This window comes from Nocardia iowensis (assembly GCF_019222765.1).
Classification (GTDB): Bacteria; Actinomycetota; Actinomycetes; order Mycobacteriales; family Mycobacteriaceae; genus Nocardia; species Nocardia iowensis.
This window is the reverse complement of the sequence record NZ_CP078145.1, coordinates 7,340,162-7,397,832: the sequence shown is the minus strand read 5'-3', so window position 1 is coordinate 7,397,832 and position 57,671 is coordinate 7,340,162. Positions and strand designations below refer to the sequence as shown.

Sequence of the window (57,671 nt, the reverse complement as noted above, 5' to 3'; positions counted from 1 at the left end):
CATCGCGCTCGCCGATGCCGCGGTCCGTGGGTTGTTGGAGCGGACCGGGCTGCCCGGTGCGCAGGTGCAAGCGATCGTGTGGGGTGGGGTCATCCTGCCCAGCGCGGCGCCCAATATCGCCCGGGAGATCGCCCTCGACCTGCGGCTCGACCCGGGCTGTGAAGGCTACACGGTGACCAGGGCGTGTGCCTCCGGCCTGCAGGCGGTGACCTCCGCCGCAGCCGCTATCGAGCGCGGCGAATACGACATCATGATCGCGGGCGGCAGCGACTCCACCTCCAACGCCGAGGTCAAGCTGCCGCAGAAGGTGGTGCACGCCGCGGCGCCGCTCGCGCTCGGCAAGCCGAAGCCGAAGGACTACCTGTCCGCGGTCGCCCAACTCGCGCCGTTCACCGACATCCTGCCGAGCAGGCCGAAGATCGCCGAGCGCACCACCGGCGAGGTGATGGGGGAGTCGGCCGAGAAAATGGCCCGCATCCACGGCGTGAGCCGCGCCGCTCAAGACGAGTTCGCCGCGCGCTCGCACCATCGCGCCGCCGCCGCCATCGAGTCCGGCCGGTTCGACGACGAAGTGCTGCGGGTGCGGACCCCCGAGGGCACCGATATCGAGCGCGACGGACTGGTCCGGGGCAACACCAGCATCGAAAAACTATCGAAACTCGCGCCCGTGTTCGCCGAAAACGGCACCGTCACGGCGGGCAACGCCAGCCCGCTCACCGACGGCGCGTCCGCGGTGCTGCTGATGAGCGAGGAGAAGGCGCTCGCCCTCGGCTACCGGCCGCTGGCCGCGTTTCGCTCCTGGAGTTATGTCAGCGTCGATCCCACCGACCAGGTGCTCATCGGCCCCGCCATCTCCATGCCGCGCGCGCTGGACAAGGCCGGAATGTCGCTGGCCGACATCGACTTCGTCGACATCCACGAGGCCTTCGCCGCGCAGACACTGTCCGTGCTCGCCGCCCTCGCCAGCGACGAATGGGCCAAGACCCGCCTGGACCGCGACACCGCCGTCGGCGAGATCGACATCGACACCCTCAACGTCCACGGCGGCTCGGTCTCCCTCGGCCACCCCTTCGGCGCCACCGGCGCACGGATGGTCACCACCATGGCGAACGAACTCGCCCGCACCGGCAAGAACACCGCCCTACTCGGCATCTGCGCCGCAGGCGGTATCGGCGCCTCAGCGGTGCTGGAACGAGTCTGAGCCCGAACCCGGCCGGGCGGTTCGGGCCTGGTGCCGGGTCCCGGTTGGTGCTGTGCCGGTCCGGCTCAGGTCGGGCGGGGCGGGTTTACCGGCTGTGTCTGGTTCGGTGTGGGGGGAGGACCGGCATCGTGCCGTCGGCGGCGGGTCTGATGCGGTGCGGGATCATCTCGCGTTGCGGGGTCTGCGGTTTGCGGACTTCGTCGGCGATGATCCGCAGGCAGGTGTCGTGCGGGGTCTCACCGGGGCGCCCTTCTCGGCGTAGGCGCAGCATCGCATGAGCGAGGTCGATGCCCAGCTCGTTCGACAGCCGGATGGCGTCGACGTTGGCCATGGCAAACCTCCTGAGCTGAAGAACATTGCGTCCGAGATGGATTCGTCTTTGACGTACCCAATCGGTCCGACGGTGAATCCTCGCGTTGGCGGTCGGTCCGGGCGGACGTGTGTCCGTTGCAGTCGGTGGCGACCGTGGTGATCAGCGCGAAAGTGTTCCCGGGAGACCGGTTTTACCGTCGAGGCGATCACTATACGTCCGGGCGGCGCCGAAATTTGCCAGCGACGATAACGATTCGGTCGTGATCAACCGCCGTAGGTCTCCCGGTGCACCGCCTCGGTCAGCGGGCGGCCGCTGCGCCAGCCGAAACGCTCCAGGTCAGGGATCTGCTGGAACTCGTGGACCGGGCCGACGCACAGCCAGGCGACCGGGTGGATGCCCTCGGGTAGCCCGACGAGCTCGGTGAGGAATTCGGGGTCGTAGAAGGACACCCAGCCGACACCGATGCCCTCGGCGGTGGCGGCCAGCCAGAGGTTCTGGATCGCGAGAACCGCGGAGTAGACGCCGGTTTCGGGGACGGTGGCGCGGCCGAGCACCTGTGGGCCGCCGCGACCGTGGTCATAGGTGACCACGATGCCGGTGCCGCTCTCGGTGATGCCCTCGATCTTGATCGGCTCGAAGGTGGCCGCGCGCTCCGGCGGCAGCGCATCCCGGAACTGGACGCGCTTGTCCGCCACATGCCCGGCGAACTTCCGTAGCGTGCTCGGATCGCGCACCACCACGAAGTCCCACGGCTGCGAGTTCCCGACGCTCGGCGCCCGATGCCCGGCTTCCAACAGCCGCCACAACGTCGCGTCGTCCACCACATCCCCCGTGAACTCCGCGCGCACATCCCGACGCAACCGAATCGCGTCGTACACACTCAAACCCTCAGCGCCCACGCACCCAGTCAACCAGCCCCACCCAATCCCCCGATCACGACCTTCCATACGCCTCACAGCCCTCAGACCCCTGTGAGCCGAATGAACCCTCTGTGCACAGGAGTTTCCAAACGTGCGCCCGGCGCTTCCCTCGGCCGTCGGCCGAAGGGGCGCGGCCTACCTCCGCCAGCCGTGTCCGTGAGCCCACAGACCTTCCGTCCGCCTCACAGGGTGCAAAACGCTTGTGAGCCGTACGAACCCTTTGTGCACAGGAGCTTCAAACGTGGACCGGACCTTCAGCCGTGTGCTGGTCCTTCGAACGTGCACCGGAGCTCGGCCGTCGGCCGAACGGGCGCGTAGCCCGCCGCCGCCCGGAGTGTCTGTGGGCCCACAGACCTTCCGCACGGTTCACAGGGTTTACACCCTCTGTACGGCGTGCGGAAGCTCTGTGGGGCCGGGTCAGCCGACGAATGCGGGTGTGCGCTCGGTGCGGCGGGTGAGGCGGCGGCGGCCTGAGGCGAGGGCGGTGCGCAGGCCGCGGCGCTTGCCGGTTACCGGGTCGATGACGGGACCGGGGCTGCCGGCGAACTTGCGTTCCGAGGCGGTTTCGGGGGCGTCGTCGGCGGTGTCGCGCAGGTACTTGTTCGGCAGCGACAGCTTGAGGATGGTCCGCCAGGCCTTGAAGTACTGCACCGGTAGCGAGCCGGTGGTGTAGGGCAGGTCGTACTTCTCGGCGAGTGCCCTGACCTTGACCGCGATCTCGGCGTACCGGTTGCTTGGCAGGTCGGGGAACAGGTGGTGTTCGATCTGGTGGCTGAGGTTGCCGGTCATGAAGTGGGTGAGCGGACCGCCGGAGATGTTGGCGCTGCCCAGCATCTGGCGCAGGTACCACTGGCCCTTGGTTTCGCCGTCGATGTCGGCCTTGGTGAACTTCTCCGCGCCGTCGGGGAAGTGGCCGCAGAAGATCACCGCGTTGGACCACACATTGCGGACCATGTTCGCGGCGAGATTGGCGGTGAGCGTGGAGAAGAAGGCGGGTCCGGTGAGCGCGGGGAAGATCACGTAGTCCTTGAGGACCTGCTTGCCCATCTTGGTCAACGCCTCGCTGCGCTTGCGCTCGAACTCGGCCCGCTCCGGCGTCCCCGGCTGGTACCGGCCCGCGGCCAGCTTGCCGAGCTCCAGATGCTGGATGGCGACGCCGTATTCGAAGAACAGCTGCAACACCAGGTTGTAGATCGGGTTGCCCAGGTTGAACGGCTTCCACCGCTGGTCGCGGGTTACCCGCAGCAGGCCGTAGCCGATGTCGTCGTCCATGCCGAGCACATTGGTGTACTTGTGGTGCAGGTAGTTGTGCGTGTGCTTCCAGTGCTTGGCCGCGCCCGCGTTGTCCCATTCCCAGGAGCTGGAGTGGATCTCCGGATCGTTCATCCAGTCCCACTGCCCGTGCATGGCGTTGTGCCCGATCTCCATGTTCTCGATGATCTTGGCGGTGCTGAGCAGGGCGACGCCAGCGAGCCAGGCCGGCGGCAGGAAGCTGGCGAACAGTACGCCGCGGCCGCTGATCTCCAGCGCGCGCTGTAACCGGATGACGTTGCGAATGTACTTGGCGTCGCGCTCACCGCGGGAGGCCTCGACTTCCCGCCGGATCGCGTCGAATTCCGCGCCGAGTGCTTCCACGTCGGCCTCGGTGAGATGTGCGTATTCCTTGACATCCGAGATCGCCATGGCGGTTACAGTACCGTAAGTTACGAGACCGTAGGTTACGAGAATCTGAACGCGGCTATGGCAAATCTCCCATTGCGAAAATGATCAGAAGGTGCTAGATCAACCGCGTCGGCGATACAGCGTAAAGCCTTCTCCCGCAGGATCTTCCGGTGCAACGAAGCCCCGGGTGCCGGGCTCGATACTGCACTGCCGCGTCGTCTCGCGCAACCCCCTTCCGGCGCGTTCTCGCGCACCGAGCGCACGGTCTCGAGCCAAGACCCGACTCGTACTGGAGATATGCGGTCAGCCAGCGTCTTTGTCGAATTTTTGCCAGCACGTCACGTGCCGTTCCGAGTATTCGCCTAACTTCCGGCGTCCCTGACGAATGGAGTTCGATCATGCAATTTGGCAAGGCGCTGCTTACGGCTGCTCTGCTGGCGAGCACCGCCATGGTGGGGGTCGCACCGGCGGCACACGCCACGGATCACGAACGAGTGCGCGTGCTGACCTGGAACATCCTGCACGGTGGACGTGAGCCCACGCCGGACAATCTGAACGACCTGATCGATCAGGTGATCGACATCAAGCCGGACGTCTTCTTCGCCGTGGAAACCTACGGCTCCGGCGACACCATCACCGACGCGCTCACCCGCCGAGCGCACAACGGCCGCTACACCGGCGTTCGGATCACTGACCGCCCGGCGGGGCAGGACAACCTGTGGATCTTCACCAAGTACGAGGTGGTCGCCACGTACCCGAAGCCGCAGGGCGGCCCGGTCAGCGACTTCAACCTCGGCGGGGTGCGGGTGCGCGTGCCACACGACGGTGAACTGAACCTGTTCGCCACCTGGCTGACCTACACCGACCCGTGGGACGGCTACTTGATCGACGAGAACGCGATCGACCGCCGCGACGGGCGCGAACCCCGGCACTCCGTCGAGGCTGTCGTGCAGGCCGAGCGGGCGCAGACGCAATACATCACCGACATCGTGCACAACCAGTTACCGAGGATGCTCGGCGGCAATACCGCACCGGTGCTGCTCGGCGGCGACTTCAACACGCTGCCCGGCGCGGACTGGACACCGAGCCAGGCGGACTGTCCGAACCACTTCGGGCTGAGCTATCCGCTGACCGCGACCAAGACCGTCACCGACGCGGGTTTCATCGACACGTTCCGGGCGGCCAACCCGGATGTCTGTGCCGCACCGGGCCGCACGTGGAGCCCGCTGCCCACCGAACAACTACTCACCCAGCAGCGGATCGATTTCACCTTCGCCAAGGGCGCGATCGAGGTGCGTGGGGCGCATGTGGTCGACACGCGCATGCGCGAGCACGGCCCCGGCGTCTTCTACTCCGATCACGCCGCCGTCGTCAGCGACCTGGAGGTGCACTGGTAACCCACGCCGAATTCGGGCCGGTACCAAGCGATACGCGGGTACCGGCTCCGAACGGAGCGGCGGTCCTAGTTCGAGCGATGCTGACGACCGCGCCACAAAGCCTGCCGCCGCGCGGCCTTCCGGCGCAGCGAAGCCTGCTCGTGGCGGGCCCGATCCTGCAGTGCGTGGGTGGCCTCGCGCAGCACATCCTTTTCGTGCTCGGCCTTCTCCCGCAGCGCGCGCTTGGCCTCGCGCAGCATTTCCTTCTCCTGCCGCGCCTTCTCCTTGAGCACCACCTTGGCCTCGCGCATGGCCGAGCGCAGCCCGCGCCGCTGACCGGTCTCCGGGTCGATGCCGAGCCAGTGCACGGTGTCCGAACTCGGCAGCGACGGCAGGGTGATGCCGGCGAACTTGCGTTCCGAGGAGGTCTCGGGGGCATTGTCGGCGGTGGCCTTCAGTAGCCGGTCCGGCAGCGCGAGCTTGTGGATGGTCCGGAACGCGAGCAGGTACTGCTTGCCGAGTGAGCCGGTGGTGTAGGGCAGGTCGTACTTGTCGCACAGCTCGCGCACCCGCACCGCGATCTCGGAGTACCGGTTGCTCGGCAGGTCAGGGAACAGGTGGTGCTCGATCTGGTAGCAGAGGTTGCCGCTCATGAACGCCATCGCGGGCCCGGCCTTGAAGTTGGCGCTGCCGAGCATCTGCCGCAGGTACCACTCGCCGCTGGTTTCGCCTTCCAGCTGTTCGACGGTGAATTTCTCGGCGCCGTCGGGGAAGTGGCCGCAGAAGATCACCGCGTAGGCCCACAGGTTGCGCACGAAGTTGGCGGTCAGATTCGCCTTCAGCGTCTGCTTGAACGCCGGACCGGTGAGGGCCGGATAGAACAGGAAATCCTTGGCCACCTGGCGGGCGATCTTGCGGCCGAACTCCCGGTTCGGCTCCGACATCAGCCCCGGCGGGGTGCCGAGCAGTTCCTTCTCGATGCTCCAGTCGTGCAGCGCGATGCCCCACTCGAAGGTCGCCGCGAGCACCACGTTCGCCAGTGGCTGCACCAGATGGACCGGCCGCCACGGCTCGTCGCGGGTCATCCGCAGGATGCCGAAGCCGAGGTCCTCGTCCTTGCCGAGCACGTTGGTGTAGGTGTGGTGCGAGTAGTTGTGCGCCCGCCGCCACTGCGACGAGGGACCCGTCATGTCCCACTCCCACGAGCTGGAGTGGATCTCCGGATCGTTCATCCAGTCCCACTGCCCGTGGCCGACATTGTGCCCGAGCTCCATGTTCTCGATGATCTTGGCGACGGACAGTAACGCGGTACCGGTCAGCCAGGCCCAGCGATTGCGGCTGCCGAACAGCACCGCGCGCCCGGCCACCTCGAGGCCGCGCTGAGCGGCGATGGTGCGCCGGATGTACTTCGCGTCTCGCTCGCCGCGGGACTGTTCCACCGAACGCCGGATCGAATCGAGCTCCTGCCCAAGGGTTTCGATGTCGGCCGCCGTCAGGTGGGAGAACGCCTGAATATCGGTGATTGCCACCGGGTGTCCTTTCGCTGCTCGATTTATGCTGAGGGTACCCAAAGCGCCGCGACTACACCGTGCTGACGCACGGGGGCCATGACGCTGCGGCAACTGCCGCGCGGACTCAGACGTCCAGTGTGCAATCGCCCGCCGCGGCGGAGATGCAGGTCTGCACCTTGTCGCCCTCGCGGTGCTCGTCACCGTTGCGCAGATCGCGCACATACCCGGAACTGAGTGTCACGACACAGGTTTGGCAGATGCCCATGCGGCAGCCGAACGGCATCTGCACGCCAGCGGACTCGCCCGCCTCCAGCAGGCTGGTCGCGCCGTCCGCCTCGGCGGTGCGGCCGGACTTGCCGAAGGTGACGGTGCCGCCCTCGCCGACCGCGGTGCGCGCGATCTCGAACCGCTCCACGTGCAGCCGGTCCGCGATACCCGCGTCGCGCCAGTGGTGTTCGATCTCGTCGAGCATCGCGGCGGGCCCGCAGGCCCAGGTGTGCCGTTCGCGCCAGTCGGGGAACTTCTCGTCCAGGTCGCTCAGCGCGAACTTGCCGTGCTCGCCGGTCAGGTGCAGGTGCGAGGTGAAGCTCGGATGCCGATCGTGCAGATCGCGCAGTTCGGCGCCGAACATGACGTCCTCGGCGGTGCGCGCCGAGTGCAGGTGTTGCACGTCGGTGACCATCTCGCGACGGTCCATCGCCCGCAGCATCGCCAGCACCGGGGTGATCCCGCTGCCCGCGGTCAGGAACAGCACCTTCTCCGGCGGCGGGTAGGGCAGCACGAAGCCGCCCTGCGGCGCGGCGAGCCGGACCACGGTGCCGACCGGGACACCGCTCACCAGGTGGCTGGACAGGAAGCCCTCCGGCATCGCCTTCACGGCGATCGAGATGACGCGCTTGCCGCCGGCCTCCGGGTCCGACCAGTTCGGCGGGCAGGTCAGCGAGTAGGACCGCCAATGCCAGCGCCCATCGATCAGCACGCCGATGCCGATGTACTGACCGGGCTGATATTTGAAGTCGAAGCCCCAGCCCGGCTTGATCACCAGGGTGGCCGAATCGGCGGTTTCCTTGCGGACGTCGACGATGCGCCCGCGCAGTTCGCGGGCCGACCACAGCGGATTGGCCAGATGCAGATAGTCATCCGGCAGCAACGGGGTGGTGACACGTGCCACGGCCCCGCGCAGTACGTTCAGCTTGCCGCCGCGCTCGGCGACGCTGGCGGCCGGCGCCTCCAGCCACTCCCGGACGCCCCGCACGGAAAATCCCCCTCTTTTCGAGCTCATCGCTGCCGTTCGTCTTCCTGTCGTCGGATGCGCTGCTACGCCGTAGCCAGGTTACGGCATCGTAGGTTAGCTGGCCGATCGTGGCCGGGCACAGCAGGTCAGAGCAGTTCGAGCAGGAACGGCAGCTCCTGCGCGGCGTACCAGGCGAGCTGATGATCCTCTGCGTCGCCAAGCACGAATTCGGCGTCGGTATCGCCGAGATCGGCGGCGTCGACCACGTCGACCGCCTTGGCCACCTCGGGCTCGGCCTCGGCCAGATCGACGTGCACGCAGCCGATCTGGTTGTAGGTCACCGGCCCGGCCAGTCGCACGACGGCGTCGTCGAGGTCGGGGCGTAGCTTCGCGCCGGTCACGTCGGCGGCGATCACCGCGCGCCGGTACACCGGCCCGCCGGTGGCCACCGGTTCCGCGTCGTCGGTTGGCTCGGCCGACTCGTCGCTTTCGTCGCGTTCGGCGGCGAGCAGGCGCAGCGAGGCGCGGGCGGCCTCGCCCATCGCCACCTCGGCCAGTTCCTCTTCGTCGCCAGAGGCGTAGGCCTCGCGCAGCGCCGGGGTCACCGCGAACGCGGTGCCGCCGACCGGGCGCAGTTCCCGGTTCGCGACGAGCTCGCGCAGCATCGGCACCGTCGCGGGGATGTAGACCCGCATTTTCTCCTGATCAGACGCAGGCACCGAGCATCTCCTCCATGGAATCGCGCACCGACGCGGCCAGCACGCCGATGTCGGCCATCGCGTCGCGGTCGGCGTTGAGTCCGTAGAAAACGCGTCCGTCATAGGACGTGATCCCGATGCTCGAGGCCTGATTGCGCAGCAGCGGCGACACCGGATACATCTCCAGCATCCGCGCGCCGCCGATGAACATCGGCGTCTGCGGACCCGGTGCGTTGGTGATCACCAGATTGAACGTGTGCTCTGCGAACGTACTCGCCGCGCGCACGCTCATCGCATGCAGGCTCGCCGGAGCGAACCCGGCCAGGTGCACCAGCGTGCGCGCGCGCACGCCGCGATGCTGTTTGCCATTGGCCTCGGTGGCGTGCGCGATGTGCGAAAGCCGCATCACCGGATTGGGTTCGCCGACCGGCAGATCGATCAGGAACGAGGAGACCTCGCTGGCCGGTTTCAGCTGATCGCCGCCTGCTCCTTCGACATACACCGACATCGGTACCACGGCGCGCAGCGTCGTCGACTCGGTAAGCGCCTCGCCGCGCGAGAGCAGCCAGTTGCGCAGCGCGCCGGTGACCACCGCGAGGATGACGTCGTTGATCGAGCAGTCGAAGCGCTTGCGGATCTTGCGGTAGTCCTCGAGGTCGGTGCGCACCACGTCCAGCCGACGGTTGCGCGAGGTGCGCGCGTTCAGGGGACTGTCCGGCGCGCCGGTTGTCGCGGCGCGCACCGCCGAGACCACCGAATCCATCGCGCGCCCCGCGGCACCGATCACCGCGAAGGCGTGCCCGCTCGCGTGCCGGGCCACCTCCAGCGCTTCGCGCGGTTGCGCGGCCAGATGGGTCAACGCGCCGACGAGCAGTTCCACATCGTTGGGTTCGCGCGGCGCGAGCCAGGCGTCGTCGGCCAACTCGCGCGGCGACGGCCCGGTATCGAGGATGACGTGGCCGATCTCCAGCGCGGTATCCCCGTCGACCAGCGCGGAATGCGACTTGGTGAAGATCGCGCAGCGGCCGTCGGACAGGCCCTCGATCAGATGCATCTCCCACAGCGGCCTGGTCTGATCCAGCGGCCGGGAGGCCAGCCGGGCGATCAGGTCGTGCAGTTGCGCGTCGGTGCCCGGCGTCGGCAGGGCCGAGCGGCGAATGTGATAGGTGATGTCGAACTGGCTATCTTCCACCCAGACCGGACGGCCGAGGGCGAAGGGGATCTCCCGCACTTTGCGGCGATACCGGGGCACCAGCGAGAGCCGGGCCTCGACCAGATCCACCAGCCGGTCATAGTCGAGCACCGGCTCACCATTGCCACCCTGCTCGGTATTTCGGACGATCGCGAGGGAGCCGATGTGGATCGGATTGCTGCTCGACTCGAGCCGATAGAACGACGCGTCCTGCGGCGTCAGTCTCGTGATCACGCTGCCCGGTGCTCCTTTTTCGATGCCGCCTCACGCCCATTGTGCTGGCGCCACAAGGTTTCAGCTCGTCCGCTGTGGCGTATCCGGTGAAATCGGCGTTCCCCTTTACCCGTCCCGGCTTCCGTGGCAAGCTGTCTGACTCGAGCACGGGGAACTCGATTCGATCACAGGGGGACACCGGATGCACAGTCGACGACCATCGCTTTCGCCCGCTCCGCATTTCGAGCCACCGCTGGACGGAGATCGGCCCGGCCACCCGCGCTCGGATGCGTTGTCGCCACGAGCCGCGCTGCCCTGTCGCCGCCGCATGCCGACACATAGCGGGTCGGCTACCCGGGCCGCGGATCGACGCGCCCGGCACGACGGTCGTCTTCCATCGTACGGCACCGACGGTGAAACAGGTTCGGCCGCAAGCCGATTCGCGGAAAGTTCGCTGCGGCTGGTGCTCGAGGTGCTGGACGGCCGGCGGCCGGCGGCTCAGCTGCGCAGGCTCGCGGCGCCCTCGGTGCTGGCCGCGATCGAAACGCTGGCGCGTTCCCCGCAGCCCGGCCGCGCGCTCGGTCCAGCCCGGCTGACCAAGCTCGGTGTCGAGCTGACCGAGCCGAACACCGCCGAGGTATACGGCAGGTACCAGCGCGGCCAGCGGGTCTTCGCGGTGGCCGGGTGCGTCGTTCTGCACCGGGCGGGCTGGCAGCTGACCGCGTTCCGCGTACTGTGAGTACCAGGGCGGACGACCCGGCCACGGGCTGTGCGGCCGAACGTCGCTGCTCGTCGGCACCTACGATCGGCACCGCATTACCATGAAGCGTGCAGCGGATTCCGCGTTCGCGCGCGAGCCCGCACGCCGGCCGTGAGTCCACCCCTCGGCCCGGCGCCGACGACACGAATGACACACCGACCAGAGGACTGACGAGACCCGTGCCTGCGCTGACACTGACGAGGTTGCTACGGATTGGTGAGGGTCGCATGGTCAAGCGGCTCGCCAATTTCGCCGATCAGGTTCTCGAACTCGAGTCGGAGTACGAGCAACTGACCGACGCCGAGCTGCGCGGCAAAACCGACGAGTTCCGGGAGCGCTACTCCGACATGGTCGAAGAGGGCGCCGCCGATCCGCTCGGCACCTTGATGGCCGAGGCGTTCGCGGTGGCCAGGGAGGCCTCCTGGCGGGTGCTGAACCAGAAGCACTACAAGGTGCAGATCATGGGCGGCGCCGCGCTGCACACCGGCAACATCGCCGAGATGAAGACCGGTGAGGGCAAGACGCTCACCTCGGTGCTGCCCGCCTACCTCAACGCGATCAGCGGCGACGGCGTGCACATCGTCACCACCAACGACTATCTGGCCAAGCGCGACTCCGAGTGGATGGGCCGCGTGCACCGCTTCCTCGGCCTCGAGGTCGGCGTGATCCTGTCCGGCATGACCCCGGCCCAGCGGCGGGTGTCCTACAACGCCGACATCACCTACGGCACCAACAACGAGTTCGGCTTCGACTACCTGCGCGACAACATGACGCACTCGCTGGACGATCTGGTGCAGCGCGGGCACAACTTCGCCGTGGTCGACGAGGTCGACTCCATCCTGATCGACGAGGCCCGCACCCCGCTGATCATCTCCGGCCCCGCCGATGCCTCCAGCAAGTGGTACGCCGAGTTCGCGCGGATCGCGCCGCTGCTGAAGAAGGACCTGCACTACGAGGTCGACATCAAGAAGCGCACCATCGGCGTGCACGAGGCGGGCGTCGAGTTCGTCGAGGACCAGCTCGGCATCGACAACCTGTACGAGGCCGCCAACTCGCCGCTGGTCAGCTACCTGAACAACGCGATCAAGGCCAAGGAGCTCTACGCCCGCGACAAGGACTACATCGTCCGCGACGGCGAAGTGATCATCGTCGACGAGTTCACCGGCCGCATCCTGGTCGGACGCCGCTACAACGAGGGCATGCACCAGGCGATCGAGGCGAAGGAAGGGGTGGAGATCCAGCCGGAGAACCAGACGTTGGCCACCATCACCCTGCAGAACTACTTCCGCCTCTACGACAAGCTGTCCGGCATGACCGGTACCGCCGAGACCGAGGCCGCCGAGCTGCACCAGATCTACAACCTCGGCGTCGTCCCGATCCCGACCAACCGGCCGATGATCCGCGCGGACCAGTCCGACCTGATCTACAAGACCGAAGAGGCCAAGTTCGCGGCCGTGGTCGACGACGTCACCGAGCGGCACGAGCGGGACCAGCCGGTGCTGATCGGTACCACCAGCGTCGAGCGCTCGGAGTACCTGTCCAAGCAGTTCACCAAGCGCGGCATCGCGCACACCGTGCTCAACGCGAAGTTCCACGAGAAGGAAGCCGAGATCATCGCCGAGGCCGGTCGGCCGGGCGCGGTCACCGTCGCGACGAACATGGCCGGTCGTGGTACCGACGTCGTGCTCGGCGGCAACCCGGACATCATCGCCGACATCATCCTGCGCCGGGAGGGCCTGGATCCGGTGGAGACGCCGGATGCCTACCAGCAGGCGTGGCTGCCCACGCTGGAGCGGGTCAAGGCGCAGACCGCCGAGGACGCCGAGGTGGTGCGCAACGCGGGCGGCCTGTACGTGCTCGGCACCGAGCGGCACGAATCCCGCCGCATCGACAACCAGCTGCGCGGTCGTTCCGGCCGCCAGGGCGACCCGGGCGAGTCCCGGTTCTACCTGTCGCTGGGTGACGAGCTGATGCGCCGATTCAACGGCGCCGCGCTCGAAGCGATCATGACCAGGCTCAACCTGCCCGACGACGTGCCGATCGAGGCCAAGATGGTCTCCAAGGCGATCAAGAGCGCGCAGACGCAGGTCGAGCAGCAGAACTTCGAGATCCGCAAGAACGTGCTCAAGTACGACGAGGTGATGAACCAGCAGCGCACCATCATCTACGGCGAGCGCAACCGGATCCTGCGCGGCGAGGACATGGAGGGTCAGGTCCAGGGCATGATCACCGACGTGATCACCGCCTACGTCAACGGCGCCACCGCCGAGGGCTATGTCGAGGACTGGGATCTGGACAAGCTGTGGACCGCGCTCAAGACGCTGTACCCGGTGAGCATCGACTACAAGGATCTGACCGGTGAGACCGCGGTCGGCGAAGCGGGCGACCTGACCCGCGAGGAACTGCTCGAAGCGTTGCTCGACGACGCGCACGAGGCCTACGAACGGCGCGAGGCCGAGATCGACGGGCTGGCCGGCGCGGGCAGTATGCGCAATCTCGAACGGCAGGTGCTGCTTTCGGTGCTGGACCGCAAGTGGCGTGAGCACCTCTACGAGATGGACTACCTCAAGGAGGGCATCGGCCTGCGTGCCATGGCGCAGCGCGACCCGCTGGTCGAGTACCAGCGCGAGGGCTTCGACATGTTCACGGCGATGCTCGAGGGCCTGAAGGAAGAGTCGGTCGGCTTCCTGTTCAACCTGCAGGTCGAGGTGCAGCAGCCGCAGCCGGAAGGCGTCTCGGTCGACGCGGGCCTGCGCTCGCCGGTCGGTGCGATGGCCGCGCCGCCGCGTCCACTGCCCACCGACCAGCCGGTGCCCAACGGCAGTGCCGCTCCCGCGGCCTTGCGCGCCAAGGGCATCGACGAGTCCGCCCGGCGTGGCTTCAGCTACTCCGGTCCGGACGAGGGTGGACACCAGGCGGTGCACAGCGACGCCGAGGAATACGGTGGTGACGGTGACTCCGGCACCACCCGTCGGGAGCGCCGCGAGGCCGCCCGCGCCCAGGCCAAGCCCAAGCGCGCACCGAAGGCGCGTCGCCGCCACTGACGGCTGGTAGCTGAATCGAGAAGGCGCCCAAGGACTCCGGTCCTCGGGCGCCTTCTGCGTTTCGCAGGCGATTCGGCAGGCCGGGAAATCAAGAGGTGGGTGGCGGCGGGCGGCCCGGTGAGATCGCTTTTGCGGCGGAACCCGCACGGAGCGTGCCGAACAGGCGTAGCTTTTTTCGTCGTGGACCGGAGCACAGTTGAGGCATGGGTCGGCGAATACGAACGGGCCTGGCGGACGCCGGGGACCGAGAAGCTCGGCGACCTCTTCGCCTCCGATATCGGATACCTGGTTTCTCCCTGGGCGGAACCGCTCACGGGGCTACCCGCGCTAGCGAAGTTCTGGGAGTCCGGCCGCGACGGGCCCGACGAGTCGTTCACGATCGAACGCGAGGTCGTCGCGGTGGACGGACTCACCGCGGTAGTCCGAGCCGAGGTCGAATACCCCGACCAGCCCGCCCGCTGGCGCGATCTGTGGATCCTGCGCTTCGACCAGGACGGCCGCTGCACCTGGTTCGAGGAATGGCCCTTCGCCCCCGGCCAGCCCGATGGGCAGGACGGGTCCAGCGAGGCGCTACCCGACTGAGCGAGGCTGCCCGTGCCACTCAGTGGGGAACGTCCCCAACTGGGTCACCCGACCAGCACTAATCGATGGTGCTCGGGCCGCTGTTGGTGCGCCAATGGTCGTTGGAGTTCAGGGCGGTGAGCAAGAGCCGGATGGCGGCCACCCGGCGCTCCTTGCCGGGGAGTTTGTCCAGTGCGCATTCGGGGTCGGCGGGTGGGCCGAGATGGGTGCAGCCGCGCGGGCAGTCCTCGATGGCGGCGGCGAGGTCGCTGAAGGCGGCGACCACGTCGTCGGGGGTGATGTGGGCCAGGCCGAAGGAGCGGATGCCGGGGGTGTCGATCACCCAGCCGCCGCCGGGGAGGGGCAGCGCGACCGACTGGGTAGAGGTGTGTTTGCCCTTGCCGACCCCGGAGACTTCGCCGACAGCCCGATACGCGTCCGGCACAAGGCGATTCACCAGCGTCGACTTGCCGACGCCGGAGTGGCCGATGAAGGCGGTGAGTCGTCCGGTGAGCAGTTCGAGCACCGGCTCGAGCGGGTCGTCGACGCCACCGTAGACGATGGTGAGGTCGAGATCCTCGAAGGCGGAAGCGAATTCGGACTCGGCGGCCAAGTCGTGTTTGGTCAGGCACAGCACCGGGTGCAACCCACCGGCATACGCGGCGACCATGCAGCGTTCGACGAAACCGGTGCGCGGCGGCGGGTCGGCGAGCGCGACCACCATGAACAGCTGCTCGGCATTGCCGACCACGATCCGCTCGAACGGATCGGTGTCATCGGCGGTGCGCCGCAACACCGTTCGGCGTTCGGTGACCCGGACGATGCGAGCCAGCGAGTCGGGTCGGCCGGACAGGTCGCCCACCACGTCCACCTGATCACCGACCACGATCGGCGTGCGGCCCAGTTCTCTGGCGCGCATGGCGACGATCTGCCGAGTCGGATCGCCGCCGAGCACACAACCCCATCGGCCGCGATCCACCGCCACCACCATGGCCGATTCCGCGTCATTGTGCTGCGGACGGGTTTTCGTGCGGGGACGCGAACTCTTGCCCGGGCGTACCCGGACGTCGGATTCGTCGTACTCGCGCTTTTTCAGTGCGCCGCCCCTTGATCGGAGAGCGTGGGATCGAGCATCCGCTCCCACAGCGCAACGAAATTCGGCAGTGTCTTGGCGGTGGTGCCGATGTCCTCGATCTCGATGCCGGGCACTCGCAGGCCGAGAATCGCTCCGGCCGTGGCCATTCGGTGGTCGGCGTAGGAATGCCAACGGCCACCGTGCAATTCGGCGGGCACGATCTCTAGTCCGTCCTGAGTCTCGGTGACCTTGCCGCCGAGCCGGTTGATCTCGGTGGACAGCGCGGCGAGCCGGTCGGTCTCGTGCCCGCGCAGGTGCGCGATGCCGCGCAGCAAGGACGGGGATTCGGCCAGTGCGGCCAATGCCGCGACCGTCGGGGTCAACTCGCCGACGTCGTGCAGGTCGATATCGATGCCGGCCAGACGATCCGGGCCCTGCACGGTCAGCACGCCGTCGAAGATGCGCGCCTCGGCGCCCATCCGCACCAGGATCTCGCGGATCACATCGCCCGGCTGGGTGGTGAGCCGCGGCCAGTGCGGGATCTTGACCTCGCCCCCGGTGACGGCGGCGGCGGCGAGGAACGGCGTCGCATTGGACAGATCCGGCTCGACATCCCAGTCCACCGCGCGGATGGGTCCGGGTGCCACCTGCCAGGTCTGCGCCTTACGGCTGTGCTCGGGCGCCTGCACCTGCACGTCCGCCCGGCGCAGCATCTCGACGGTCATCTCGATGTGCGGCATCGACGGCAGTGCCTTGCCGTCGTGATGCACGATCAGGCCCTCGTCGAACCGGGCCGCCGACAGCAGCAGGCCGGACACGAATTGCGAGGAACCGGAGGCATCGATGGTCACCGCGCCGCCGCGCAGCGCACCCTTGCCGTGCACCGTGAACGGCAGCGCGCTGCCGTCGATCTCCGCGCCGAGGCTGCGCAGCGCGTCCAAGATGGTGCTGAGCGGGCGAAGCCTGGCCTGCGCGTCACCGTCGAACGCCACATCGCCCGCGGCGAGCGCGGCCAGCGGCGGCAGGAAACGCATCACCGTGCCCGCGAGGCCGCAGTCGACGGCGCCGCCGCGCAGCGGGGCCGGGGTCACCGTCAGCGTCTCACCGTCGCCCTCGATGCTCGTGCCGAGCGCGCACAGCGCCGCGATCATCAGGTTGGTGTCCCGGCTGCGCAGCGCACCGGTCAGCGTCGACGGGCCGTCGGCCAGGGCGGCCAAGATCAATGCCCGGTTCGTGATCGACTTCGATCCGGGCAAGGTCACGGTCGCGTGCACAGGGACATCGACATAGGGCGCTGGCCAGAAACTCACGTGTTCCATCTTCACCCATCACCGGACCGAACACACGGGCGGTGTTCAATTTGCACCGCCTGCGGCGCTGCGTGTTCGCGGCCGAGATGCCACGCAACGCAATTCACCTACTTGTGGCGGCCGTGGATGAACGGAACCAACTTGCGCAGCAGCTTCATGGTGGACTGGGTGCGCGAGTAGCTGAGCAACGCCATGCCGGGAATCGCGAAGCGCTGCACCGCGATCGAGTGCGGGCGGGCGAATTCGCGCAGGCCGGGCTCGCCGTGGATGCGGCCGATGCCGGAATCGCCGACGCCGCCGAACGGCAGGCCGGGGATGGCGGCGAAGGCGAGCACCGAGTTCACCGAGGTGGCGCCGACGTGCAGCCTGCGCGCGATCTCGAGCCCGTTCTTCTTCGAGTACACCGCCGAGGACAGCCCGTACTTGGAGCTGTTGGCCAGCTCGACCGCCTCGTCCACGCCGTCGACGGTGCGGATGGTGACCGTCGGGCCGAAGGTTTCCTCCTGCACCGCCTCGGACTTCTCGTCCACGTCGACCAGCACCACCGGTTCGATGAACGGCGCCTTCACCGATTCCGGGCCGCCGAGCACGGCGGTGCCGCCGTTCTTCAGCGCGGACTCGATGTGGCGGCGCACGATGTCGACCTGACTCGGCATGGTCATCGGGCCGTAGGCGGCCTCGGCACCCGAGCCGGGGCCGATCTTTTCCAGGATCTTCTTTACCTCGGCGACGAACTCGTCGCGCACCGAACGGTCGACGTACACCCGCTCCACACCCGCGCAGGTCTGGCCGCTGTTGGCGGTGGCGCCCCAGGCGACCGCGTCGGCGGCGGCCTTCACGTTCGCGTCACCGGCCACGATCACGGCGTCCTTGCCGCCGCATTCGAGCAGCACCGGGGTGAGGTTCTCGGCGGCCGCGGCCATGATCCGCTTGCCGGTCGCGGTCGAGCCGGTGAACGCGAGCTTGTCGACGCCCGACTTGACCAGCGCCGCGCCGGTCGCGCCATAGCCATTGATCGTGATGAACACGCCCTCGGGCAGATCGGGATTGGCCTTGGCGAACGCCGCGGCCAGGAAATTGCCGATGCTGGTCGAGTATTCGCTCGGCTTGAACACCACGGTGTTGCCCGCGGCGAGCGCGTAGCCGATGGAGCCGTTGGGCGTGTAGACCGGGTAGTTCCACGGGCCGATCACGCCGACGACGCCGAGCGGTCGCTGCTCGACCCTGGCGGCGAAGTTCGACATGAACGCGCCGGGCGAGACCTTCTTGGGCGAGAGCACCTTCTTGGCGTTCTTGGCCGCCCAGGCGATGTGCTCGAGCGCGAGCATCAGTTCCAGGAAGGCGTCGTCGAGCGGCTTGCCGTTCTCGGCGTGGATCAGCTGGCAGAACTCGTCGGAATCGGCGACCAGCTGGCTCGACCAGCGCAGCAGGTGCGTCTTGCGCTCGTCGTAGCTCAGCGCGCCCCAGGTGGCGGCGGCCGCCCGGGCCTTCGCGACGGCCGCGCGCACCGCGTCCTCGTCCGCGATCGGGTGGGTGGCGATGACCTCGCCCGTGGCGGGATTGACCGACGTGAGCGCCGTGTCGTGGTCGGCAGGTTTGGTGTCGGTGGATGTCACGGTGGGTCTCTCCTCTTGCGGGTGGGTGCTCGGGACGACGTGGGCCCGATTGCTCCTGGTGGCGGCCGGTCGGTGCGCATGCGTCAGCGGACGGGCACGGACCACCCATCCTCTGAGAGAATGTTAGGTCAAAACTCTCAACTGGTCACCAGCTATGGATCAATTGTCCATGAGACTGTCGGTGTCGAGTGGGAGTATCGAGATATGTGCGGACGATATGCGACCACGACAGACCCCGGCCGGCTCGCGGTCGAGCTGGATGCTATCGATGAAACCGAAAGCACGGGGGGCTCGGGCAATTTCACCAATTACAACGTCGCGCCGACGAGCCAGGTGCTCACCGTCGTCGAGCGGCACGAGCACGGCCACCAGGACGACGAGCCCAAGCTGCGGATCCGGCGCATGCGCTGGGGTCTGATCCCGGTATGGACCAAGCCCGCCGAACCGGGCGTTCCGGTGAAGGGCAAGCCGCTGTTCAACGCGCGCGCCGACAAGGCGGCGACGACACCCTCGTTCCGGGACGCGGTGAAGTATCGGCGCTGCCTGGTGCCGATGGACGGCTGGTACGAGTGGGTCGTCGAGCCGGATTCGGGCGCGAAGGGGAAGGTGGCCAAGAAGCCCTTCTTCATGTCGCAGGCCGACGGCTCGCGGCTGTACATGGCCGGCCTGTGGTCGGTGTGGCGCGACCGGTCGCTGCCCGACAGCGAGCCGCTGCTGTCCTGCACGATCCTGACCACCGACGCGGTCGGCGACCTGACCCGCATCCACGACCGGATGCCGCTGCCGATGCCGAAGCAGCACTGGGACGCCTGGCTCGATCCGGACCATCCCGCACCGGCGAGCCTGCTGGAGACACCGAGCGAGGAATCGATCGCGGGGATCGTGGCGCGACCGGTGCCGACGCTGGTCAACAGCGTGAAGAACAATGGGCCTGAGCTGCTCGCGCGAGTGTCGGAACAGGAAGAAGCCGAGCAGATCAGCTTGCTCTGATCGCCCGGCTTCCGGTTCGGGTTTCAGTCCGTCAGATCGAGCACCGTACGCTCGGCGTCGCGATATTGAGCCCGCATTTGACGATGCCGGTGACCAGGTCGATGACCCGCGTGGTGACGGTGCCACCGAGCTTTTCGGCCTTGCCGGACGGGTCGTTCGATTTCGGTGCGTTCGGCGTGCTCGGGGCGTCATCCTTGCCCAAGCCGTCGAACGGGAAGTCGATCTCGGTTGCGGTCGGCGGCGCCGCGGTGGCCGTCGGAGCCGGCAGCGCCATCGCGCCGAGGGCCAAGGCGAGCGTTCCGAGCAGGGCGACGATCATGATCCGGACACGCTGTTGCGCGGACATTTCGCATCACATCCTCGAGTCGGACGAATCTGGCCCGTCCATTGACGCACAGATTGTGTCGAATCGAGTGGATTACCCCGTTCTCACCGTGGCGGTCACCGCCGAGGTCAGCCGGACCAGATCGGCCGGTGCGACCTCGATCTCCAGCCCGCGCCGCCCGGCGCTACAGAGGATGCGGTCCCAGGTCAGCGCCGAGTCGTCGACCACGGTCGGCAACAGCTTGCGCTGGCCGAGCGGGGAGATGCCGCCGAGCACGTACCCGGTCGTCCGTTCGGCTTTCGCCTTGTCGGCCATGCTCGCCTTCGGCACCCCGAGCGCGGCCGCGGCGGCCTTGAGCGACAACGTATTCGGCACCGGAAGTACCGCGACGGCGAGCGAACCGCTCGACAATTCGAGCACCAGCGTCTTGAAGATCTGCGCCGCCGTCACCCCCAGTTCCCCGGCGAGCGCGGCCACCGCCTCGGTGCCGTAGGAATCGCTGCGCGGATCGTGTTTGTAGGCGTGCACCCGATGGGCCACCTCGGCCTGGGTCAGCGCGCGGATCGCGGGGGTCGAGGCTGCTGCCATGGCGGACACCCTAACGACGCGACCCGCCGGGACCGCAACCGTTTTTGTCATGCCGGGATTTTGCTGCGGGAACACAGGACGTGTCTCGCATGTTGGAAGCGAGTACACACCGCTCGGCCGGGCCGGACATCCCGCTGACGCCGGTGATCAGCCCCATGAATGACGTGAAGGAGATGTCGGTGCCCGTGCTGCTCGACGAACGTCCGATAGGGACGAAGGCGTCTCCGCCGGAAGCCGGATTCCCCTTCGAATTGCCACTGCCGGTAGATTTGGCAGGTACGGCAATCGAAGGGACAGGTGTGACGAGCGACGATGACGTGGTGACCGACGGTGTCGGTGCCGCGGTCGACGATACGGAGCTGGCCCAGCGGTTCGAGCGTGACGCGCTCCCGCTGCTCGACCAGCTCTACGGTGCCGCGCTGCGGATGACCAGGAACCCGGCCGACGCCGAAGACCTGGTGCAGGAGACCTACGTCAAGGCGTTCCAGGGGTTCAAGTCCTTCAAGGAAGGCACCAACCTCCGTGCCTGGCTGTACCGGATCCTGACCAACACCTACATCAACTCCTACCGCAAGAAGCAGCGCCAGCCCGCCCAGTATCCGACCGACGAGATCACCGACTGGCAGCTCGCGGCCACCGCCGAGCACACCTCGCAGGGCCTGCGTTCGGCCGAGGTCGAGGCGCTGGATGCGCTGCCCGACGACGACATCAAGGCCGCGCTGCAGGAGCTGCCGGAGGAATTCCGGATGGCCGTGTACTACGCCGATGTCGAAGGCTTCCCGTATAAGGAAATCGCCGACATCATGGGCACCCCCATCGGTACCGTGATGTCCCGGCTGCACCGCGGCCGCAAGCAGCTCAAGGGTTTGCTCGCCGACGTGGCGCGCGAGCGTGGATTCAACCGTTCGGGGGAACGCCAGGAGGTCAAGCAGTGAACGCCGAGCGGGACCCCGATATGGACCTCGACTGCACGGCCGTACTCACCGACATCTGGCTGATGCTCGACGGTGAGTGCAACGACGAGACCCGTGCGCGGCTGCAGCACCACATGGACCACTGCTCGCCCTGCATCGAGGCCTACGGCATCGAAGAGAAGATCAAGGGGCTGCTGAGCCGCAAGTGCGGCGGCGACCGCGCACCGGATGCCCTGCGCGAGCGGCTGACCTTCGAGATCCGCCGGACCGTCACGACGACCCAGGTGGAGTCCAGCAAGGTTGACACCGCCGACTCCTAGCCTCGTCCGATAAACAACTGAGCGGCACGCCTTCTCGATGGAAGTGCGTGCCGCTCTGCGTTTTTCGGCCGAGCCGTAGCTCAGGAGTTTGGCCGCTTGCCGTGGTTGGCCGCGTTGCCCTTGCGACTACGCTTCTTACGTCCGCGCTTACCCATGAGTAGTCTCCCTTCTGATTGAAGGCCATTGTTTCATGTGTGGTTGGCTGTACCTTCAGCGGATGCAGGCCGCACGGCTGGGCTGCTCGAACCCACCGAGCGAGCCGCCCGAACCAACCGAGTGAATGGGGTGTCATGGCTGAGGAAGTGCTCGCCGAACTGGTGTCGGTCGTGTACCAGGTCGTGGTCGCCGAAGGTGACGAGGTCAAAGAAGGCGACACCCTGGTGATCCTCGAGTCGATGAAGATGGAGATTCCGGTGCTCGCCGAGGTCGGCGGCACGGTGACCTCGATCGGTGTCAAAGAGGGCGACGCGATCAAGGCCGGTCATCTCATCGCCGTGATCTCCTGATCGATTGCTGCGGTAGATCTACATGGCGACACTGAGCGAGCTACTGGCCGAACACACCGACCTACCCGGCGTCGCTGTGGATCATCTGCAGCGAGTGGTGGGGGATTGGCAGCTGCTTGCCGATCTGTCCTTCGCCGATCTGCTGCTCTGGGTGGGGGCCGGACCCATCTCGGCGGGCGCCGACATCGTGTGTGTCGCGCAATGCCGCCCCACCACGGCGCCGACGGTGCATCAGGAGGATCTGGTCGGCACCCTGGCTTTGCAGGCCGACCATCCGCAGGTGTTCGACGCGCTGATGTCCGGCAAGATCGTCCGCGCCGATCGCGATGTGGAAACCTCCGGCGTGTATCACCCGACCCCGGTGCACGCGGTCCGCGAGGCCATCCCGGTCCGCTGCGGTGACGATGTCATCGCGGTACTGAGCCGGGACACCGACGTGCAGCGTTCCCGGGTCCGCAGCACCCTCGAAATCGCCTATGTAGCCTGCGCCGACGACCTGTGCCAGATGATTGCCGACGGCACCTTCCCGACCACAGAGGACCGTGCGGCCACCCATTCCAGCCCGCGTGCCGGTGACGGTTTCATCCGGCTCGACACCGAGGGCACCGTCGTCTACGCCAGCCCGAACGCCCTGTCCGCCTATCACCGGATGGGATTGCAGGCCGACTTGGCCGGTCAGGATCTCGCGGTCCTCACCCGCTCGCTGATCACCGACCCGTTCGACGCTCAAGAGGTGGTCGGCGATATCCAGGCGGCACTGGCCGGGCGCACCGGCCGCCGGATGGAGGTGGAGGCGCGCGGCGCGACCGTGCTGCTGCGCACCCTGGTGCTGCGCCCGCACGGCGAATTGGCCGGCGCGGCGGTGCTGGTGCGCGATGTCACCGAGGTCAAACGCCGGGACCGGGCGCTGCTCAGCAAGGACGCCACCATCCGGGAGATCCACCACCGGGTGAAGAACAACCTGCAGACCGTCGCCGCGCTGCTGCGGCTACAGGCGCGCCGCACCGAGAACGAGGAGGCGCAGGTCGCGCTCACCGAGTCGGTACGCCGGGTCACCTCCATCGCCTCGGTGCACGAAATGCTGTCGATGTCGGTGGATGAAGAAGTCGATCTGGACGAGGTCGTCGACCGGCTGCTGCCGATCATGGCCGATGTCGCCACCGTGCACACCGCCCGGATCAAGGTGCGCCGGGCGGGCTCGCTCGGCGTCTTCTCCGCCGAACGCGCGACTCCGCTGGTGATGGTGCTGACCGAACTGGTGCAGAACGCCATCGAGCACGCCTTCGATTCCGGCGAGAACGGCACGGTGACAATCCGTTCCGAGCGCTCGGCGCGCTGGCTCGACGTGATCATCAGTGACGACGGCCGCGGCCTGCCCTCGGGTTTCAGCCTGGAATCCTCCGACCGGCTCGGACTGCAAATCGTGCGCACCCTGGTGACCGCCGAACTGGGCGGTTCCATCGGTCTGCATCCGGGCGCCGACATCGGCACCGATGCGGTACTGCGGGTTCCGCTGGGCCGTCGCTCCGGTCGTTAAGTGCCCCAACGCTATAGCGAAACGACGATAAGGTCGCCCTGCCCGGGAGGGCTCCTACTGAGGACAAAGAACCCAACGCAACGGACGAAGACAAACACCGAGCCGGTCTAACCTCGCGGAATTGCGAACTAAGCAAGACCGCACAAGAGAGCCCGGCACCTCGGGGGTGCCGGGCTTAAATGCGATTACCGGACCGGGCTGAATGGTCCGGTAAATCCGATCGTCTGCTCAGACGACGGTGCGGGTGCGCGTGCGCGCGTTGCGACGCTTGAGCGCCCGGCGCTCGTCTTCACTCATACCGCCCCACACGCCGGCATCCTGTCCGGACTTCAGGGCCCAGGACAGGCAGTCAGCGGTAACGGGGCAGCGAGCGCAGACCAGCTTGGCATCGGCAATCTGCGCGAGCGCAGGACCACTGTTACCCACCGGGAAAAACAGTTCGGGGTCCTCGTCGCGACAGATGGCCTTGTGGCGCCAGTCCATTCCTCTGCTCCTTTGCTGGGCGCCGCAAATGGCGCCGACGGTTTGTGGATCGTTCACTTGTGCGACTCGAATGTTTCCGCACGGTTGCTTGTGAATGCTTTCACGAACACCGTAGATGTCAATAGGTATCTGGTGCACCGTGGGGAAGCTCACGCTCTAACGGCCCCCACATGGGGAACCTGCCCGGTCCTTTGTACTCGCTCTACCCAGTTTTCGCAGCACTACCACGATGTTTTTCGTGCGTTTCATGCATCACTCTGGTCGCGGCGCCACGACATCCAAGACGGCGGGCACGGCCGTGAAATCCACCACGTTGCGCTTCCCGATAAAGTCGCCATCGATTTGCAGACCGATGGGTTCCTTCGTCTCGATGCGCACGGACGGAACGTTGTCTTCGCGAAATAAATTGCGAGACTTGGGGTTTCCGTCGACTGCCAAGAGCTGCCTGGCAAGCAGCAGTGTAGGCAGTACAGACATCGAACGCACGGCAAACACGCCGAGACCCGCTTCGAACCTTGTGCCGGGGTTGGTGTGCACCGGGGTCTTGTCGAGGTAGGTCCACGGAGTGGTGTTCGTTACGAAGGCGTAATGCACATCGGTGACCGGTTCGTGGCCTGGGACTTCGATTCGGACGCTTGGCTCGCGGCGCTTGGCGCGGAAGAACTGCCGCACGGTTGTTCGAAGGTAGCGCGCCGGGGTGGCCGTCTTGCCGTTGGCGCGGCTGGCATCGATGGCCTCGCAGACGTCGGCATCCAGGCCGACGCCCGCGCTGAAGGTGAACCACCGGTCGTCGGCGAGGCCGAGCCCGATTCGGCGGTCCCGGTCCAGCGTGAGCAGGTCGATGAGCTGATTGGTGGCGGTCACCGGGTCCGGTGAGATGCCGAGTGCGCGTGCGAACACATTCGCCGAGCCGCCTGGGATCACGCCGAGGCGCGGCAGCCACGCCTGCCCGTCGTTCAGTTCGGGCAGCGGCAAGAATCCGTTGATGGTCTCGTTGACCGTCCCGTCGCCACCGTGCACGACGATCAGGTCCATCTCGTTGGTCGCTGCCCACTGCGCCAATTCGGCCGCGTGGCCGCGATGCTGGGTGTGCGCGACGGTCAGCTGCGTGCGGCTCTCCAGCGCGTGCGCCAGCAGATCCCGAGTCGCCGGAGTGGTCGAGGTGGCATTCGGATTCACGATCAGCAGCGTCCGCACGCCCCGCAGCTTAATTGCCGCGCGGCCCGGGTTTGAAAGGCGCTGAACCGGGGCGGTCAGCGGGCAGCCCACTACCGCTGGTCGTAGAGTTGGCGCGTGGCTGACGGTAAGGATGACGTTTCCGGTGGCGTGCCGACGACGGTGCGTGGTGCGGGTGGGCTGGTGACGCTGGAGGGTGCGGTCGCCGTGATCGTCGCGCTCGTGCTGATCGTGCGCGGACTGCTCGGTCACGACCAGTCGGCGGCCAGCGGGTACGGCACGGCGGCTTGGTTCGGCATCCTCGGCGGCGGCGTGCTCGCGGCGGGCGTCGGCCTGCTGCTCGGAAAGCGTTGGGGCCGGGCGATCGCCGTCATTGCCCAGCTGTTGCTGCTCCCCGTCACCTGGTCCTTGCTCACCGACTCCCACCAGCCGGTCTTCGGCGCCCTGCTGGGCGTCGTAGTCGTTACCGCCCTGATCCTGCTCTTCGCCCCGCCGTCCACCCGCTGGATGGCCGCTGACTACGGAGCCGACCCGAGTAATTCATGATCAACGGGACATGACCGCGGCATTGTTCGGGTACGGCCGCCGTCATGTCCCGTTGTGCGCGCTATTTGGCGGCGGCAGCGGTGCGTAGGGCGGCGCGGCAGAGGGAGTCGGCGCGGCGGGTGGTTTCGGGGAGGCGGTAGCGGGGGGTGAGGGCGAGGACCTGGGCGCAGGCGGTGTCGAGGTCGATGCGGTGGCCGACCGAGACGAAGACCGGTTTCACGCCCGCCCTGGTGCGCATGGCACTGCCGACGACCTCACCATCGATGGTGACGTCGGTGCGGGCGCCGCGCTCGGGTCCTGGTTCGAGATAGTCGCCCCAGACGGATTTGGCGACGCCGATCGTCGGTACGCCGGTGAGCAGCCCGATGTGGCAGGCCAAGCCGAGGCGTCGTGGATGGGCCAGCCCCTGTGCGTCACAGACCAGGAGATCCGGTGCGCCGCCGAGCCGTTCGAGTGCCCGCATGGTGGTGGGTAACTCGCGGAACGCGAGCAGCCCCGGATAGTAGGGAAATGCCGAAGTGCCGTGCGCGACAGCCGAATCGACGGTCTGCAGCGTAATCGCGTCCAGCACGACGACGGCCGCGGCGACTGCGCCGCTGTCGGCATAGGCGCAGTCGAGTCCGGCAATGGTGCCGAATTCCCTTGTCTTCCTGGTGGTCTCGACCTTCGGCCGAAGTTCGTCCTGGATCGCGATGGCCTGGTCCGGCGTGGCCGGCCAGGCGTCCTCATCGATGTGCGTGAGCCATGTCATCGTCGGTGAACTACTGCGCTTCCTTGGCCAGCTTGCCGAGTGCGTCGCCGGTGAGGCGGTAGCCGACCCACTCGTTCTGCGGTGCGGCACCGAGGGATTCGTAGAAATCGATCGAGGGTTTGTTCCATGTCAGCACGGCCCAGTCGAGCCGGCCGTAGCCGTTGTCGACGGCTTCCTTCGCGAGCGTGGCGAGCAAGGCCTTGCCGTAGCCCTTCCCGCGCGTTTCCGGCTTGACGTAGAGGTCTTCCAGGTAGATACCGTGCACGCCGTTCCAGGTGGAAAAGTTGAGGAACCAGATCGCGCAGCCGACCAGCTCACCGTCTTCGGCCACCACGTGGGCGAAGACCTTCGGTGTCGGGCCGAACAAGGCGGTGTCCAGTTGTGCCGCGGTGACCGTGCACTCGTCGCTCGCCTTCTCGTACTCGGCCAGGTCGTGGACGAGGCCGACCAGGCCGGGCACGTCGGCGGGGACGGCGCGGCGCAGTTCTACAGTCACAGTGTTGCTCCGTTGGCGGTGCGAGTCAGGTTGTGCGCCAGGATCGTTCGCACATCGTGTTCATAGCCGAGCACGGTCACCGCGCCGGTCGACATGGCGAACCGGCGGCCCTCCCTGATGTCGAATTCGGCCCAGCGGGTGATCAACGCCCGGGAGAAGTGTCCGTGCCCGACGAGCACGATATCCCGTTCGGGCAGTTGTGGTTCCACCGAGGCGAGCACTCGATCGGCGCGGGCCAGCACCGCGTCCGCGGACTCGCCGCCCGGTACGGTGCCGGTCCAGATGGTCCAGCCCGGTGCGGTCTCGCGGATCTCGGGGGTGGTCAGCCCCTCGTAGTCGCCGTAGTCCCACTCGGCCAAGTCGTCGTCGACCGTGGTGTCGGCGAGGCCCGCGAGCGCCGCGGTGCGCACCGCGCGCTGGCGTGGGCTGGTAAGGACGAGGGGGTCCCGCAGCTTCAGCGCGGTCAGCAGCGGGCCCGCCGCCCTGGCCTGTTCCTCGCCGCGCTCGGTGAGCGGCAGGTCGGTACGGCCGGTGTGGCGGTGCTGGGTGGACCAGGTGGTCTCGCCGTGTCGAAGCAGCACTAGTCGGGCATCGTCGAGTACGGACATGGATCCATCATGGTTCACCCCTGCCGAGCCGTGCCTCCCGGCCGTCCGTACCGGCGGCTATTCGGACTGGTCCAGGGTCAACACGACCAAGGGGAGTGGGCGTTCGATCTTGGACTGGTAGTCCGCGAGCAGCGGATTGTGCTCGAGCACCCACCCGGCGAACTCGTCGTACTCGGCGCCGTCGAGGGCTTTGGCGGTGCCCTGGTAGGTCTTGCCGCCGAACTCCACGGTGACGCGCGGATCGGCCTTGACGTTGTGATACCAGGCCGGGTACTTGTCCTCGATGAACGAACTCAGGTACATGGTTTCGCCGCGGCGCAGCACGCCCAGCGGAATGGTGCGCTTCTTGCCGCTCTTGGCGCCCGTCGTGGTCAGCAGCAGGAGTTCGGCACCGGCGTAGGCACCGCCGACCTTCCCGTCGTTCGCGCGGAATTCCGCCACCACACCGTCATTCCAATTGGCCATCTCCTCTTCGGAGTATTCCTGGTTCCACGGTGCCTCGGGGTCGTCGAAGGAAGTGATGTCGCGACTCGGTTCGGCTGCCGTGGGCTCGGATTCGGTCATTCCGGCAGTCTGCCGCACCCCACCGACAAATCAATCCCACATTTTTCCCGGCGGAGTGACCCGGTCAGCCGAGGGCGTGCAACTCGGTGCCGCGCTGTTCGAGGATGGTGGTGCCGAGCACCGCGAGGGAGATGGGGGCGCCGGTGTAGCCGGGACGTTCCACCGGGATGCGGCCGACCTCGGTGCCGGACGCCGGATCGAGCGCGACGAGCGCCCCGGCGCTCGGCATCAGCAGCCTGCCCGCCATCAGGGCGGGGGAGCCCAGCGCTCCGGCCGCGGTCCAGACCGGGTCGAAGGTGCTGCCGTTCAACGCGATCACGCTGTTGCCGGTGAAAACCAAATAGGCCGAACCGATTCGGGTGGTCGTCGTCTTGTCGCTGAGCGGTGCCGAAAGCTGGTGCACCACAATCGGATTACCGGTCGCGTCGTAGACGGCGAGCCGTGGCGGCGCCGGTTCCGCACCGGTCGACCCCGGCAGGTAGAGCACGATCCTGCTGTCCGACACGGCGAGTACTCGTGCCTCGGGGGAATCCGCTCCAGGACCGATCAGCGTGTGCGAGCCGTGCTCCTCGGGGACGGTGTTGTCCTTCGGCGCGGGATTCAACACGGTCAGCCGGTTGGCCGGATCGTCGGGGCAGCGTTCCAGCACGACGAGCCGGGACGGGCTCGAGCCCGACGACAGCAGCGAGCAACCCTTGCGCGGTTGGGTTTTCACGTTCACCGGTGCGTCGACGAACCCGTATTCGATGGTGCGCACCAGATCCGAGCGCCACATCTCCAGCCGCTTCGGCCCCTGCGCCAGCACATAGGTGCCGTCGACCGACAGCCGAACGGACGGATCCATGTAGCTGCTGCGCGCGGTGCGCCTTGCCCCGTTCTCGCCCGCCAGCAGGGTGGCCTGACTGCAACCACGCTGATCCCGGTACACCGCGACCACGGTGCCGAACTGGCCTTCGATCCCGCAGAGCGGCATGTCGCGCCGGTAATGCCACAGGTCCTCGCCGGTGCGTGGGTCGTGGCCGGTGACCGTGCCGTCGTCACCGGTGACCGCGACGCCGCCGGAGGTCAACGCCCTGGCGGATGCGGCGTTCGGCGCGTGCCACAGTTCGCGCAGCGAGGTCGGTAATTGGTCCGCGGCAACCGGTGTCGGCACGGGCGAGGTCGCGGTCACCGATTCGGTGCCGCGCGCATCGCCGCGTGCCCAGACCACCACTGCCGCGATCACCACGAGCACGGCGATCGCGACAGCGGAGATGACGTCGGCGCGCGTTCGCCGCTCGGGTGCGAGCACGATTGCGAGAGTAACGGATCCGGTCGGTCAGACCGAAGCCGTGGCGGGCTCCACCGTGCTGCCAGCGCCTTCGGCGGTGCCGTCACCGGCAGGCTTGCGGCGACGGCGCCTGCGCCGCGCGGGCTGATCGCCCGACTCCGCATCGTCGGTGCCGTGCTCGTTCGAGCTGCGGGTGCTGTCCTCGTTGGCGGCGCGAGCGCCGTGCTCGTTCGAGTCGCCAGCGCTGTCCTCGCCGCCGCTGTCGTTGCCCGCGTCGGACTCGCCTGCGGGCTTGCGCCGCCGAGAACGACGACGGCGAGCCGGCTTGTCGCCGTTCTCGTCGGCGTCGGCAGATGCGTCATCGGCCGGATGTGCGCCGTTGCGCGGCGCGGTGTCCTCGGTGCCATTGGACGCGGTGCCGTTGGACGCGCTGCCCGCAGACTCGTTGCCGTTCGGCTGCGTCTCGTCGATCGGCTGACCACGCACGGTGCGCTTGCGATTGCGCTTGCGCGGGGCCCGCGCCGGGCGCTCCACCACGACCGCGTCCTCGTCCCGCTCCGGCTTGGTCTTGCGGACCGTGCCGGTCACGCCCGCGGGGATGCCGAGTTCGGCGAACAGATGCGGCGAGCTCGAGTACGTCTCGACGGGTTCGGCGATGCCGAGGCCGAGCGCCTTGTCGATGCCCGCCCACCGGTTCAGCTCGTCCCAGTCGATCAGCGTCACCGCGATACCGGTGCGCCCGGCCCGGCCGGTGCGCCCGATCCGGTGCACGTAGGTCTTCTCGTCCTCGGGGCACTGGTAGTTGATGACGTGGGTGATGTCGTCGATGTCGATGCCACGGGCCGCGACGTCGGTCGCGACGAGCACGTCGATGCCGCCCTTGCGGAACTTGGTGAGCGCCTTTTCGCGAGCGATCTGCCCCAGGTCGCCGTGCACGGCGCCGACCGAGAAACCGCGCTCGGCGAGATCGTCGGCGACCTTCTGCGCGGTGCGCTTGGTCCTGGTGAAGATCATGGTCGCGCCGCGGCCCTCGGCCTGCAGGATCTTGGCGACCAGCTCGCTCTTGTCCAGCGCATGCGCGCGGTAGACGAACTGCGCGGTGCGGTCGTGGATGGCCGAATCGTGCGGCTCCTCGGCCCGGATGTGCGTCGGGCGGCTCAGGAACGTGCGGGCCAGGGTGATGATCGGGCCGGGCATGGTCGCCGAGAACAGCATGGTCTGGCGCTTGTCGGGGACCATGGTCAGGATGCGCTCGATATCCGGCAGGAAGCCGAGGTCGAGCATCTCGTCGGCCTCGTCCAGGACCAGCACGCCGATCTTGCCGAGGATCAGGTGGTTCTGGTTGGCCAGGTCCAGCAGGCGGCCGGGGGTGCCGACGACGACGTCCACGCCGTTGCGCAGCGCCGCGATCTGCGACTCGTAGGGACGGCCACCGTAGATGGAGGCCACCTTCAGCGCGCCCTGGTGGTTCTTCAGGTATTTGCCCGCGTTCTCCAGATCGGAGGTGACCTGGATGCACAGCTCGCGCGTCGGCACGATGATCAGTGCCCGCGGGGTGCCGTCCAGCGGCGTGGTGCCGGTATCGGCGGTGGCGATGCGGTGCAGCAGCGGCACGCCGAAGCCGAAGGTCTTACCCATGCCGGTCCGGGCCTGGCCGATGAGATCCTCACCGGCGAGCGCCAGCGGCAGGGTGAGTTCCTGAATGGCGAAAGTACGTTCGATGCCGATCTCGTTGAGCGCGCGCACGATTTCGTCGCGAACGCCCAATTCGGCAAATGTCGGTGCGGTATGCGTTGCGTCCAGTTCGGCGGTCAACAGCGTCTCCGCCACTCCGGGTTCCTGTTCGACAGTGATCTTGCTCAGGTTCGTGCCTTCCTCGTAATCGCGTCCCGCGCGCACGAGGTGGGGCGGACCGGTCGGCCCGCGACGACCACGTCTCCGCCTGTGATACTCACCCGGCCACGCTCGCGATGTCTTCCGGTTGCCACGCTCGGGGCGGCTACCTCGGGAGATATCGGCGCGGCGCACTGGTGATGCGGAGCTGGTGCGCGCACATTTTCCTGAACGACGAAACCTCTGCTCGTTATGCCGATCGGTGGGTACCGCGGGGCGGTGAACGCACAGATCTGGCAACTCGGTCGAGGGAAACTTTTCGTTGTCCGGTGCGATTGTAGCGTGATATTGTGCGCGGCTCGAATTGCCGCTGCCGATTATTCGAAAACCGAAGTCCGGTTTCCTTGCGCGGTTCCTCGACGTACGCTGCGCGACATGGCAATTCATCTCGCGCGGCAAATCTGGACCACCCTCGAACCACTACATGACGTGGTCTATTTCGGCACCGGTGTCAAGGAGGCGGGTGTCGCGATCGGACTGCGTGGCTACTGGCAAACATACTTCGCATTTCGGGCCGCGCCGCTCGGTGCGGTGACCCCCGCCACAGTGCTGGCGACCTTCGCCGGTTTCCACCCGGAAATGGTGCGTAAGGCACTACCCGAGGCCTGGTCACGGGCCACGCCGGAGCAGTGCCTGCAGGTCAGGCTCGACCTGTCCACCACCCTGCTCCGGGACAACGGCGCGGGTGACGCGGAATGCGCTCGCGCGGTCGAGCTGCTCGCGCCGGTGCAAGCCACCGCCGACCTGACCGGCAGGCCGCTCGCCGCGGCGAACGCGGCGCTACCGCTGCCTGCGGACCCGGTCGGTGCGTTATGGCAGCTGAGCTCCACCTTGCGGGAGCATCGCGGTGACGGGCACGTGGCCGCGCTGGTGACGCACGGCCTGACCGGCCGCCAAGCGTTGATCATGCAGGTCGCCGCGGGCAAGGCGGCGGAATCGGTGATGCGGCAGGCGCGCGGGTTGTCCGAACGGGAGTGGTCGGACGCGTTCGACGAATTGCGGGCCAGGGGAGCGGTCGAGGGTGAACCGGCCAACCCCGCGCTGACCGGCAGCGGCGCGGCGCTGCTCGAGCGCGTCGAGGCGAGCACCGACGAGGCGGCCTGGAACGGCGCGCTGGCGGTGCTGTCCGCCGACGCCGTCACCGAGCTGACGACCTCGCTCGCGCCGTTGGTCAAGCGGCTGCTGGACACGGTCGTGCCGCCACTGAACCCCACCGGCATGGTGCGGCAATAGCGGCAAACCGGACTTGCCTGTTACCGACGGTACCGAGATGTGAGACATTCTCGGGGTGAATATCGCGGACACCGTCACGACCGCCGCCCGCAACGCCTGGGCGCTGACCTTCGGTTCTGGCGTCGAGGCCCCGGATCCCACGCCGTCGACGGTGCTGTGGAACGAGCCGCATCGGCAGCTGCGCCGCTTCGAGCACCGGCCGGGCGACGCCGGAACCGCTGCGGCCGCAACGGATTCGACCGTCCTGCTGGTGCCGCCGCTGGCCGCCCCCGCCAGCTGCTTCGACCTGCGCCCTGACCAGAGCCTGGCCGGTTTCCTGCTGGCGACCGGCCGCGCACCGTACGTCATCGACTACGGCGACATCAGCTTCGCCGACCGGCGGATGGGCTTCGAGGACTGGATCGACGAGATCCTGCCCGAGGCCGTGCTGCGCACCTCCGCCGACCGTGGCGGTGCGCCGGTCGACCTGGTCGGCTGGTCGCTCGGCGGCACGCTGGCACTGCTCACCGCCGCCGCCAACGCCGAGCTGCCGATCCGGTCCATCACGGCGGTCGGTGCGCCGCTGGACTACGACAAGCTGACCGGCATTCCGCAGCTGCGTGCCGTCGCCAAATTCACCGGCGGAATTGGGACCTCGACCCTCGTCCGCGCCGCGGGCGGCGTGCCAGCGTCACTGACCCGCATCGGCTACAAGATCACCGCCTGGGACCGGGAGCTCACCCGGCCGTGGTTCGTCGCCAGCAATATCGCGCGCACCGAAACGCTGGCCCGGATGGAGACCATCGATCGCTTCATGGCCGCGATGCCCGGCTATCCCGGCCGCTTCTACGGCCAGCTGTGGGGCCGATTGATCCTGAACAACGACATCGGTCGCGGCGTCGTGCAATTAGGTCGGCGGCGCATCGAGCTGGCTCAGGTCACCGCGCCCGTCCTGCTGGTCGGCGGGCCGACCGACGTGATCACCCCCGCCGCGGCCGTCGAGGCGGGTACCCGGACCCTCACCGGCGCCGCCGCCGTCCGCTACGAAACCGCGCCCGGCAGCCACCTTGGCATCCTCACCGGGCCCGATGCTCGCGCCACGACCTGGGCGTATCTGGACAAGTTCCTGTCGGCGGCGTGAGCCGAACCGGACCGGGTGCCCAACCGCTGCCCCTGCCATGGCCGTAACCGTCCGCAGTGCCAGTGCAGAGGCGTGTTCGCCGCCGGTCGGGTGGTACTAGGCTGGGGCCATGGGAGCACAGTCACCTGCCGCGCTGGGTGTTTCGTCCGCCGACGCCGTCCCCGCCGATCACCCCGGGGTGATCGATCTGTTCGCGGTGCTCGCCTACGGTGAGATCTCCGCGTTCTACCGGCTGGCCGAGGAAGCCAAATTGTCGCCGACGCTGCGCGGCAAAGTCGCCGTGGCGAAGATGGCGTCCGCCGAGATGGACCACTTCAAGGCATTGGAGTCGGCGCTGGCCGAGCGCGGCGTCGACATCTTCGACGCCATGGCGCCGTTCGTGCGGGCGCTGGACGCCTACCACGCCTCCACCGACCCCTCGACCTGGCTCGAGTCGATGGTGAAGTTCTACGTCGGCGACGGCATCGCCGCGGACTTCTACACCGAGATCGCAGGCGCGCTGACCCCCGAGGTCGCCGCCGTGGTCCGCGACGTGCTCGCCGAGACCAGTCACTCGGAGTTCGTGGTCGAGGAGGTGCGTCGCGCGGTCGAGAGCAGCCGCTCCGAACGCGATCGGCTCACCCTGTGGGGCAGGCGGCTGCTGGGCGAGGCGATCACCCAGGCGCAGTACGTCATGGCGCAGCGCGACGAGTTGACCGAGCTGGTGCTGTCGGCGACGGGCGATCTCAATGGGATTGCCTCGCTGTTCGAGCGGATGCAGTCCAGCCATGCCGAGCGCATGGCGAAGCTGGGTATCTAGCGGACCAGGCGCAGCGCGGGGGACTGGGCGCGCGCCTGACCGGTGAGCCAGACGATGATGCTCTGATCGCGGTCGGCGTCGAGGGTTTCGAACGGCACGTCGACCAGGCCGTGCACCGGATGGTCGATGTGCAGCGTGCCGGAGATGTGCGCTCCGACGTGGTGCGGTTTCCAGCGCGCCGCGAAATCCGGGTGGCGGCGCAGCTCGTCGATCGTTTCCAGCAGCGAATCGTCGCCGGGCCAGCGCAATTTGGCGCGCGACAGCGCGGCGGCGAAGATGTCGGCCGCCTCGGACCAGTTGCGCAGCACCTGCCGCGCGGTCGGGTGCAGGAACGTGTATCTGGCCAGGTTCGGCTGTCCCTCGTCGAGCAGCCCGAGCGGCGAAACGAAGTCCGCCCATGCCGCGTTCCAGCCGAGCACATTCAGTCGTCGGCCGATCACGAAGGCGGGCGTCGGCTGCAACGCGCGCAGGATCGACTGGATCGTGTCGGCGATCTTCTCCTCGGCGGATTCGCTTCCGGGGCAGCGAGATTCGTTGCCCGAGGCGAGGGCTAGCAGGCTGAAGTGATGACGCTCGTTGCCGCGCAGCAGCAGCGCATCGGCGAGTGCGTCGATCACCGCCACCGAGGGATTGGTGTCGCGGCCCTGCTCGAGCCGGGCCAGATAATCCGCGCTCACCCCCGCGCGAACGGCGACCTCTTCGCGGCGCAGCCCGGGTGTGCGGCGGCGCCTGCCCTCCGGCAGCCCGACGTCGGCGGGCCGTAGCTCCGCCCGCCGTGCGATGAGGAATTCCGCGAATCCGTTGCGAGCCATGAGTTCCATCGTGCCGCGTCCTAGGAGGCTTAGCCTCGCCCTGCCAGGTCCAGGATAACTAAGGTCTTGTTAACGGACCGTGGTCCGGCAAAGGTCGACGGCATGACAACTTCTCCCGAATCCACCACCACCGCCCAGTCGCTGAAGCCCGGCTCCTGGACCCTGGACACCGCGCACTCGTCGGTGGCCTTCACCATTCGGCACCTCGGCATCTCCAAGGTGCGCGGCGGATTCACCCGGTTCGAGACCGAGTTCGTGGTCGACGAGTCCGGCGCCGCCACCCTGGGCGCGACCATCTACCTCGACTCGTTCGACACCGGCAACGCCGACCGCGACGCGCACATCCGCACCGCCGACTTCCTCGATGTCGCCAACCGTCCGACGCTGACTTTCCGTGCCACGCAACCGGTTCAGATCGCGGAGAGCTTCGAGGTCGAGGGTGCGGCCACGCTCGGCGACGTCACCAAGCCGGTCACCTTGGATGTCGAATGGGGCGGCGTGCAGGAATTCGGCGCGACCGGCGACCGGCACGCCGGATTCTCCGCCACCGGCACCATCAAGCGCACCGACTTCGGCGTCGGCGGCCCGCTGCCCGGCATGCTGAGCGACAAGGTCAACATCGAGCTCGAGATCCAGCTCATCGAGCCGAAGTAGCACCGGTCGCGCGGAGCGGGCCTGCACAACGGCGTGCGGGCCTTTTCCTGCGTTAGCCGCTGATGTTCGCTGACGGCGCAGGCAGCCGTCTGCCATCTCGGCGTTGCCCTGCACTAGCCTTGGATGGACAGCACAGGACTCTTACGTTCGGAGGTTGGCCGTGGAGGTCAAGATCGGTATTTCGGATAGCCCGCGCGAGCTCTTGATCAACAGCTCGCAGACCCCGGATGAGGTCGAGGAGCTGGTGTCCGGTGCACTGACCGGCACGAGCGGCCTCGTGTCCCTGACCGACGACAAGGGTCGCAAGTTCCTGATCCAGGCCTCGAAGGTCGCCTACGTCGAAATCGGCACCGTCACCAGCGGCCGCGTCGGCTTCGCGACCGTCTGATTTCTTCGGCCAAGGCCGACAGCAACGAGCCCCTGCAACCTTCGGATGCAGGGGCTCGCCTTGTTCGAGCACTCAGTCGATGGGGTGCAGCGGGACGTGCGACAGACCGCCCCAGGCGAGCGAGACGGTCGTGTCGACAGCCTCCTCCTTCGGGATGGGCCGGTCGGCCTCCAGCCAGTAGCGCGCGGTGAACTGGCTCGCGCCGACCAGGCCGACCGCGAGGATCCGCGCGCGGTACGGGTCGAGGCCCGAGTCGTGCGCCACCAGGTCGAACACGGCGTCCACGCAGGCCTCGGTGGCCTGCTCGACCCGGCGCTGCACCTGCGGCTCGCTGGTCAGGTCGGATTCGAAGACCAGCCGGAAGCCCTGCATCTCGTTGTCGACGAAGTCGAAGTAGGCCTGCACCGCGGCGCGGACGCGCTGCCGGTTGTCGGTGGTCGACCGCAGCGCCTGCCGAACGCTGGAGACCAGCATGTCCACATAGTTCTGCAGCACCGCCAGATAGAGCTCCAGCTTGCTGGTGAAGTGTTGATAGAGCACCGGCTTGCTCACGCCCGCGCATTGCGAGATCTCGTCCATGCCCGCGGCGTGGTAGCCGCGCTGCACGAAGACTTCGCTGGCCGCCGCGAGTAGCTGCAGACGTCGCTCGTCACGCGGAAGCCGGGTGCCGCGTTTGGCGGGCTCGGACGACGATCTACGGGACGCCATCCGGTCCACGAGGTCAGTCATTTCGGCTCTCCCAGTTGGTTCCCCGGCAAGGGGTGTGCACCGGGTATCCCAAGAACGATACTCGGTTGTTGCCTGCCCGCAGACCGGGCCCGGATAACTGGTTCGACGCGGTGAGAAATGTCGCACCTACCGGCGGTAGTGGTGTGCCCGACGGTGGCACTTGCCACTTGTGAGAACCTGGTGATCGTGAGCGAGCGACCGGAACGGCCGTCCGGCGGTGGGCGCGATCTGCGCCGCCGCGCTGGCCCCGGCGCGCCCGGTTCCGTAGTGTCGGAACCCGTGGCAAGGTCCGGCCCCGAAGCTCGACCGGGCGCAGCCGCCCGCACCGGCGCTGCGCCACCGCTCGATGCCGAGGACCGATCGGGCCGCCGCCGCCCCGATCCCGCCGCCCGCCCCAACGGCTCCGGCCGAGCCGCGGATCCTCTTGCCGGGCAGCCCGATTCGAACGGCACCCGCGGCGATCGCCACGGCGTCGAGATCTACGATCCGCTCGGCCTCTACGGCCAGCCGGACCGCTCCCATCAGCCGCTGCGCGCCAGCTGGGACCCCACCGCCCCGTCCGAAGGCAGAGCCAGGGGCCGCCCCGAACGCAGCGTCAAAAAGCAAAGCGCCCTGGGCAGATTCGTCTCCACCTACGGTTGGCGGGCCTACGCGTTGCCGGTGCTGTTCGCCGTCACGGTATTGGTCGTCGTCGACGCGGTGCGCGGTAGCGATCCGGTGGTCGTGGTCGGCGGCGCACCCGGCCTGGGGCAGTTGAGTCCACGCGGCGCGAACGCGGGCATTATCGGCGCCCCACCCGGCGACGGCCACTTTCCCACCGACCTGCCAACCGGTGCACTGCCCGAGGGCGGCAACTTCGCCGAAACGGGCGCGGGCACTTGGCATGTGGTGCCCGGTTCGACCGGTCAGGTCGGCACCGGCACCGACACCGTCTTCCGCTACACGGTGGAAATCGAGGACGGCATCGACACCACGGTCTTCGGCGGTGACGAGTCCGTCGCGAAGCTGGTCGAATCCACCCTCGCCAACCCGAAGAGCTGGACGCACGACCAAAAGTTCGCCTTCCGCCGGGTCGACCAGGGTGACACCGACTTCCGCATCTCCCTCACCTCCCGCGAGTCCACCCGCAAGGCCTGCGGTTTCGAGATTCCGATCGACTCGTCCTGCTACAACTCCGACCTCGGCCGGGTGGTGCTCTCCGAGGTCCGCTGGGTGCGTGGCGCGGTCGCGTTCGAGGGCGATATCGGCTCCTACCGGCAGTACCAGATCAACCACGAGGTCGGCCACGCCATCGGCTACCACCAGCATCAGGCGTGCGAAACCGACGGCGGCCTGGCCCCGGTGATGATGCAGCAGACCTTCGGCACCAAGAACAACGACATCGCCACTTTGGAGCCGGACGGCGTCGTCCCGATGGACGGCAAACGCTGTCGCTTCAACCCCTGGCCCTACCCCCGCGGCTGACCCGCGGTCGACCCCCGCAGTCGACCCCGGACCGGGTGCGCGACGATAGGACGGGAAGAACGGTCCGGTCGCGGGTGTTGCACAACGAGATCGACCCATTCGATTCGAGGAGTCCTGGACGTGTCATCACCAAAGTCCCTGCCGCCACTGGTCGAGCCGGCCGCGGAGCTGACCAGGGACGAGGTAGCCCGCTACAGCCGTCACCTGATCATCCCCGACCTGGGTGTGGACGGGCAGAAACGCTTGAAGAACGCCAAGGTGCTGGTGATCGGCGCGGGCGGGCTCGGCTCCCCGGCGCTGCTGTACCTGGCCGCCGCGGGCGTCGGCACCCTCGGCATCGTCGAGTTCGACGAGGTGGACGCCTCGAACCTGCAGCGCCAGATCATCCACGGCGAGTCCGACATCGGGCGTCCGAAGGCCGACAGCGCGCGTGATTCGATCCTCGAGATCAACTCCGGCATCGACGTGCGACTGCACAAGATCCGGCTGGAGCCGGAGAACGCCGTCGAGTTGTTCGCCGACTACGACCTGATCGTCGACGGCACCGACAACTTCGCCACCCGCTACCTCGTCAACGACGCGGCGGTGCTGGCCGGCAAGCCCTATGTGTGGGGCTCCATCTATCGCTTCGAGGGCCAGGTCTCGGTCTTCTGGGAGGACGCGCCGGACGGTCGTGGCATCAACTACCGCGACCTCTATCCGGAGGCGCCGCCGCCGGGCATGGTGCCGTCCTGCGCCGAGGGCGGCGTGCTCGGCGTGCTGTGCGCGTCCATCGGCTCGGTAATGGTGACCGAGGCGATCAAGCTCATCACCGGCATCGGCGAGCCATTGCTCGGCCGACTGATGGTGTACGACGCACTGGACATGAACTACCGGACCATCAAGCTGCGCCGCGACCCGGAACGTCAGCCGATCACCGAGCTGATCGACTACGAGGCGTTCTGCGGGGTGGTGTCCGAGGAGGGCCAGGCCGCCGCGGCCGGTTCGACGGTCACCGCGCGCGAGCTGAAGGACCTGCTGGACGCGGGCAAGGAGATCGAGCTCATCGACGTGCGCGAACCGGTCGAGTGGGACATTGTGCACATCGAGGGCGCCAAGCTCATTCCGAAGGACCGCATCCTGTCCGGTGAGGCGCTGTCCGAGCTGCCGCAGAACCGTCCGATCGTGCTGCACTGCAAGACCGGTGTCCGCTCCGCCGAAGCCTTGGCCGCCCTCAAACAGGCGGGCTTCGCCGACGCCACCCATCTGCAGGGTGGCGTCATCGCCTGGGCCCGCCAGATCGACCCGTCGCTGCCGGTCTACTGATCGACTGATGGCGGGTGCGACCCCGGTCCGAGCGGCCGGGGTTGCGCATCGGCGCGGCGTGCTGTACAGCGTCCACACCGGCGGTACGGTACGGCCGTGACTTCTGTGGAACCACCCGAGCACGTGCGTGCCACGTTCGGTCTGCGCGAAGTGACCCCGGTTACCTTGGGCGACTGGGAGGGTGGCTGGCGCTTCGGAGACGTGGTGCTCAGCCCGGTCGCCGATCACGCGCGGGCGGCGTGGTCGGCGAAGGTCCGCGAAACGCTCAAGGTGGACGGATTGCGCCTGGCCCGCCCGGTGCGCGCGACCGACGGCCGCTACGTCGTCTCCGGCTGGCGCGCCGACACCTACCTGGAAGGCACCCCGGAACCCCGATACGACGAGGTGGTTTCGGTGTCCCTGCGGCTGCATCAGGCGACAGCGCACCTCGAGCGGCCCCGGTTCCTGGTCCAGCCGCCGGTCGCGCCCTGGGTGGACGTGGACGTGTTCGTCGCCGCCGACCGGGCCGCCTGGGAGGCGGTGCCGCTGCGCAGCCTGCGCGCGGGTGGCCCGCTGCCCTCTGCCGAGTCACCGGACGGCCAGCGCAGCATGGAACTCATCGGCCAGCTGGCCACGCTGCGTAAGCCGGTGCAGACACCCGCCCAACTGGTGCACGGCGACCTGTTCGGGACGGTGCTGTTCGCCGGAACCTTCACTCCCGGCCTCACCGACATCACGCCGTACTGGCGGCCAGCGCCGTGGGCGGCCGGGGTGATCGTGGTGGACGCGCTGGCCTGGGGCGGTGCCGACGACGGACTGCTGGAACGCTGGCGGGATCTGCCGGAGTGGCCGCAGATGTTGTTGCGCGCGGTCATGTTCCGGCTCGCCGTGCACGCGCTGCACCCGCGGTCGACGCCGGAGGCATTCCCCGGTTTGGCGCGCACGGCGGACATGGTTCGCCTGCTGCTGTAGAAAAGTCGGCCGCCGAAAGCCCGAGCCTTGCGGCTCAATGACTTTCGACGGCCGAGATTCGATACGCGTTGCGCCGCTTACACCTTGGCGTAGGCCAGCGAAGGCGAGCGGCCGACCGCGAACGAGGACCGCAGATAGAACCACCAGGTGACCGCGCCCATCAGCAGGAACGCCCCGGCATACGCCCAGAACGCGGGCGCCATCGTGTGGTAGTGGATGTTCGACAGCCGCAGCGCCTGCTGCAACAGCCAACCACCCGAGGCGCCGACCGCGCCGATCACGCCGATCGCGGCGCCGGCCTGACGCCTGGCCGACGCGGTCGCCTCGGTGAGGTCGAGGCCGTGCTCGGCGGCGTACTTCTTCGAGATCGCGCTGAAGATGGTCGGGATCATCCGGTAGGTCGAGCCGTTGCCGATGCCGGTCATCACGAACAGCAGCAGGAATGAAATCAGATACAGCGGAAAGCTTTTCAGCTCCAGCGCGGCCATGATCATGGCGACCGAGACCGCCATGCCGCCGAACACGTAGACGGTGATCTTCGCGCCGCCGACCTTGTCGGAGACCCAGCCGCCGAACGGACGGCTGAACGAGCCGACGAACGCGCCGAGGAAGGCGAGGTTGCCGATGGTGCTGATCCAGCCGATCTTCGTGAGCTCCGGGAAGTTGGCCTTGATCAGCGTCGGGAAGGCGAAGGAGAACCCGATGAACGAGCCGAAGGTGCCGATGTAGAGCACCGCCATCACCCAGGTGTGCTTGTTGGTCAACGCCATCCGATAGGACTTGCCGTCGGACTTCGCGCTGGCAACGCTATCCATATAGCGCAGGGCGCCGACGGCCGCGACGAGGATGAACGGGATCCAGACCAGGACGGACAGGGTGATGCCGAAGCGGTAGCCCGCCGCGTCCTTGGCGGTGAGGTGCGTGCCGAGGGTGATCAGCAGTGGCAGCACCAGCTGGGTCTGCGCGACACCGAGATTGCCGCCCGCCGCGTTGATGCCGAGGGCCGCGCCCTTCTTGCCCTCGGGGAAGAAGAAGTTGATGTTGGCCATCGACGAGGAGAAGTTGCCGCCGCCGACACCGGCGAGTGCGGCCAGGATCATGAAGACCCACATCGGCGTGCCCGGCTGGTTGACGAAGTACACCAGGCCGAGGGTGGGGATCAGCAGCATCGCCGCGCTGAACGCGGTGAATGCCCGGCCGCCGAATTTCGGGATGGCGAAGGTGTACGGGATGCGCAGCGCGGCGCCGACCAGCGTCGGGGTCGACGACAGCAGTAGAGCGTTGCTCACCGCGGTGGGGTTGCCCTTGCCGAGTCCCTCCAGGAAGGGGAAGCCCGCGGCGCCCATGCTGGTGACCACGCTGCCCCAGATGACCCAGACGCTGAAGCCGAGGTTCTCGGCGAACACCGAGAAGATCAGGTTCTTGCGCGCGGTCTTCGCGCCGCCCGACTCCCAGAACTTCAGGTTGTCCGGCTCCCAGTGGTCCAGCCAGCGCCCCCGCGTCTGATGCTGGAAGGTTTGTGTGCTCGAAGGGGTTTCGGTGCCGGTGGCGGCTGCGATGGCAGTCATCGGCTTCCTCTCGTTCGCACTCGACCGGCCCTCATCGCGGCACGAGGCCGCCGGCGGAGTCGAGTTGCCTAGCTACGGTCGTTTCACAACGTAGGGGCCGGTTGTTGCGGCACCGTGGCTACGCGTGACGTTCCAGGCAATTCCGACTCACATGCGAAACGGACGGCCAGTGAAAAGTGGGTTACCTGGCGTCATTTCGACCGGAATAACGCTGTTATCGCACGTCGGGGTACTCGGCGATGAGTGAGTTGAGGAAGCAGCTCGCCGCAGAGGCGGCTCGCTCGGGGTCGCCGTCGATCACGGCGTGCACCAATTCGGCGTGCTCCTCGGGGTAGGAGTCGTCGGACTTCAGCGTTCGCGCCCGGATCACCTGTTCGATGATCGGCAGCAGCGAATCGTAGAACTCGAGGTAGACCGCGTTGTGGCTGGCGACCACGATCGCGCGGTGCAGCTCGACGTCGGACTCGATCGCGGCCGGACTGTCGTCGTTCCACGCCTTGTCGCGCTCGGCGAGCAGCTGCAGCAGGTTCGCGATGTCGGCGTCGTCGCGGCGGCGCGCGGCCAGCGCGGCGGCCGTGGTATCCAGCGCCAGGCGCAGTTCCAGGACGTCACGTTCTTCGGCATCGGCGAAATATTTGCCGAGGGTGCCGCCGAGGTCGGAGGAGGCGATCACGTAGGTTCCCGAGCCTTGGCGTCGCTCCAACATCCCCGCGTGCACGAGGGCCTGGACGGCCTCGCGCACGGTGTTTCGACCCGTCCCGGTCAGCTCGGTGAGCTCCGGTTCGGTAGGGATGCGGGACCCGATGGGCCAACGGCTGGATCGAATTTCGGCACGCAGCTGCTCGGTGACCTGGGCGATGAGGCTGGTGCGCCGGACTGGTTGCACCGACCTAGAGTACCGCTCATCACAAATCGTTGCCTCCTATCATCCTGTCATCCTATGATTTCGCAGTGACTGCAACCCTCCAGAAAACTCAGACCGGACAGGAATCCACACTGGTCGAGCAGCGCCGACGTGCGCTGACGGAGGGTCGTCTGCTCGTTCTTGCCGCCATTGTGATGTCGGCGCTGACGCTACGGGTCGCGGTCACCGCGTTCAGTCCGCTCGCCGAACGCATCGGTGACGACGTGGGCTACGGAACCGCAATTGTCGGCGTCTTCGGCATGATCCCGACCGCGATGTTCGCGTTGTCCGGCCTGCTCACTCCGCTGCTCGTGCGCCGCTTCGGGCTGGAACGCACCGCCATGATCGCCATGCTGATGGCTGGCGTCGGCCAACTGGTCCGGGTGCTGCTGTCCGGCACTGCCGAACTCCTTGTTTTCTCCGCACTCGCGCTTGCGGGCATGGGCATCGGCAACGTGGTGATCCCGCCGCTGGTGAAGCGGTACTTCGCGGATCGGCTCGCGGTGGTCAGCTCGCTGTACATCATGATGGTGCAGCTCGGCACCGTGGTGCCCGCGTTCGTCGCGGTCCCGGTCGCCGACGCGCACGGCTGGCGGATCTCGCTCGGACTGTGGGCGGTCCTCGGCTTCGCGGCCGCGGTGCCGTGGATCGGCGTGCTGCGCGACCGGCGCGGCCGCGATCGCGACGACACCACCGCCCTGCCCACCGACGCACCGCGCACCGGACGCGTCTGGCGCTCGCCGGTCGCCTGGGGCATGGCGGGCATGTTCGGCATGACGTCGTTGATCACCTATGCGATGTTCACCTGGCTGCCCAAGATCCTCAGCGACGCCGGAGCAAGCGCCGCGTTCGGCGGTTCGATGCTGGGTCTGTTCGCGGTCGTCGGTCTGTTTGCGGCACTCAGTGCGCCGACAGTCGTCACGCGATTCCGTAATCCGTTCCCCGTGGTGGTCGGCTGCGCGGTCTTCTTCGTCGCCGCCTTCGTCGGGCTGCTGGTCGCGCCGATGAGCGTGCCCATCCTCTGGGTGGTGCTGCTCGGTCTCGGCCCGAGCACCTTCCCGATGGCGCTGACCTTGATCAACCTGCGCACCAGCACGCCGGGTGGCTCCGCCGCCCTATCCGGCTTCACCCAGGGCGTCGGTTACGCGGTGGCCTGTGTCGGTCCGCTGCTGTTCGGCGTGCTGCACTCGGTGACCGACGGCTGGCTCGCCCCGTTCGCCCTGCTCGGCGTCGCGGTGCTGGTGCTGCTCACCGGTGCCTGGCAGGCATGCAAGCCGCGCATGCTGGAAGACACCTGGAGCTGACCGCCTCGGTCGAGTTGCGGGGGTGGTGTGGTGGCGTTCATGCTGTCCGCGGCACCCCTCACCGGCTGACGATCGCCGAGTCCGTCTCGTCGTGACCTGCGGAAACAATTGCGTCACCGCCGCGCAACATTGCGCCGAGCTCACCCGCCGCGCCGGGCGCCCGTGAGCAACCGTTGATACGCCGGTCATTTCGCGCAGCATTGCGGCAATACCCGTTACCTACCGTGGGGCCAACCGGATCTTTGGAGGCCCCTCTTGAGCACGTCGACGAATCGTTCAGTCGAACCAGCCCTGCGCAAGACCGCGGTCGTCGTCGGCCACGGCATGGTCGGGCATCGGTTCGTGGAGGCGCTGCGCTCGCGGGACGAGGCCGGGCAGTGGCAGGTTGTCGTGCTCAGCGAGGAACGGCTGCCCGCCTACGACCGCGTCGGCCTGTCCTCCTATGTGGGTACCTGGGACGCCGCCGCGTTGGCGCTGCCCGGCAACGAGTACGCCGGTGACGCGCTGGTCGAGCTGCGGCTCGGGCAACGCGCCGAGGCGATCGACCGGGAGGCCCGCAAGGTCACCACGTCGGCGGGCGACACCATCGCCTACGACGCGCTGGTGCTGGCCACCGGCTCCTATCCGTTCGTCCCCCCGGTGCCCGGCCACGACCGGCCGGAGTGCTTCGTCTACCGCACCATCGACGATCTGGACGGCATCAGGGCCGCCGCCGAGGCAGCCGGGCCGGGTGCCGTCGGCGTCGTGGTCGGCGGCGGGCTGCTCGGCCTCGAGGCCGCGAACGCGCTCCGGCAGCTCGGTCTCACGCCGCATGTGGTCGAGTACAACCAGCGGCTGATGCCCGCCCAGGTGGACGAGGGCGGCGGCGCGATCCTGGAGCGACTGGTCACCGACCTCGGTCTGTTCGTGCACACCGGCGTCGGCACCTCCTCGATCGAGGAAGCGGGCGGCGGGGTGCGGGTCAACCTGTCCGACGACTCGGTGATCGAAGCCTCGCTGGTCGTGTTCTCGGCGGGTGTCCGCCCGCGCGACCAGATCGCCAGGGACAGCGGCCTCGAGGTCGGCCCGCGCGGCGGCATCATCACCGATCTGGGGCTGCGGACCTCCGATCCGAACATCTGGGCCATCGGCGAATGCGCCGCGGTCGAGGGCACCTGCTACGGCCTCGTCGCACCCGGCTACACCACCGCCGAGATCGTGGCGGACCGGCTGCTCGGCGGCGCGGGTGAATTCCCCGGCGCGGACATGTCGACCAAGCTCAAGCTGCTCGGTGTCGATGTGGCCAGCTTCGGCGACGCGCACGGCACCACCGAGGGCGCGCTGTCGGTGGTGCTGCACGACGCCGCCAAGGGCACCTACGCGAAACTCGTTGTCTCCGATGACGCCAAGATCCTGCTCGGCGGCATCCTCGTCGGCGACGCGACTGCCTACGCCGCGCTGCGCCCGCTGGTCGGGCGTCCGCTGCCCGCCGAGCCCGCCGCGCTGATCTCGCCCGCCGGTGCGGAATTGGGCGCCGACGCGCTGCCCGACGACGCGCAGATCTGCTCCTGCAACAACGTGTCCAAGGGTGCGATCTGCGGCGCCATCGCCGACGGCGCGTGCGACATCGCGGGCATCAAGAGCTGCACCACCGCCGGAACCTCCTGTGGCGGTTGTGTTCCCATGCTCAAGAAGCTGCTCGAGCAGTCCGGCGTCGAGATGTCCAAGGCGCTGTGCGAGCACTTCAGCCAGTCCCGCGCCGAGCTGTTCCAGATCGTCCAGGTCACCGGCATCCGCACCTTCTCCGGCCTGATCGCCAAGCACGGCAAGGGCACCGGCTGCGATATCTGCAAGCCGACGGTCGCCTCCATCCTGGCCTCCACCTCCAGCGAGCACATCCTCGATGGCGAACAGGCCGCGCTGCAGGACACCAACGACCACTTCCTGGCCAATATGCAGAAGAACGGCACCTACTCGGTGGTGCCGCGGATGCCCGGCGGTGAGGTCACCCCCGATCAGCTGATCACCATCGGCCAGATCGCCAAGGACTTCGGCCTGTACGTGAAGGTCACCGGCGGTCAGCGGATCGACCTGTTCGGCGCCCGCGTAGAACAGCTGCCGCAGATCTGGCAGCGGCTGGTCGACGTCGGCATGGAATCCGGGCACGCGTACGGCAAGTCGCTGCGCACGGTGAAGAGCTGTGTCGGCTCCACCTGGTGCCGCTACGGCCAGCAGGACTCGGTCGGCATGGCGGTGCTGCTGGAAAAGCGCTACCGCGGACTGCGTTCCCCGCACAAGCTGAAGCTGGCCGTGTCGGGCTGCGCCAGGGAATGCGCCGAGGCGCGCGGCAAGGACGTCGGCGTGATCGCCACCGAGCACGGCTGGAACCTGTACGTCGGTGGCAACGGCGGCCTCACCCCGAAGCACGCGGTGCTGCTCGCCGGCGACCTCGACGACGAGACGCTGATCAAGTACATCGACCGGTACCTGATGTTCTACATCCGCACCGCCGACCGGTTGCAGCGCACCGCGCCGTGGCAGGAATCACTCGAAGGCGGGATCGACTACCTCAAGCAGGTCGTCTGCGAGGACAGCCTCGGCATCGCCGACGAGCTGGAGGCCACCATGGCCCAGCATGTCGCCGGCTACCGCGACGAATGGGCCGCGGTGCTGGAAGACGAGGAGAAGCTGTCGCGCTTCGTTTCCTTCGTAAATGCCCCTGAAGAGGCCGATCCGACCATTTCGTTCGACGAAACCGGGGAACGCAAGGTGCCGGTGTTGCTGGGTATGCCGGATATCCCGGTCGCCACGCACGGGAAATGACGGCTTAACCGCATAGAAACAGGACGCCTGTACCAATGGGTAAGGCGTTTGGAGGATGACACCGATGACCGTGATCGATACCCCCGGTATTGCCGCAGCTACCGCTACCGGCTGGACACAGGCGTGCCGGCTCGACTACCTGATCCCCGGCCGCGGCGTTGCGGTGTTGCTGAAAGGTGGCCGCCAGGCGGCCTTGTTCCTGCTGAGCGACGGCACGCTCTACGCCGTCGGCAATATAGATCCGTTCGGCCGTGCGGCGGTGATGTCGCGCGGCATCGTCGGCGACCGCGGCGGCGTCCCCGTCGTCGCCTCGCCGCTGCTGAAGCAGGCGTTCTCCCTGATCGACGGGCGCTGCCTGGACGACGAATCGGCGCTGTTGCCGGTATACGCGGTCCGCGTAGCCGACGGCATCGTTTCGATCTCCAACGAGCCGGTACCCGGCGGGCTCGCCTCTTCGGACGGATGAACGCATGACCACCATCGACACTGGCGGCTGTCTTGCCGGCTTCACCATCGGCATCACGGCGGCCAGACGAGCCGACGAGTTCGCCACCCTGCTCGTCCGGCGCGGTGCCGATATCGTGTCCGCGCCCGCCATCCGCATCATTCCGCTGGCCGACGACACCGAACTGGAGCGGGTGACCCGCCAGCTCATCGTCGAACCGCCGCAGCTCACGGTCGCCACCACCGGCATCGGTTTCCGCGGCTGGATGGAGGCGGCCGAGGGCTGGGGGATCGCCGAGGAACTGCGCGCGACGCTCGCGGCCACCCGGATGCTGGCCCGCGGCCCGAAAGCCAAGGGCGCCATCCGCGCCGCCGAATTGCGCGAGGAATGGTCGCCCGCCTCGGAATCGTCGGCCGAGGTGCTCGACCACCTGCTCGCCGAGGGCGTCGAAGGGGTCCGGATCGCGGTGCAGCTGCACGGCGCCACCACCGAGTGGGAGCCGGTACCCGACTTCTGTGAGGTATTGCGTTGCGCCGGTGCGGATGTCGTGCCGGTGCCGGTGTACCGGTGGATGCCGCCGGAGGATCAGGGTCCGATGGACCAGCTGATCGAGGCCATCGTCACCGCCAACCTGGACTGCGTGACGTTCACCAGCGCACCCGCGGTGGCGTCGATGTTGATGCGCGCCAAGGAAACCGGACTGCTCGAAGGCGTGCTGCACGCGCTGCGCGGCCGGGTGCTCGCCGCGTGTGTCGGCCCGATCACCGCCGCGCCGCTGGAAGAGCTCGGCGTGGCGACCTCCATGCCGGGACGCGCCAGGCTCGGCGCACTGGCGAGGCACGTGGCCGAGGAATTGCCGCGGCGGGCCAATCGGATCTACGCCGCCGGGCACACGCTCAGCGTGCGCGGCGGCTGCGTCGTGGTCGACGGCGAGGTGCGCCAGCTGGCGCCCGCGCCGATGGCGCTGATGCGGTCGCTGGCCCGGCAGCCCGGCCGGGTCGTTTCCCGGGAGAACCTGCTCGCCGCCCTGCCCGGCGGCGGTGATGACACCCACGCCGTGGAGACCGCGATAGCCCGGCTGCGCGCCGGTTTGGGCGCACCCAAGGCGATTCAGACGGTGGTCAAGCGCGGCTACCGGCTGGCCCTCGACGCGTCCGAGTGCATCGACAACAACCCGCGGCCGGAGTTGTCCGGGCCGCAGGTTCCCGGCGCCGGTGCTCCGACGCGATACGTGCAGACCATGGGGACGTTGTGAGCGAGCGTCAGCGAGCGAACCAGATATACAGCGCGCCTGGGCGCACGACGGAGCCGAGCGTCAGCGAGGTGGAGTCGTGAGCGCCCCCGCTCTGGTGCTGGTGGCGCACGGCACCAGAAGCACCCGTGGCGTCCAGATGATCGCCGCGCTGGCCGAGGCGGTGTCCAGGGAGCTCGGCGTCGCGGTTTCGGGGCGCGACGCCGAGTCTCCGCTGATGCCACCCACGCCTGCCGTTCGGACCGCTTTCGTCGACGTGCTCGGACCCTCACCCGCCGAGGTGCTGCGCGATCTGCGCGGTGCGGCGGGGGAATCCGTTCCCGCCGTGGTCGTTCCGGCCTTCCTCGCCTCCGGCTACCACGTGTACCAGGATGTTCCCCGCGAAGTGGCCGACAGCGGCCATCCCGCCGTAGCGGTCACCCCGGCCATGGGCCCGGACCCGGCACTGGCCAGGATCATAACCATGCGCCTGCGCACCGCGGGCTGGCGTCCCGGCGACGCGGTCGTCTTCGCCGCGGCCGGGTCCTCCGATTCCCGTGCCCGCCAAGACGTCCGCCGCGCCGCCGCCATGCTCGCCGAACGCCTCGACGCCCCGGTCCGCCTCGGCTACATCGCCACCGGCGCACCCCGAGTTCCGGAAATCGTTGCCGCACTCCGTGACTCCGGCTCCGAGCGGGTGTTCATCGCGTCCTACCTGCTGGCGCACGGCCTGTTCCAGCAGCGGCTGCACGAAGCCGGAGCCGACGGCGTCGCCGAGCCCATCGGCGTCCATCCCGCCGTGGTCCGGCTGATCGCCGACCGCTACCGCGCCGCCGCGCGGGACTGGGTTTCTACCGCGTCCTGAGGTCGGCGCCGAGGCGCTTCGATCGGCGTAGCGCGGGGTATGCCCGGTGCGGATTCTCCGCCGCAGCGAGGCGTATCCGACGAGGTCGGTCCCGGTTATCTGCGCTGACAGTGCCCTCGCACGCGCCGATTGCGCTGGAATAACGCCGCGTTCGGGCATGGATGCCGTAAGTTTGCCCGAGAAAAGATTCAGCGGTGGCTTTCCGAATCCGAGGGAGGCGTGTTGACCGGAGCCGACGACGCCGTGCCACGCGAGGCCATGTCCCTCGAACGCACGGACGCCACGGCACAGTCGATGTACCCACTATCGACGGCGCAGCTGCGCTGGTGGGTGGCGCAGCAATTGCAGCCGGCGGTGCCGATCACGGTGGCGATGTATCTGGATCTGTCCGGCCCCCTCGATGTCGGCTTGATGTTGCGGTGCGCCCGCCGCGCGGCCCGCGAACTTCAATCGCCACACCTGCGCTTCCGCGTCGTCGACGGCTACCCGCGGCAGTACGTCGACACCGCGGCGGAGCTGCCGATTCGGCTCGCGGATCTGACCAACCACGCCGACCCGATCGCCGCGGCGCAGGAGCAGATGGAACGGGACTACAGTTCGCCGCTGGACCCGCTCACCGACGATCTCACGGTCGCGACGGTGTTCCAGGTGGCGCCGGATCATCACCTGCTGTATCTGCGCAGCCACCACATCGTCCTCGACGGGGTGGGCGCGGCGGCGGTGCTGCGGCGCACGGGCGAGCTCTACCGCTCGGAAGTCCTTGCGGGGCACGGGCTGAGTGCCACCAACGGTCATCCTTCCGGCGGGAACGGATCGGGCCCTTCGGCCGGTGGCGGTACGCCTGGGCGAGTTGCCCCCGAGTCGGGCAGTGGTCATCGACGGGCGACCGCGCGGGTGCTGTGGCGCTCGGCGAGCCAGGTCGGCGACAGCGAATCGTGCGGTATGCCAGCGGGTTCCACCCGCACCATCACCGATGTCGGTGGACCGGTGAACAACGCCGTCGCCGAGCCGAATTCGGTGCCAACGGCGCGTGTGGCGCCGCCGAAGGAGGTTCGCCCGCTGACGGTGCCGGAGCTGCTGGACGAGGAACGCAAATACCAGGATTCGGCCCGCGCCTCGACCGACCGGGACTATTGGCGCGACCAACTCGCCACGCTCGGCGAACCGATAGGCCTGGCCGGGCGGCCCGCCGCACCGGAGCCGCGCCCACACCGGGTGACCGCGACGATGGACGCCGCGACGGCGGAACTGCTCGCCGCCGCCCGCGCCCGGCACGGCGCCACCTTCCCGGAACTGGCCATCACGGCCTTCGCCTGCTACCTGGCTCGGATGACGGGCAGCGCCGAAGTCACGCTCACCATGCCGGTGACCGCACGTCCCACCGCGGCGCTGCGCCGCTCGGCGGGCTCCATGTCGAATGTGGTGCCGCTGCGGCTGACCGGCCTCGACACCGGCACGGTCGGCGGGGTGATCGCCCAGGTGCGGTCGACGGTGATCGGCGCGCTGCGCCATCAGCGCTACCGGTACGAGGACATGCAGCGCGATCGCGGGCAGCACCACGTGGTGCGCGGCGGATTCGGACCCGTGGTCAACGTGCTCGGGTTCACCGAGCCGTTCGGACTCGGGTCGCTGACCGGACAGGTGCGCCTGCTCTCCCTGGGCCCGGTCGAGGACCTGCTGGTCAACGGCTATCAGGCCGGTCCGGACGAGCGCTCGATCAGCATCGACTTCCACGCCAATCCGGCCCGCTACCGCTACGACCTGGTCGCCTGGCAGCATCGCGTGTTCCTCGACTACTTCGCCCACTTCCTTGCCGCCGAATCCGATTGCCCGATACCGGCTTTGGATCTCGCGCTGCCCGCCCCGATGGCAGCTGATCCGGCAGGTCCGGTCCGGGTATTGCCCGACCTGCTACGCGCCGGTCTCGTGCCGGACGCCGTCGCGGTACAGGACGGCGCCCGGACGATGACCTACCGCGAGCTGGACGACACATCGTCCAAATGGGCCCGCCAACTCATGGCGGGCGGTGCCAGGCCCGGCGAGTTCGTCGCGATCGCCATCCCGCGATCGCTGGAGTCGGTGCTCGCGCTGTGGGCGGTGGCGAAATCCGGCGCCTGTTTCGTGCCGGTCGACCCCGCCGACCCCGCCGACCGGATCGCCACCGTTATCGCGGATTCCGGAGCGCGCCAGGGGATTACCGTGGTGGCCGTGCGGGACGGCCTGCCGTGTGACACCGGATACGCGGCACGGCAGGACGGCGATACCGACGAGAGCGTGGGTGGATGTGGCACGCACTGGCTGGTCCTCGACGATCCGCGGGCGATAGCGGAGACCGAGCGCCTGGCGGGCACGCCGATCGCCGATGACGAACGGCCGCGGTCACTGCGGCCGGACCACCCGGCGTACCTCATCTACACCTCGGGCACCACCGGGACGCCGAAAGGCGTGCTGGTCACCCATCGCGGACTCGGGTCGCTGACCGACTACATCACCGAACACTACGGTGTCGGCCGGGATTCGGTCGTCCTGCACGCGCACGCGCCCTCGTTCGACGCGCACCTGCTCGAACTCCTCGCCTGCTTCGCGGCCGGTGCGCGACTGGCCGTGGAACCGCCGTCGGTGATCGCGGGCGGGGCGCTGGCGCGACTGATCGCGGACAGCGGCGGCACCCACTTCCTCACGACGCCAGCGGTTCTCGCCACGTTGTCGCCGACCGACCTGCCCGGACTGCGAGCCGTCGTGGTCGGCGGCGAGACGTGTCCGGCGGAACTGGTCCGCGAGTGGGCGCCACACGTCCGGCTGTTCAACGGATACGGGCCGACCGAAACCACCGTCATGGCAACGCAAACCGGACCCATGACGCCCGGCGAACCGGTGACCATCGGCGCGGCGCTGCCGGGAGTGCTCGCGGTGGTGTTCGATTCGCGGCTGACGCGGGTGCCGCCGGGTGCCAGAGGCGAGCTGTACCTGGGTGGCATCGGTGTCGCCGACGGGTATCTGCGTAACCCGGCAGGCACCGCAGTACGGTTCGTCGCCGACCCGTTCGGCATCGGGCAACGGCTCTACCGCACCGGCGATCTGGTCAGCGCGGGCCCCGACGGCGCGTTCGAATTCCTCGGGCGGGTGGACGGCCAGGTCGAGGTGCGCGGGCGGCGGATCGAACCGGCCGAGATCGAGACGGCGCTGCTCGCGGGACCGGAGATCGCGCACGCGGTGGTGACCGTCGCCGATGCCGGGCGGCCGGAAGCGCGACTGGTCGGCTACGTGGTTGCGGCCGAGGGAAGTCCGTTCGACTCCGCCGCGACAGTGCGCAGACTGCGCGACACGCTGCCCGCGGCGCTTGTCCCGTCGGCGCTGATCGAACTCGACCGACTGCCGGTGTCGGGCAACGGCAAAGTCGACCGCGCCGCCTTGCCGACACCGGTGGCGACGCCGCGCCCCTACCGCGCTCCGGAGACAACGACACAGCGGCTGGTCGCCGAGCACATGGGCCGGGCGACCGGGCAGCACCGGGTCGGCTTGGACGACGACTTCTTCGAGATCGGCGGGAATTCCCTGCTCGGCGTGGCGGTCTCGGCCGAGCTGGCGGCCGCGACCGAGGTCCCGGTGACGGTGCGCTGGCTCTACACCACGCCGACGGTCGAGGCACTCGCCGATCGCATCACCGGCTACGACGGTGTCGATGCCGCGAGCGACGACGCCCTCGGTGTGCTACTCACCTTGCGCGGCAAGGGAACTCGGCCGCCGCTGTTCTGCGTGCACTCCGCGGTCCCGCTCGCCTGGTGCTACGCCGGGCTGGCCCGCTACGTCACCGACCGCCCGGTGTACGGGCTCCAAGCACCGACGCTGACCGGTCCCGTCCGCGCCATCAGCACCATCGATGAGCTCGCCGACAGCTACGTCGATGCGATGCTCCGCGTTCAGCCGGAGGGCCCGTATCACCTGCTCGGCTGGTCGCTGGGTGGCCAGATCGCGCATGCCATCGCCGTGCGGCTACGTGACCGCGGCGCCTCGGTCGCCGCGCTGGCCATGCTGGACAGCGTCGTCTTTCCCGACGGCGCGGATCCGCCGCCGGTGCCGAGGATGCGAGACCTGTTGACGCACTTGCTCGGTGACGAACCGGCGGATGCCGACGCCGCACCCGAGCTGACCGCCGCCGAGGCCGCCGCCGAATTGGCCCGCGCCGGTGCGTCATTCGGCACCGGCCTGTCCGAGACGCAGCTCGAGCGACTGCACCGTGGCTACGTGGACGGTGTCGCCCTCTCGCACGGCTACCGCCCTGGCGTCTTCGACGGTGACCTACTCTACTTTTCGGCCACCCGTGGTCCGACCGAACTGTTCGGCGCCGACATCTGGCGCCCGTTCGTCACCGGCGACCTCATCGAGCACCCGGTAGAGGCGACCCACGCCCAGCTCACCAACGCGGCCGTGGTCGAGGTGATCGGCCCGATCCTGGCCCGTCATCTCGAGCGCGTCGCCGTACCCGTCGCGGCGCGGAGCGCGCCGTGACCGACTCGCACGCGCGCTCGCAGATCGGTGCGCGCACCGGATTGGCGTGGCGCAATGTCTATGACGATCCAGGCGAGTGGGCGCGGCGGAACCCCGACGCCGCCGTCCTGATTCGCTACCTCGGCGACCATCTGGTCCAGCCGCATCCGGAGTTGGGCCGAGACGGGCCGGTGTGCCCCTTTGTCCGCCATACGATGGCGCGGCACAGTCTGTGGGCGGCCGTCGTGCCGGGTGGCGACGAGGTAACCGTCGAGGCCATGACCGCGGCGGTGGACGATGCCTTCGAGGTCTACCGCGCACTGCGGGCCGAGGCGGGGCAGGACGCCCGAATGTTGACCTGTGTCACCAGCTTTCCCGGCCTCACCCGCTACGCGACGATCGATACCGTGCACCTGGCGCGCAAGACCGCCGTGGTGCGGCAGGGGTTGATGCTCGGCCAGTTCTACCCCGGCTGCGGCGTATCCGGCCTGTGGAACAAGGACTTCCACCCCCTCGATGCCCCGCTGCCGATGCTGGTGATCCGGAAGATGATGAACACCGACTTCCCGTTCCTGGTCGAGCGCACGGAATGGTTGTACTCGTATCTCACGCAGGTGGCGCCCGACCTGCCCCGGCGCCTTCGCTGGTCGATTGCCGAACACCTGAAGATGACCGATGTCGCCGACGACGCCATTACCGACCTGCGCGTTCACTCGGCAGGCGAACACGCCCGGTGAATGCCGGAGGTCTCGGCAAGCCTGATAGATACTCGACATCATGCGCCGGCTGATGCGATGCCTGGTTCCCGTTCTCGCGGTGGTCGCCGCGATCGTCCCGGCCGGTCCGGCCGCCGCCGATCCCGATTCCCGCATCCTGGACGTGCGGCCCCTCGACGGGCGGCAACTGGAGGTCGTCGTGCACTCGGCGGCGATGAACAAGCCGATCACGCTCTGGCTGTCGCATCCCGGTGCCGGTGCGCCCGCGCTGTATCTGCTCAACGCGGTCGACGGCGGCGAGGACGGCGGACCGTGGACGCGCCGCACCGATGTGGCGGAGTTTTTCGCGGACAAGAACGTCAATGTGATCGTGCCGATGGGCGGGCGGGCCAGCTACTACACCGACTGGCTGCGCGACGACCCCGCGCTCGGCCGCAATCAGTGGACGACCTTCCTGACCAGGGAACTGCCGCCGCTGCTGGAAGAGCGGTTCGAGATGACCGGCCGCAATGCCATCGCGGGGCTGTCGATGTCGGCGACCTCGGCATTGAACCTGGCGATCGGCGCGCCCGGCCTTTATCAGGCGGTCGGTTCCTACAGCGGGTGCCCGCGGACCAGCGATTCGGCGGCCCAGGCGTACGTCTCATCGCAACTCGCGGTATTCGGCGCGAATTCCGCGAATATGTGGGGCGGGCCGGAGCACCCGGCCTGGGCCGAGCACGACCCCATGCTGCAGGCGCACCGCCTGCGCGGCATCGCGCTGTACGTGTCATCGGGCACCGGTTCGCCGGGCGAGCACGAAACCCTCGCCGACCGCGGCATCGACGGCAACCCGGCTCGCCTCCTCGACCGCATGCTGGTCGGCGGCGTGATGGAGACGGTCATCGGCAGTTGCACCCGGCCGTTCATCGATCGCCTGCACGAACTGGGCATCCCGGTCACCGCCAACCTGCGCCCGGCGGGCACCCACGCCTGGACCTACTGGCAGGACGATATGCACCTGTCCTGGCCACTGTTCGCCGACGCGATCGGCGCGTGACGGGCCACGCCTAGCTGCTTCTTGTCAGCGAAATTTGTCGGTGCCGAGGTCGACAATGCCGCTATGGCATATGACGAAGAACTGGCCGACCGCATCCGGATACTGATCCCGCCTGGCCCGGAACTGTCGGAGCGGAAAATGTTCGGCGGTCTGGCGTTTCTGATCGGCGGGAACATGGCGGTCGCGGCCAGCGCGCAGGGCGGACTGCTGGTTCGGATCGACCCGGCGGAGAACGACAAGCTGCTCGAGTTCGAGTTCGTTGAGCCCATGGTGATGGGCGGCCGGGACATGGTCGGTTGGGTGCACGTCACCGGCGATGCGGCCGACGACGACACGGTGCTGCGGGAGTGGGTCGAGCGCGGTGTCAGCTACGCGCGGTCGCTGCCGCCGAAAAAGAAGAAGAAGTAACCGGCGGGATCAGCCGCGGACCTGCCTGCGGTAGGTCACCCGGTCGAACTCGCGGCCGTACTCGTCGACCGCGGTCACGTCCATTTCGCTGGCCAGGACACCGGGACGAACGTCGACGCGCAGAAACGAATAGTTGCGGAATCGCACCCGCGACCACGGGGCCGCCTCGCCCCGCTTGCTGCCGCCAGCGGCCCACACGTAGCTGTTGGGTACCGAGGTGTCCGGTAACTCGTTGCCGCGGAAGGACTCCTGCGAGCCGGGCTGGAAATCGTAGCGGGGCCGACCGCCGCCGCCGACCGTGTAGTACACGGTGCCATCGGTTTCCGGGTAGACCACCGAGTTGTCGCCCGCGACCTTCGTCGCGGCATTGCCACGGATCGGGTCGGTGCGTTCGAAGACGTGATTGTGTCCCTGCAGCACCAGATCCACCTGGTAGCGGTCGAACAGCGCCACCCACGCGTCACGCACCCCGCCATCGCTGGCGTGCGCCTCGGTGGTCGAATAGGCGCAGTGGTGGAAGAAGCAGACGATGAAGTCGATATCGGGGTTCGCCCGGTAGTCGGCGAGTGTGCGTTGCGCCCAACTCGTCTGCGCGCCACCGGAATACCCGGTGTTGGCGCGAATCTCATAGGAGACGTCGTTGGCGTCCAGTGAGAGCACCGCGACATTGCCGTAGGTGAACGAATACGCCGACGGACAGCCCGCGGGCCCGTTGCCGGGAAAGTCGAGTCGCGCCAGATGCCCGCCGTAGCCGTTGGTTCCGTAGGTCGCCTCCATGTCGTGATTACCGGTC

General features: G+C 68.0%; 54 protein-coding genes (2 of these 54 running past the window's edge). 28 read left to right on the top strand and 26 right to left on the bottom strand.

Annotated elements, in window-relative coordinates; translation table 11 throughout:
* Positions 1 to 1,201: the 3' portion of an acetyl-CoA C-acyltransferase gene (locus KV110_RS34090; protein WP_218471259.1), read on the top strand. Its footprint begins 92 nt before the window's first position; 1,201 of the gene's 1,293 nt are visible here — the last part of the coding sequence; the start codon falls outside the window, past its left edge; its stop codon occupies positions 1,199 to 1,201.
* Positions 1,202 to 1,286: 85 nt separating this feature from the next.
* On the opposite strand, the gene KV110_RS34085 is transcribed toward KV110_RS34090, so the two are convergent.
* The 3 genes from KV110_RS34085 to KV110_RS34075 all read right to left on the bottom strand — a co-directional run bounded on the left by KV110_RS34085 (position 1,287) and on the right by KV110_RS34075 (position 4,117).
* Complete coding sequence (locus KV110_RS34085; protein WP_218471258.1) at positions 1,287 to 1,532, bottom strand: hypothetical protein; 246 nt, start codon at positions 1,530 to 1,532, stop codon at positions 1,287 to 1,289.
* A 245-nt stretch (positions 1,533 to 1,777) separates the two neighbouring features.
* Positions 1,778 to 2,398: a 5,6-dimethylbenzimidazole synthase gene (gene bluB, locus KV110_RS34080; protein WP_218479237.1), complete on the bottom strand. Its 621-nt coding sequence runs from the start codon at positions 2,396 to 2,398 to the stop codon at positions 1,778 to 1,780.
* 453 nt (positions 2,399 to 2,851) lie between these two features.
* Entirely contained in the window at positions 2,852 to 4,117 is a 1,266-nt protein-coding gene (locus KV110_RS34075; RefSeq protein WP_218471257.1) for a fatty acid desaturase family protein, read from the bottom strand.
* Between the two features lie 377 nt (positions 4,118 to 4,494).
* On the opposite strand from KV110_RS34075, the gene KV110_RS34070 reads away from it, so the two are divergent.
* A complete protein-coding gene (locus tag KV110_RS34070; protein ID WP_218471256.1) occupies positions 4,495 to 5,493 on the top strand; it encodes an endonuclease/exonuclease/phosphatase family protein in 999 nt (332 codons plus the stop codon).
* A 65-nt stretch (positions 5,494 to 5,558) separates the two neighbouring features.
* On the opposite strand, the gene KV110_RS34065 is transcribed toward KV110_RS34070, so the two are convergent.
* From KV110_RS34065 to KV110_RS34050, 4 genes are all read right to left on the bottom strand, one after another.
* Positions 5,559 to 7,001: a fatty acid desaturase family protein gene (locus KV110_RS34065; protein ID WP_218471255.1), complete on the bottom strand. Its 1,443-nt coding sequence runs from the start codon at positions 6,999 to 7,001 to the stop codon at positions 5,559 to 5,561.
* 106 nt (positions 7,002 to 7,107) lie between these two features.
* Complete coding sequence (locus KV110_RS34060; protein WP_218471254.1) at positions 7,108 to 8,265, bottom strand: ferredoxin reductase; 1,158 nt, start codon at positions 8,263 to 8,265, stop codon at positions 7,108 to 7,110.
* Positions 8,266 to 8,363: 98 nt separating this feature from the next.
* A complete protein-coding gene (locus tag KV110_RS34055) occupies positions 8,364 to 8,912 on the bottom strand; it encodes a DUF6912 family protein (RefSeq protein ID WP_218479235.1) in 549 nt (182 codons plus the stop codon).
* A gap of 10 nt (positions 8,913 to 8,922) precedes the next feature.
* Entirely contained in the window at positions 8,923 to 10,341 is a 1,419-nt protein-coding gene (locus tag KV110_RS34050; RefSeq protein ID WP_218471253.1) for a WS/DGAT/MGAT family O-acyltransferase, read from the bottom strand.
* A 307-nt stretch (positions 10,342 to 10,648) separates the two neighbouring features.
* Between KV110_RS34050 and KV110_RS34045 the strand changes: the two genes are divergently transcribed.
* The 3 genes from KV110_RS34045 (at position 10,649) to KV110_RS34035 (ending at position 14,706) form a co-directional block, all read left to right on the top strand.
* Entirely contained in the window at positions 10,649 to 11,059 is a 411-nt protein-coding gene (locus KV110_RS34045) for an Rv3235 family protein (protein ID WP_218471252.1), read from the top strand.
* A gap of 200 nt (positions 11,060 to 11,259) precedes the next feature.
* Positions 11,260 to 14,124, top strand: coding sequence for a preprotein translocase subunit SecA (secA, locus tag KV110_RS34040; protein ID WP_218471251.1), 2,865 nt, complete (start codon positions 11,260 to 11,262; stop codon positions 14,122 to 14,124).
* Between the two features lie 180 nt (positions 14,125 to 14,304).
* Positions 14,305 to 14,706, top strand: a complete 402-nt coding sequence (locus tag KV110_RS34035; protein ID WP_218471250.1) for a nuclear transport factor 2 family protein — start codon at positions 14,305 to 14,307, stop codon at positions 14,704 to 14,706.
* Between the two features lie 58 nt (positions 14,707 to 14,764).
* Here KV110_RS34035 and rsgA read toward each other — a convergent pair whose 3' ends face one another.
* The 3 genes from rsgA to KV110_RS34020 all read right to left on the bottom strand — a co-directional run bounded on the left by rsgA (position 14,765) and on the right by KV110_RS34020 (position 18,686).
* Complete coding sequence (gene rsgA / locus KV110_RS34030) at positions 14,765 to 15,781, bottom strand: ribosome small subunit-dependent GTPase A (RefSeq protein ID WP_218479233.1); 1,017 nt, start codon at positions 15,779 to 15,781, stop codon at positions 14,765 to 14,767.
* A complete protein-coding gene (gene aroA / locus KV110_RS34025; protein WP_218471249.1) occupies positions 15,778 to 17,079 on the bottom strand; it encodes a 3-phosphoshikimate 1-carboxyvinyltransferase in 1,302 nt (433 codons plus the stop codon). The genes rsgA and aroA overlap by 4 nt, the downstream gene beginning before the upstream one ends.
* A 98-nt stretch (positions 17,080 to 17,177) precedes the next feature.
* Positions 17,178 to 18,686, bottom strand: a complete 1,509-nt coding sequence (locus tag KV110_RS34020) for an aldehyde dehydrogenase family protein (RefSeq protein WP_218471248.1) — start codon at positions 18,684 to 18,686, stop codon at positions 17,178 to 17,180.
* 204 nt (positions 18,687 to 18,890) lie between these two features.
* On the opposite strand from KV110_RS34020, the gene KV110_RS34015 reads away from it, so the two are divergent.
* A complete protein-coding gene (locus tag KV110_RS34015; RefSeq protein ID WP_218471247.1) occupies positions 18,891 to 19,676 on the top strand; it encodes an SOS response-associated peptidase in 786 nt (261 codons plus the stop codon).
* Positions 19,677 to 19,707: 31 nt separating this feature from the next.
* Here the strand turns inward: KV110_RS34015 and KV110_RS34010 are convergent, their stop codons facing one another.
* Together KV110_RS34010 and ybaK are read right to left on the bottom strand one after the other, a co-directional pair.
* The gene (locus KV110_RS34010) at positions 19,708 to 20,022 is read right to left on the bottom strand and encodes a hypothetical protein (protein ID WP_218471246.1); all 315 of its coding nucleotides are present in this window, start codon (positions 20,020 to 20,022) and stop codon (positions 19,708 to 19,710) included.
* A 72-nt stretch (positions 20,023 to 20,094) separates the two neighbouring features.
* On the bottom strand, positions 20,095 to 20,589 hold the full coding sequence (gene ybaK / locus KV110_RS34005; protein WP_218471245.1) for a Cys-tRNA(Pro) deacylase: 495 nt from the start codon (positions 20,587 to 20,589) through the stop codon (positions 20,095 to 20,097).
* Between the two features lie 155 nt (positions 20,590 to 20,744).
* Here ybaK and KV110_RS34000 point away from each other — a divergent pair, with 155 nt between their 5' ends.
* Together KV110_RS34000 and rsrA are read left to right on the top strand one after the other, a co-directional pair.
* The gene (locus tag KV110_RS34000; RefSeq protein WP_246634818.1) at positions 20,745 to 21,524 is read left to right on the top strand and encodes a sigma-70 family RNA polymerase sigma factor; all 780 of its coding nucleotides are present in this window, start codon (positions 20,745 to 20,747) and stop codon (positions 21,522 to 21,524) included.
* Positions 21,525 to 21,544: 20 nt separating this feature from the next.
* Complete coding sequence (gene rsrA, locus KV110_RS33995) at positions 21,545 to 21,823, top strand: mycothiol system anti-sigma-R factor (protein WP_218479231.1); 279 nt, start codon at positions 21,545 to 21,547, stop codon at positions 21,821 to 21,823.
* 80 nt (positions 21,824 to 21,903) lie between these two features.
* Here rsrA and KV110_RS42135 read toward each other — a convergent pair whose 3' ends face one another.
* Positions 21,904 to 21,978, bottom strand: coding sequence for a 50S ribosomal protein bL37 (locus KV110_RS42135; protein ID WP_110293457.1), 75 nt, complete (start codon positions 21,976 to 21,978; stop codon positions 21,904 to 21,906).
* 135 nt (positions 21,979 to 22,113) lie between these two features.
* Between KV110_RS42135 and KV110_RS33990 the strand changes: the two genes are divergently transcribed.
* A complete protein-coding gene (locus KV110_RS33990) occupies positions 22,114 to 22,329 on the top strand; it encodes a biotin/lipoyl-binding carrier protein (RefSeq protein ID WP_218471244.1) in 216 nt (71 codons plus the stop codon).
* Between the two features lie 22 nt (positions 22,330 to 22,351).
* Positions 22,352 to 23,866, top strand: a complete 1,515-nt coding sequence (locus tag KV110_RS33985) for a sensor histidine kinase (RefSeq protein ID WP_218471243.1) — start codon at positions 22,352 to 22,354, stop codon at positions 23,864 to 23,866.
* A gap of 228 nt (positions 23,867 to 24,094) precedes the next feature.
* Here the strand turns inward: KV110_RS33985 and KV110_RS33980 are convergent, their stop codons facing one another.
* Together KV110_RS33980 and KV110_RS33975 are read right to left on the bottom strand one after the other, a co-directional pair.
* Positions 24,095 to 24,349 (bottom strand): WhiB family transcriptional regulator, encoded by a 255-nt coding sequence (locus tag KV110_RS33980; protein ID WP_011211115.1) that lies wholly within the window; start codon positions 24,347 to 24,349, stop codon positions 24,095 to 24,097.
* A gap of 252 nt (positions 24,350 to 24,601) precedes the next feature.
* Entirely contained in the window at positions 24,602 to 25,546 is a 945-nt protein-coding gene (locus tag KV110_RS33975) for a diacylglycerol/lipid kinase family protein (protein ID WP_218471242.1), read from the bottom strand.
* 96 nt (positions 25,547 to 25,642) lie between these two features.
* Between KV110_RS33975 and KV110_RS33970 the strand changes: the two genes are divergently transcribed.
* A complete protein-coding gene (locus KV110_RS33970; protein WP_246634150.1) occupies positions 25,643 to 26,071 on the top strand; it encodes a hypothetical protein in 429 nt (142 codons plus the stop codon).
* 61 nt (positions 26,072 to 26,132) lie between these two features.
* On the opposite strand, the gene KV110_RS33965 is transcribed toward KV110_RS33970, so the two are convergent.
* From KV110_RS33965 to KV110_RS33940, 6 genes are all read right to left on the bottom strand, one after another.
* A complete protein-coding gene (locus KV110_RS33965; RefSeq protein WP_218471241.1) occupies positions 26,133 to 26,822 on the bottom strand; it encodes an endonuclease V in 690 nt (229 codons plus the stop codon).
* Between the two features lie 10 nt (positions 26,823 to 26,832).
* The gene (locus KV110_RS33960; protein WP_218471240.1) at positions 26,833 to 27,318 is read right to left on the bottom strand and encodes a GNAT family N-acetyltransferase; all 486 of its coding nucleotides are present in this window, start codon (positions 27,316 to 27,318) and stop codon (positions 26,833 to 26,835) included.
* Entirely contained in the window at positions 27,315 to 27,926 is a 612-nt protein-coding gene (locus KV110_RS33955) for an acid phosphatase (protein ID WP_218471239.1), read from the bottom strand. Before KV110_RS33955 ends, KV110_RS33960 begins: the two co-directional genes overlap by 4 nt.
* A gap of 57 nt (positions 27,927 to 27,983) precedes the next feature.
* Positions 27,984 to 28,490: a nitroreductase family deazaflavin-dependent oxidoreductase gene (locus KV110_RS33950; RefSeq protein WP_218471238.1), complete on the bottom strand. Its 507-nt coding sequence runs from the start codon at positions 28,488 to 28,490 to the stop codon at positions 27,984 to 27,986.
* Positions 28,491 to 28,554: 64 nt separating this feature from the next.
* Entirely contained in the window at positions 28,555 to 29,781 is a 1,227-nt protein-coding gene (locus KV110_RS33945; RefSeq protein ID WP_218471237.1) for an Rv3212 family protein, read from the bottom strand.
* Positions 29,782 to 29,808: 27 nt separating this feature from the next.
* Complete coding sequence (locus KV110_RS33940; RefSeq protein WP_218471236.1) at positions 29,809 to 31,590, bottom strand: DEAD/DEAH box helicase; 1,782 nt, start codon at positions 31,588 to 31,590, stop codon at positions 29,809 to 29,811.
* A gap of 438 nt (positions 31,591 to 32,028) precedes the next feature.
* Between KV110_RS33940 and KV110_RS33935 the strand changes: the two genes are divergently transcribed.
* From KV110_RS33935 to KV110_RS33925, 3 genes are all read left to right on the top strand, one after another.
* On the top strand, positions 32,029 to 32,886 hold the full coding sequence (locus tag KV110_RS33935) for an SCO6745 family protein (protein ID WP_218471235.1): 858 nt from the start codon (positions 32,029 to 32,031) through the stop codon (positions 32,884 to 32,886).
* Positions 32,887 to 32,941: 55 nt separating this feature from the next.
* Entirely contained in the window at positions 32,942 to 34,006 is a 1,065-nt protein-coding gene (locus tag KV110_RS33930) for an alpha/beta fold hydrolase (protein WP_218471234.1), read from the top strand.
* Between the two features lie 109 nt (positions 34,007 to 34,115).
* Positions 34,116 to 34,805, top strand: coding sequence for a ferritin-like fold-containing protein (locus KV110_RS33925; RefSeq protein ID WP_218471233.1), 690 nt, complete (start codon positions 34,116 to 34,118; stop codon positions 34,803 to 34,805).
* Here the strand turns inward: KV110_RS33925 and KV110_RS33920 are convergent.
* Positions 34,802 to 35,617 carry a helix-turn-helix transcriptional regulator gene (locus KV110_RS33920; protein WP_218471232.1) on the bottom strand — a complete coding sequence of 272 codons (816 nt, stop codon included), beginning with the start codon at positions 35,615 to 35,617 and terminating at the stop codon, positions 34,802 to 34,804. The two genes, KV110_RS33925 and KV110_RS33920, sit on opposite strands and share 4 nt — an antisense overlap.
* Positions 35,618 to 35,719: 102 nt before the next feature.
* Here KV110_RS33920 and KV110_RS33915 point away from each other — a divergent pair, with 102 nt between their 5' ends.
* Positions 35,720 to 36,271 carry a YceI family protein gene (locus KV110_RS33915; RefSeq protein WP_218471231.1) on the top strand — a complete coding sequence of 184 codons (552 nt, stop codon included), beginning with the start codon at positions 35,720 to 35,722 and terminating at the stop codon, positions 36,269 to 36,271.
* Between the two features lie 160 nt (positions 36,272 to 36,431).
* Complete coding sequence (locus KV110_RS33910) at positions 36,432 to 36,659, top strand: DUF3107 domain-containing protein (protein ID WP_218471230.1); 228 nt, start codon at positions 36,432 to 36,434, stop codon at positions 36,657 to 36,659.
* A gap of 72 nt (positions 36,660 to 36,731) precedes the next feature.
* On the opposite strand, the gene fasR is transcribed toward KV110_RS33910, so the two are convergent.
* Complete coding sequence (fasR, locus tag KV110_RS33905; protein WP_218471229.1) at positions 36,732 to 37,388, bottom strand: HTH-type transcriptional activator FasR; 657 nt, start codon at positions 37,386 to 37,388, stop codon at positions 36,732 to 36,734.
* A 180-nt stretch (positions 37,389 to 37,568) separates the two neighbouring features.
* Between fasR and KV110_RS33900 the strand changes: the two genes are divergently transcribed.
* From KV110_RS33900 to KV110_RS33890, 3 genes are all read left to right on the top strand, one after another.
* Positions 37,569 to 38,852, top strand: coding sequence for a DUF3152 domain-containing protein (locus KV110_RS33900; protein ID WP_425518170.1), 1,284 nt, complete (start codon positions 37,569 to 37,571; stop codon positions 38,850 to 38,852).
* A gap of 120 nt (positions 38,853 to 38,972) precedes the next feature.
* Entirely contained in the window at positions 38,973 to 40,157 is a 1,185-nt protein-coding gene (gene moeZ, locus KV110_RS33895; RefSeq protein ID WP_218471228.1) for an adenylyltransferase/sulfurtransferase MoeZ, read from the top strand.
* Positions 40,158 to 40,253: 96 nt separating this feature from the next.
* Positions 40,254 to 41,108, top strand: coding sequence for a TIGR02569 family protein (locus KV110_RS33890; protein WP_218471227.1), 855 nt, complete (start codon positions 40,254 to 40,256; stop codon positions 41,106 to 41,108).
* 77 nt (positions 41,109 to 41,185) lie between these two features.
* Here KV110_RS33890 and KV110_RS33885 read toward each other — a convergent pair whose 3' ends face one another.
* The gene (locus tag KV110_RS33885; RefSeq protein WP_218471226.1) at positions 41,186 to 42,676 is read right to left on the bottom strand and encodes an MFS transporter; all 1,491 of its coding nucleotides are present in this window, start codon (positions 42,674 to 42,676) and stop codon (positions 41,186 to 41,188) included.
* A 214-nt stretch (positions 42,677 to 42,890) separates the two neighbouring features.
* Complete coding sequence (locus tag KV110_RS33880) at positions 42,891 to 43,562, bottom strand: FadR/GntR family transcriptional regulator (protein ID WP_218471225.1); 672 nt, start codon at positions 43,560 to 43,562, stop codon at positions 42,891 to 42,893.
* Positions 43,563 to 43,627: 65 nt separating this feature from the next.
* Between KV110_RS33880 and KV110_RS33875 the strand changes: the two genes are divergently transcribed.
* The 9 genes from KV110_RS33875 to KV110_RS33835 all read left to right on the top strand — a co-directional run bounded on the left by KV110_RS33875 (position 43,628) and on the right by KV110_RS33835 (position 56,878).
* A complete protein-coding gene (locus tag KV110_RS33875; RefSeq protein ID WP_246634149.1) occupies positions 43,628 to 44,884 on the top strand; it encodes an MFS transporter in 1,257 nt (418 codons plus the stop codon).
* A 291-nt stretch (positions 44,885 to 45,175) separates the two neighbouring features.
* Positions 45,176 to 47,686 carry a nitrite reductase large subunit NirB gene (gene nirB / locus KV110_RS33870; protein WP_218479224.1) on the top strand — a complete coding sequence of 837 codons (2,511 nt, stop codon included), beginning with the start codon at positions 45,176 to 45,178 and terminating at the stop codon, positions 47,684 to 47,686.
* 64 nt (positions 47,687 to 47,750) lie between these two features.
* On the top strand, positions 47,751 to 48,152 hold the full coding sequence (gene nirD, locus KV110_RS33865; RefSeq protein WP_218471224.1) for a nitrite reductase small subunit NirD: 402 nt from the start codon (positions 47,751 to 47,753) through the stop codon (positions 48,150 to 48,152).
* A gap of 4 nt (positions 48,153 to 48,156) precedes the next feature.
* The gene (locus tag KV110_RS33860; RefSeq protein WP_218471223.1) at positions 48,157 to 49,386 is read left to right on the top strand and encodes a uroporphyrinogen-III synthase; all 1,230 of its coding nucleotides are present in this window, start codon (positions 48,157 to 48,159) and stop codon (positions 49,384 to 49,386) included.
* 76 nt (positions 49,387 to 49,462) lie between these two features.
* Complete coding sequence (locus KV110_RS33855; protein WP_218471222.1) at positions 49,463 to 50,227, top strand: sirohydrochlorin chelatase; 765 nt, start codon at positions 49,463 to 49,465, stop codon at positions 50,225 to 50,227.
* A gap of 219 nt (positions 50,228 to 50,446) precedes the next feature.
* Positions 50,447 to 54,736, top strand: a complete 4,290-nt coding sequence (locus KV110_RS33850) for an amino acid adenylation domain-containing protein (RefSeq protein WP_246634148.1) — start codon at positions 50,447 to 50,449, stop codon at positions 54,734 to 54,736.
* On the top strand, positions 54,733 to 55,452 hold the full coding sequence (locus KV110_RS33845) for a DUF6875 domain-containing protein (RefSeq protein WP_246634147.1): 720 nt from the start codon (positions 54,733 to 54,735) through the stop codon (positions 55,450 to 55,452). Before KV110_RS33850 ends, KV110_RS33845 begins: the two co-directional genes overlap by 4 nt.
* 40 nt (positions 55,453 to 55,492) lie before the next feature.
* The gene (locus tag KV110_RS33840) at positions 55,493 to 56,470 is read left to right on the top strand and encodes an alpha/beta hydrolase (protein ID WP_218471221.1); all 978 of its coding nucleotides are present in this window, start codon (positions 55,493 to 55,495) and stop codon (positions 56,468 to 56,470) included.
* 63 nt (positions 56,471 to 56,533) lie between these two features.
* Positions 56,534 to 56,878, top strand: a complete 345-nt coding sequence (locus KV110_RS33835) for a TfoX/Sxy family protein (protein ID WP_218471220.1) — start codon at positions 56,534 to 56,536, stop codon at positions 56,876 to 56,878.
* A 9-nt stretch (positions 56,879 to 56,887) separates the two neighbouring features.
* Here KV110_RS33835 and KV110_RS33830 read toward each other — a convergent pair whose 3' ends face one another.
* Positions 56,888 to 57,671: the 3' portion of a metallophosphoesterase gene (locus tag KV110_RS33830; RefSeq protein WP_218471219.1), read on the bottom strand. Its footprint extends 920 nt past the window's final position; only the last 784 of its 1,704 coding nucleotides appear in the window; the start codon falls outside the window, past its right edge; its stop codon occupies positions 56,888 to 56,890.

Excerpts from the sequence above, each read along its gene's own strand:
- KV110_RS33980 (WP_011211115.1), bottom strand. The coding sequence starts at position 24,349 with ATGGACTGGCGCCACAAGGCCATCTGTCGCGACGAGGACCCCGAACTG.
- KV110_RS34085 (WP_218471258.1), bottom strand. The coding sequence starts at position 1,532 with ATGGCCAACGTCGACGCCATCCGGCTGTCGAACGAGCTGGGCATCGAC.
- KV110_RS34015 (WP_218471247.1), top strand. The coding sequence starts at position 18,891 with ATGTGCGGACGATATGCGACCACGACAGACCCCGGCCGGCTCGCGGTC.
- aroA (WP_218471249.1), bottom strand. The coding sequence starts at position 17,079 with ATGGAACACGTGAGTTTCTGGCCAGCGCCCTATGTCGATGTCCCTGTG.
- rsrA (WP_218479231.1), top strand. The coding sequence starts at position 21,545 with ATGGACCTCGACTGCACGGCCGTACTCACCGACATCTGGCTGATGCTC.
- KV110_RS33885 (WP_218471226.1), bottom strand. The coding sequence starts at position 42,676 with ATGACTGCCATCGCAGCCGCCACCGGCACCGAAACCCCTTCGAGCACA.
- KV110_RS33860 (WP_218471223.1), top strand. The coding sequence starts at position 48,157 with ATGACCACCATCGACACTGGCGGCTGTCTTGCCGGCTTCACCATCGGC.
- KV110_RS34075 (WP_218471257.1), bottom strand. The coding sequence starts at position 4,117 with ATGGCGATCTCGGATGTCAAGGAATACGCACATCTCACCGAGGCCGAC.
- KV110_RS33965 (WP_218471241.1), bottom strand. The coding sequence starts at position 26,822 with ATGACATGGCTCACGCACATCGATGAGGACGCCTGGCCGGCCACGCCG.
- KV110_RS33835 (WP_218471220.1), top strand. The coding sequence starts at position 56,534 with ATGGCATATGACGAAGAACTGGCCGACCGCATCCGGATACTGATCCCG.
- KV110_RS34000 (WP_246634818.1), top strand. The coding sequence starts at position 20,745 with ATGAATGACGTGAAGGAGATGTCGGTGCCCGTGCTGCTCGACGAACGT.
- KV110_RS34045 (WP_218471252.1), top strand. The coding sequence starts at position 10,649 with ATGCCGACACATAGCGGGTCGGCTACCCGGGCCGCGGATCGACGCGCC.
- KV110_RS33925 (WP_218471233.1), top strand. The coding sequence starts at position 34,116 with ATGGGAGCACAGTCACCTGCCGCGCTGGGTGTTTCGTCCGCCGACGCC.
- ybaK (WP_218471245.1), bottom strand. The coding sequence starts at position 20,589 with ATGGCAGCAGCCTCGACCCCCGCGATCCGCGCGCTGACCCAGGCCGAG.
- KV110_RS33915 (WP_218471231.1), top strand. The coding sequence starts at position 35,720 with ATGACAACTTCTCCCGAATCCACCACCACCGCCCAGTCGCTGAAGCCC.
- KV110_RS34010 (WP_218471246.1), bottom strand. The coding sequence starts at position 20,022 with ATGTCCGCGCAACAGCGTGTCCGGATCATGATCGTCGCCCTGCTCGGA.
- nirD (WP_218471224.1), top strand. The coding sequence starts at position 47,751 with ATGACCGTGATCGATACCCCCGGTATTGCCGCAGCTACCGCTACCGGC.
- KV110_RS33920 (WP_218471232.1), bottom strand. The coding sequence starts at position 35,617 with ATGGCTCGCAACGGATTCGCGGAATTCCTCATCGCACGGCGGGCGGAG.
- KV110_RS34055 (WP_218479235.1), bottom strand. The coding sequence starts at position 8,912 with ATGCGGGTCTACATCCCCGCGACGGTGCCGATGCTGCGCGAGCTCGTC.
- KV110_RS33950 (WP_218471238.1), bottom strand. The coding sequence starts at position 28,490 with ATGACCGAATCCGAGCCCACGGCAGCCGAACCGAGTCGCGACATCACT.
- KV110_RS33935 (WP_218471235.1), top strand. The coding sequence starts at position 32,029 with ATGGCAATTCATCTCGCGCGGCAAATCTGGACCACCCTCGAACCACTA.
- KV110_RS33955 (WP_218471239.1), bottom strand. The coding sequence starts at position 27,926 with ATGTCCGTACTCGACGATGCCCGACTAGTGCTGCTTCGACACGGCGAG.
- KV110_RS34060 (WP_218471254.1), bottom strand. The coding sequence starts at position 8,265 with ATGAGCTCGAAAAGAGGGGGATTTTCCGTGCGGGGCGTCCGGGAGTGG.
- KV110_RS33840 (WP_218471221.1), top strand. The coding sequence starts at position 55,493 with ATGCGCCGGCTGATGCGATGCCTGGTTCCCGTTCTCGCGGTGGTCGCC.
- KV110_RS33985 (WP_218471243.1), top strand. The coding sequence starts at position 22,352 with ATGGCGACACTGAGCGAGCTACTGGCCGAACACACCGACCTACCCGGC.
- KV110_RS33990 (WP_218471244.1), top strand. The coding sequence starts at position 22,114 with ATGGCTGAGGAAGTGCTCGCCGAACTGGTGTCGGTCGTGTACCAGGTC.
- KV110_RS34070 (WP_218471256.1), top strand. The coding sequence starts at position 4,495 with ATGCAATTTGGCAAGGCGCTGCTTACGGCTGCTCTGCTGGCGAGCACC.
- fasR (WP_218471229.1), bottom strand. The coding sequence starts at position 37,388 with ATGACTGACCTCGTGGACCGGATGGCGTCCCGTAGATCGTCGTCCGAG.